At 40.7% G+C, this 57,671-nt stretch carries 51 protein-coding genes (1 of these 51 only partly in view); 31 read left to right on the top strand and 20 right to left on the bottom strand.

What is annotated here, in order from left to right; all coding sequences use genetic code 11:
- Positions 1 to 253 precede the first annotated feature (253 nt).
- Positions 254 to 781, bottom strand: coding sequence for a hypothetical protein (locus DMB44_RS03750; protein ID WP_110640978.1), 528 nt, complete (start codon positions 779 to 781; stop codon positions 254 to 256).
- A gap of 721 nt (positions 782 to 1,502) precedes the next feature.
- Here DMB44_RS03750 and DMB44_RS09265 point away from each other — a divergent pair.
- The 4 genes from DMB44_RS09265 to DMB44_RS03735 all read left to right on the top strand — a co-directional run bounded on the left by DMB44_RS09265 (position 1,503) and on the right by DMB44_RS03735 (position 3,946).
- Positions 1,503 to 1,655: a hypothetical protein gene (locus tag DMB44_RS09265; protein WP_153280123.1), complete on the top strand. Its 153-nt coding sequence runs from the start codon at positions 1,503 to 1,505 to the stop codon at positions 1,653 to 1,655.
- A 23-nt stretch (positions 1,656 to 1,678) separates the two neighbouring features.
- A complete protein-coding gene (locus tag DMB44_RS03745) occupies positions 1,679 to 1,882 on the top strand; it encodes a hypothetical protein (RefSeq protein ID WP_110640976.1) in 204 nt (67 codons plus the stop codon).
- A 335-nt stretch (positions 1,883 to 2,217) separates the two neighbouring features.
- Entirely contained in the window at positions 2,218 to 2,598 is a 381-nt protein-coding gene (locus DMB44_RS03740; protein ID WP_153280122.1) for a hypothetical protein, read from the top strand.
- Between the two features lie 169 nt (positions 2,599 to 2,767).
- Positions 2,768 to 3,946, top strand: a complete 1,179-nt coding sequence (locus tag DMB44_RS03735) for a glycosyltransferase family 4 protein (RefSeq protein WP_110640972.1) — start codon at positions 2,768 to 2,770, stop codon at positions 3,944 to 3,946.
- A 1,489-nt stretch (positions 3,947 to 5,435) separates the two neighbouring features.
- Here the strand turns inward: DMB44_RS03735 and DMB44_RS03725 are convergent.
- The 5 genes from DMB44_RS03725 to DMB44_RS03705 form a co-directional block, all read right to left on the bottom strand.
- Positions 5,436 to 7,940, bottom strand: a complete 2,505-nt coding sequence (locus DMB44_RS03725) for a DUF2079 domain-containing protein (protein WP_110640969.1) — start codon at positions 7,938 to 7,940, stop codon at positions 5,436 to 5,438.
- A gap of 1,059 nt (positions 7,941 to 8,999) precedes the next feature.
- The gene (locus DMB44_RS03720) at positions 9,000 to 9,200 is read right to left on the bottom strand and encodes a hypothetical protein (RefSeq protein ID WP_153280121.1); all 201 of its coding nucleotides are present in this window, start codon (positions 9,198 to 9,200) and stop codon (positions 9,000 to 9,002) included.
- 217 nt (positions 9,201 to 9,417) lie between these two features.
- Positions 9,418 to 10,344: a glycosyltransferase family 4 protein gene (locus DMB44_RS03715; RefSeq protein ID WP_237265288.1), complete on the bottom strand. Its 927-nt coding sequence runs from the start codon at positions 10,342 to 10,344 to the stop codon at positions 9,418 to 9,420.
- A 181-nt stretch (positions 10,345 to 10,525) separates the two neighbouring features.
- Positions 10,526 to 11,767, bottom strand: a complete 1,242-nt coding sequence (locus tag DMB44_RS03710) for a glycosyltransferase family 4 protein (protein WP_110640963.1) — start codon at positions 11,765 to 11,767, stop codon at positions 10,526 to 10,528.
- A 66-nt stretch (positions 11,768 to 11,833) separates the two neighbouring features.
- Positions 11,834 to 12,892 (bottom strand): hypothetical protein, encoded by a 1,059-nt coding sequence (locus tag DMB44_RS03705; protein ID WP_110640961.1) that lies wholly within the window; start codon positions 12,890 to 12,892, stop codon positions 11,834 to 11,836.
- Positions 12,893 to 13,413: 521 nt separating this feature from the next.
- Between DMB44_RS03705 and DMB44_RS03700 the strand changes: the two genes are divergently transcribed.
- The 8 genes from DMB44_RS03700 (at position 13,414) to DMB44_RS03670 (ending at position 20,294) form a co-directional block, all read left to right on the top strand.
- Complete coding sequence (locus DMB44_RS03700) at positions 13,414 to 14,463, top strand: glucose-1-phosphate thymidylyltransferase (protein WP_110640959.1); 1,050 nt, start codon at positions 13,414 to 13,416, stop codon at positions 14,461 to 14,463.
- Positions 14,463 to 15,299, top strand: a complete 837-nt coding sequence (locus DMB44_RS03695) for an NAD(P)-dependent oxidoreductase (RefSeq protein WP_110641197.1) — start codon at positions 14,463 to 14,465, stop codon at positions 15,297 to 15,299. The genes DMB44_RS03700 and DMB44_RS03695 overlap by 1 nt, the downstream gene beginning before the upstream one ends.
- 1 nt (position 15,300) lies before the next feature.
- The gene (rfbC, locus tag DMB44_RS03690; RefSeq protein WP_110640957.1) at positions 15,301 to 15,855 is read left to right on the top strand and encodes a dTDP-4-dehydrorhamnose 3,5-epimerase; all 555 of its coding nucleotides are present in this window, start codon (positions 15,301 to 15,303) and stop codon (positions 15,853 to 15,855) included.
- 14 nt (positions 15,856 to 15,869) lie between these two features.
- Positions 15,870 to 16,883 (top strand): NAD(P)-dependent oxidoreductase, encoded by a 1,014-nt coding sequence (locus DMB44_RS03685; RefSeq protein ID WP_110640955.1) that lies wholly within the window; start codon positions 15,870 to 15,872, stop codon positions 16,881 to 16,883.
- 77 nt (positions 16,884 to 16,960) lie between these two features.
- Positions 16,961 to 17,095, top strand: a complete 135-nt coding sequence (locus DMB44_RS09760; RefSeq protein ID WP_201796926.1) for a hypothetical protein — start codon at positions 16,961 to 16,963, stop codon at positions 17,093 to 17,095.
- 47 nt (positions 17,096 to 17,142) lie between these two features.
- The gene (locus DMB44_RS03680) at positions 17,143 to 17,817 is read left to right on the top strand and encodes an NAD-dependent epimerase/dehydratase family protein (RefSeq protein ID WP_369907614.1); all 675 of its coding nucleotides are present in this window, start codon (positions 17,143 to 17,145) and stop codon (positions 17,815 to 17,817) included.
- A gap of 207 nt (positions 17,818 to 18,024) precedes the next feature.
- Positions 18,025 to 18,858, top strand: a complete 834-nt coding sequence (locus DMB44_RS03675) for a glycosyltransferase family 2 protein (protein ID WP_110640953.1) — start codon at positions 18,025 to 18,027, stop codon at positions 18,856 to 18,858.
- A gap of 596 nt (positions 18,859 to 19,454) precedes the next feature.
- A complete protein-coding gene (locus DMB44_RS03670) occupies positions 19,455 to 20,294 on the top strand; it encodes a hypothetical protein (RefSeq protein WP_161952089.1) in 840 nt (279 codons plus the stop codon).
- 2 nt (positions 20,295 to 20,296) lie between these two features.
- Here DMB44_RS03670 and DMB44_RS03665 read toward each other — a convergent pair whose 3' ends face one another.
- Entirely contained in the window at positions 20,297 to 20,755 is a 459-nt protein-coding gene (locus DMB44_RS03665; RefSeq protein WP_110640949.1) for a hypothetical protein, read from the bottom strand.
- Between the two features lie 334 nt (positions 20,756 to 21,089).
- Positions 21,090 to 21,764, bottom strand: a complete 675-nt coding sequence (locus tag DMB44_RS09755; protein ID WP_369907618.1) for a DUF2079 domain-containing protein — start codon at positions 21,762 to 21,764, stop codon at positions 21,090 to 21,092.
- 443 nt (positions 21,765 to 22,207) lie between these two features.
- Here DMB44_RS09755 and DMB44_RS03655 point away from each other — a divergent pair, with 443 nt between their 5' ends.
- The 4 genes from DMB44_RS03655 to DMB44_RS03640 all read left to right on the top strand — a co-directional run bounded on the left by DMB44_RS03655 (position 22,208) and on the right by DMB44_RS03640 (position 27,192).
- Positions 22,208 to 23,056: an FkbM family methyltransferase gene (locus tag DMB44_RS03655; protein WP_161952087.1), complete on the top strand. Its 849-nt coding sequence runs from the start codon at positions 22,208 to 22,210 to the stop codon at positions 23,054 to 23,056.
- Between the two features lie 59 nt (positions 23,057 to 23,115).
- Positions 23,116 to 24,642: a flippase gene (locus DMB44_RS03650; RefSeq protein ID WP_110640944.1), complete on the top strand. Its 1,527-nt coding sequence runs from the start codon at positions 23,116 to 23,118 to the stop codon at positions 24,640 to 24,642.
- A 387-nt stretch (positions 24,643 to 25,029) separates the two neighbouring features.
- Positions 25,030 to 25,968, top strand: a complete 939-nt coding sequence (locus DMB44_RS03645; RefSeq protein ID WP_110640942.1) for a glycosyltransferase — start codon at positions 25,030 to 25,032, stop codon at positions 25,966 to 25,968.
- A 231-nt stretch (positions 25,969 to 26,199) separates the two neighbouring features.
- A complete protein-coding gene (locus tag DMB44_RS03640) occupies positions 26,200 to 27,192 on the top strand; it encodes a glycosyltransferase (protein WP_110640940.1) in 993 nt (330 codons plus the stop codon).
- 38 nt (positions 27,193 to 27,230) lie between these two features.
- Here DMB44_RS03640 and DMB44_RS03635 read toward each other — a convergent pair whose 3' ends face one another.
- A complete protein-coding gene (locus DMB44_RS03635) occupies positions 27,231 to 28,286 on the bottom strand; it encodes a glycosyltransferase (RefSeq protein WP_153280120.1) in 1,056 nt (351 codons plus the stop codon).
- 176 nt (positions 28,287 to 28,462) lie between these two features.
- On the opposite strand from DMB44_RS03635, the gene DMB44_RS03630 reads away from it, so the two are divergent.
- The 10 genes from DMB44_RS03630 to DMB44_RS03590 all read left to right on the top strand — a co-directional run bounded on the left by DMB44_RS03630 (position 28,463) and on the right by DMB44_RS03590 (position 39,820).
- Positions 28,463 to 29,449 carry a glycosyltransferase family 2 protein gene (locus DMB44_RS03630; RefSeq protein ID WP_110641195.1) on the top strand — a complete coding sequence of 329 codons (987 nt, stop codon included), beginning with the start codon at positions 28,463 to 28,465 and terminating at the stop codon, positions 29,447 to 29,449.
- 31 nt (positions 29,450 to 29,480) lie between these two features.
- Positions 29,481 to 30,266 carry an NAD(P)-dependent oxidoreductase gene (locus DMB44_RS03625; protein WP_110640936.1) on the top strand — a complete coding sequence of 262 codons (786 nt, stop codon included), beginning with the start codon at positions 29,481 to 29,483 and terminating at the stop codon, positions 30,264 to 30,266.
- 422 nt (positions 30,267 to 30,688) lie between these two features.
- A complete protein-coding gene (locus DMB44_RS09260) occupies positions 30,689 to 30,856 on the top strand; it encodes a hypothetical protein (protein WP_153280119.1) in 168 nt (55 codons plus the stop codon).
- Positions 30,857 to 31,021: 165 nt separating this feature from the next.
- Positions 31,022 to 34,564, top strand: coding sequence for a YncE family protein (locus DMB44_RS03620; protein WP_110640934.1), 3,543 nt, complete (start codon positions 31,022 to 31,024; stop codon positions 34,562 to 34,564).
- A 15-nt stretch (positions 34,565 to 34,579) separates the two neighbouring features.
- Positions 34,580 to 35,425: a hypothetical protein gene (locus tag DMB44_RS03615; RefSeq protein WP_153280118.1), complete on the top strand. Its 846-nt coding sequence runs from the start codon at positions 34,580 to 34,582 to the stop codon at positions 35,423 to 35,425.
- Complete coding sequence (locus DMB44_RS03610; RefSeq protein WP_110640929.1) at positions 35,422 to 36,285, top strand: hypothetical protein; 864 nt, start codon at positions 35,422 to 35,424, stop codon at positions 36,283 to 36,285. Before DMB44_RS03615 ends, DMB44_RS03610 begins: the two co-directional genes overlap by 4 nt.
- Entirely contained in the window at positions 36,282 to 37,169 is an 888-nt protein-coding gene (locus DMB44_RS03605) for an ABC transporter ATP-binding protein (RefSeq protein ID WP_161952086.1), read from the top strand. Before DMB44_RS03610 ends, DMB44_RS03605 begins: the two co-directional genes overlap by 4 nt.
- Before the next feature lie 127 nt (positions 37,170 to 37,296).
- Positions 37,297 to 38,556, top strand: coding sequence for a 3-isopropylmalate dehydratase large subunit (locus DMB44_RS03600; protein ID WP_110640925.1), 1,260 nt, complete (start codon positions 37,297 to 37,299; stop codon positions 38,554 to 38,556).
- Positions 38,553 to 39,038 (top strand): 3-isopropylmalate dehydratase, encoded by a 486-nt coding sequence (locus DMB44_RS03595; RefSeq protein WP_110640923.1) that lies wholly within the window; start codon positions 38,553 to 38,555, stop codon positions 39,036 to 39,038. Before DMB44_RS03600 ends, DMB44_RS03595 begins: the two co-directional genes overlap by 4 nt.
- A gap of 131 nt (positions 39,039 to 39,169) precedes the next feature.
- Positions 39,170 to 39,820: a helix-turn-helix domain-containing protein gene (locus tag DMB44_RS03590; protein ID WP_110640921.1), complete on the top strand. Its 651-nt coding sequence runs from the start codon at positions 39,170 to 39,172 to the stop codon at positions 39,818 to 39,820.
- A 72-nt stretch (positions 39,821 to 39,892) separates the two neighbouring features.
- Here the strand turns inward: DMB44_RS03590 and DMB44_RS03585 are convergent, their stop codons facing one another.
- From DMB44_RS03585 to DMB44_RS03570, 4 genes are all read right to left on the bottom strand, one after another.
- Complete coding sequence (locus DMB44_RS03585; protein WP_110640919.1) at positions 39,893 to 41,260, bottom strand: MFS transporter; 1,368 nt, start codon at positions 41,258 to 41,260, stop codon at positions 39,893 to 39,895.
- 88 nt (positions 41,261 to 41,348) lie between these two features.
- Positions 41,349 to 42,467, bottom strand: a complete 1,119-nt coding sequence (locus DMB44_RS03580; RefSeq protein ID WP_110640917.1) for a CaiB/BaiF CoA-transferase family protein — start codon at positions 42,465 to 42,467, stop codon at positions 41,349 to 41,351.
- On the bottom strand, positions 42,454 to 43,488 hold the full coding sequence (locus DMB44_RS03575) for a hypothetical protein (RefSeq protein WP_110640915.1): 1,035 nt from the start codon (positions 43,486 to 43,488) through the stop codon (positions 42,454 to 42,456). Before DMB44_RS03575 ends, DMB44_RS03580 begins: the two co-directional genes overlap by 14 nt.
- A 46-nt stretch (positions 43,489 to 43,534) precedes the next feature.
- Positions 43,535 to 44,089, bottom strand: coding sequence for a hypothetical protein (locus tag DMB44_RS03570; RefSeq protein ID WP_110640913.1), 555 nt, complete (start codon positions 44,087 to 44,089; stop codon positions 43,535 to 43,537).
- Between the two features lie 342 nt (positions 44,090 to 44,431).
- On the opposite strand from DMB44_RS03570, the gene DMB44_RS03565 reads away from it, so the two are divergent.
- Positions 44,432 to 45,187: a class I SAM-dependent methyltransferase gene (locus DMB44_RS03565; protein ID WP_110640911.1), complete on the top strand. Its 756-nt coding sequence runs from the start codon at positions 44,432 to 44,434 to the stop codon at positions 45,185 to 45,187.
- On the opposite strand, the gene DMB44_RS03560 is transcribed toward DMB44_RS03565, so the two are convergent.
- Together DMB44_RS03560 and DMB44_RS03555 are read right to left on the bottom strand one after the other, a co-directional pair.
- Positions 45,172 to 45,753, bottom strand: a complete 582-nt coding sequence (locus DMB44_RS03560) for a hypothetical protein (protein ID WP_110640909.1) — start codon at positions 45,751 to 45,753, stop codon at positions 45,172 to 45,174. The genes DMB44_RS03565 and DMB44_RS03560 overlap by 16 nt on opposite strands.
- Positions 45,753 to 47,519 (bottom strand): S9 family peptidase, encoded by a 1,767-nt coding sequence (locus DMB44_RS03555; RefSeq protein ID WP_110640907.1) that lies wholly within the window; start codon positions 47,517 to 47,519, stop codon positions 45,753 to 45,755. The genes DMB44_RS03560 and DMB44_RS03555 overlap by 1 nt, the downstream gene beginning before the upstream one ends.
- A 92-nt stretch (positions 47,520 to 47,611) precedes the next feature.
- On the opposite strand from DMB44_RS03555, the gene DMB44_RS03550 reads away from it, so the two are divergent.
- Entirely contained in the window at positions 47,612 to 48,832 is a 1,221-nt protein-coding gene (locus tag DMB44_RS03550; RefSeq protein WP_110640905.1) for an MFS transporter, read from the top strand.
- A 313-nt stretch (positions 48,833 to 49,145) separates the two neighbouring features.
- On the opposite strand, the gene DMB44_RS03545 is transcribed toward DMB44_RS03550, so the two are convergent.
- From DMB44_RS03545 to DMB44_RS03535, 3 genes are all read right to left on the bottom strand, one after another.
- Positions 49,146 to 50,237, bottom strand: a complete 1,092-nt coding sequence (locus DMB44_RS03545) for an alanine racemase (protein ID WP_110640903.1) — start codon at positions 50,235 to 50,237, stop codon at positions 49,146 to 49,148.
- 8 nt (positions 50,238 to 50,245) lie between these two features.
- Complete coding sequence (locus DMB44_RS03540) at positions 50,246 to 50,614, bottom strand: RidA family protein (RefSeq protein ID WP_110640901.1); 369 nt, start codon at positions 50,612 to 50,614, stop codon at positions 50,246 to 50,248.
- A 100-nt stretch (positions 50,615 to 50,714) separates the two neighbouring features.
- Positions 50,715 to 51,473 carry an SDR family NAD(P)-dependent oxidoreductase gene (locus tag DMB44_RS03535; RefSeq protein ID WP_161952085.1) on the bottom strand — a complete coding sequence of 253 codons (759 nt, stop codon included), beginning with the start codon at positions 51,471 to 51,473 and terminating at the stop codon, positions 50,715 to 50,717.
- 289 nt (positions 51,474 to 51,762) lie between these two features.
- Between DMB44_RS03535 and DMB44_RS03530 the strand changes: the two genes are divergently transcribed.
- Together DMB44_RS03530 and DMB44_RS03525 are read left to right on the top strand one after the other, a co-directional pair.
- Positions 51,763 to 52,713, top strand: a complete 951-nt coding sequence (locus tag DMB44_RS03530) for an SIS domain-containing protein (protein ID WP_110640897.1) — start codon at positions 51,763 to 51,765, stop codon at positions 52,711 to 52,713.
- On the top strand, positions 52,710 to 53,717 hold the full coding sequence (locus DMB44_RS03525) for a BadF/BadG/BcrA/BcrD ATPase family protein (RefSeq protein ID WP_110640895.1): 1,008 nt from the start codon (positions 52,710 to 52,712) through the stop codon (positions 53,715 to 53,717). Before DMB44_RS03530 ends, DMB44_RS03525 begins: the two co-directional genes overlap by 4 nt.
- Before the next feature lie 93 nt (positions 53,718 to 53,810).
- Here the strand turns inward: DMB44_RS03525 and DMB44_RS03520 are convergent, their stop codons facing one another.
- Positions 53,811 to 55,298, bottom strand: a complete 1,488-nt coding sequence (locus DMB44_RS03520; RefSeq protein WP_110640893.1) for an APC family permease — start codon at positions 55,296 to 55,298, stop codon at positions 53,811 to 53,813.
- A gap of 491 nt (positions 55,299 to 55,789) precedes the next feature.
- On the opposite strand from DMB44_RS03520, the gene DMB44_RS03515 reads away from it, so the two are divergent.
- Positions 55,790 to 57,217 carry an APC family permease gene (locus DMB44_RS03515; protein WP_110640891.1) on the top strand — a complete coding sequence of 476 codons (1,428 nt, stop codon included), beginning with the start codon at positions 55,790 to 55,792 and terminating at the stop codon, positions 57,215 to 57,217.
- Between the two features lie 37 nt (positions 57,218 to 57,254).
- On the opposite strand, the gene DMB44_RS03510 is transcribed toward DMB44_RS03515, so the two are convergent.
- Positions 57,255 to 57,671: the 3' portion of a hypothetical protein gene (locus tag DMB44_RS03510; protein WP_201796925.1), read on the bottom strand. Its footprint extends 213 nt past the window's final position; only the last 417 of its 630 coding nucleotides appear in the window; its start codon lies off the right edge, out of view; the stop codon is at positions 57,255 to 57,257.

Genomic DNA, 57,671 nt, shown 5'->3' with positions numbered 1-57,671 from the left:
CATATCCATACTAAATAGTACAATAATAGCAGTATACGTAATCATAGAATGGCTTGGGAGAAGAGTTTATGAAATGGGAAAGGAAATTAAAAAGGAATATTCAAAGAGTCGTCATTATCGATTAATCAAGCATAATAAGCGGTTTAGTCTTCAAAAAGATCGATTAAAATATGGAGCGAAGAAATAAAGGATCTCTTTTGATCAAATCAAGTAAAAATATTGAATCGAAATAAATATTTTTAGAGAGCAAAATTCATAAAAGATCGGCCAGTTTGCGGGCGGCAGCTATATCGAGAACTTCATCGAATACGCTTGCGGTTGAATTCTTGTATAATCCAACAAGCAGTGGCATCAGATGCTCTATCATATCTTCAAAGTCCTTGAAGGCCAAGCCCTTGATCAGGAAGCCGTACTTATCGTTCCATTCCTTCATCTTCTTTGCGGCACGAAGGCGCTCCTCCCAGTCCTGCATTATCTCCTTTGAGACGCCGATTGCCTGCTGGGCGCTGGTTATCTTCTTTTCCTGCTCCTGTCTCATTATGTCCGGATCCCTTAACTGGCTTTGCCTCTCCTTAGCATCATTGACATGATCGTAGTTCTTCTCCTTCAGCTCTGCGAATTTATAATCGTATGCGTCACAGAGCTCCGGATCAAGATCATCCTTTATACTTCTATAGACTACCTCGATGTGCCTTATGCTGGTTCCGGTCTTCTTCCTTATAGTTGTAGGCGAATAGCCTGCTCTGATCAGATAGACTATTTCGCCATCTTTTTTGCTCATAAACAGTCAATGCATCATTATATATTAATATTATGGTATTGATAATATATTTTACATACCATAATGCAATACCATATGGGGCGAATCCTAAGAGATAGACAGTTGGACAAAAAGATCGCATGCATTAGATTGAATTGTTTAATTATACAATACAAAAATTAACCTATACAATACCAATTATAAATTCATACAATACCCCTACATATAGATTTATAGAAAAGCCCATAAAATACGAGATTTTAATGGTATTGTAGCTTTACAATACTATGTAACAATACCAAATGATCACTGAAATCCTATCCTATGCCTGAAATTCTGTAAAATACGTAAGGAATTCATAATTCCATTGATACCATGTTGGTATTGTAGGTATTGTATCACCATACGAAATATCTCCTATCATGAATTGACATGAAAGATGATAAAGATGCGAGAAGACTCTGCAGAAACTGGAATTTCATGTCTATTCTTATGGCAATTCGTAACTACGATTACAATACTCTACTTTGAAAATGAATACTTCTTTATCTTCAAGTAATAATATATTATCATAAATTAATAAATCTCATATAAATTATCTTTCCTGTATAATCCGCATTCAGCTAAAGGAATCGTCGTCGCATTACGATGGGATAAACGGCATTGTAAAAAATCAGCCGATTTCTTCGTAATTCATAACACAAGACTGAAAGCATGAAATATGATGGAACCATTTCTTTACATGCGATTGTGGAAAGCGCCATATACTGAGTTCAGGAGAGTTTCAACATCACCCGATGACTTCTCATCCATATGTTCATCTCCAGTTTTTATGTTCAATAACAAATCCATAATGTATCTGGAACTGAAGGAAAACTATCTCATAGGTTCATGAGTAACGGTACGTGTTTAAGGACTATGAAGAACGGATCTCTTTTCACTGAGCAGATGTATATCTGCAGGAACTGCAGGTATTCTCTTGTTGCTCGTTCCCCGATCTACGGCTCCAGGAAGCATTGCCAAGACGATGCGGAGGAGAAGGGCGTCAAGTCGAGGATAAAGACCCCTAAGAGAAGCGATGGATCTATTCCGCATACTTGGAAATATGATGATACCGCATGAGACTATTGGGAAGTATATGCTTCCAGTACAGGATGTCGTTATGTATTTGTTAGGTTACTCTGCATATGGCGAACAGTACATGATTATTGACAGCATTAATAAATATAGGGCACTGCTGGGGGATTCATAAACGAAGCTCTGTTGCATCGATCCTTGCCTATCTCTCAGAAAAAATTGATCGATTTCTTTGTCCGATCGCTGGAAATATTCAATGTTAACGGAGAAACATACATAACAATGGAAGGATACCACAACTCTTCTGTTCTGGGTAAGTTTAACATATCTCGGCATACGTATATGGGGACAGGGAGGTCTCTTCCACATAGAAAAGGAGCTTGCACAGGGTAAAGGATTCAGGTAGAGAGAACGAACTTGATATGGCCAAGAAACTGATCAAGTTCATGCTCTACCAGGATGGAGAGAACCTCCACAGGTTGGGAAATGACTCGGAATCCATTAGGGAACTCCCATATGGAAAGAGTGAGAAGATCGTCCAGATCGTGATGTATAAACTCAACAGTCTCTACTGTGAAGATACAATAACACGATCATTCCTTAATTTAGTGAGGAAGTACAGGAAGGGGGTCTCCCTATCCCTTGACGATCCGGATGTCGAAAAGATATCAGACAAGACAGAACAGTACTTATCTATACCGTCGTGGCTTTTCAAGCACAGGTTCAAGATGGAGGATTGCCTCTTAAGGACGTCCTACTAGTATCATTGGTATCTATCAACGGAGAATTGATAATGTCTGTTATCGAAATTGGTAAAATAATCATCATTAGAATGCTAATGGGGATTATATTTTAGAAAGTTGAGGTGTTAGGATTAAATAAGAGATTTAGATCTTAAGTTTTATATGCATTTTGACGATGTAAGTAAAAATGGCTTCTGAGAAGTTCGTGGTTTTAGGAGGATCAAATCTTGAGTACGATGGCGGTGGCGAGCGTAGTGCTATTCAGATAGCCACTATAGCAGAACGCTTAGGGTATGATGTCACCATACTTGGATCTGGCAGCGAATTCGAAAGAAAGAATATCAATACGGGTAATATTACGTATATCAAGGATGCCTTCAAACATGATCCTTTCGCCAACAGACTGATCCTTAAGATCACACATAATATCTCCGTCGGTTTGATAGGCTTGATTAAGCGAAGGAGAACGTATGAAATTATTAAGAGTTATGATTTTTACTATTTTCAGAATCCAAATTACCTTTTCTTAAACTTGATAAAAAATGAAACGGCTGATAATAAGACCAAGAAGGTTATACTAGCTAACCATGGTACCTATTTTGAAATACTCGATGCAAGAAAAAACGCTCTAAATCGCTTCCTATCAAGAGTGATTACAGGATCCATTTTTAGAAATATTGATAGAAATATAATTGTGCAGGCGCAGAATAACTATCAAAGAGAATTTTATAGAAAACTAGGCTTTAAGAACATCTATTTGATACCGCAATGCAATATAGATTTTTCAAAATTTTCTGTGAAAGAATCGGATGGCTTTAACGTGGTATTCCTAAATAAGATAACAAAAAACAAAGGATCAGATCTTCTTTTAAGAATATTGAAGACGTCAAATGATTCTATTACCTACCACATCATAGGTAAAGATGCAGAACATATATCCAGACGAATAAACAGAAAGAATGTAAATTTTTATGGCCAGGTAGATGAGGACACGAAGAGGGATATACTTTCGAGATCTGATCTTATGATCAATCTTTCCAAATATGAATCGCTGAGCGTCTCCAGCATTGAGGGGCTTGCTTCTGGACTACCGATCATAAGCACGTCCACAAGTGGTCTTTTATATATCAAGGACGTGATAGGAGACAATATAGTTATTTCTGATAGATCGGTTGATGAATTTCTTCAAAAGATATACGAATTTAGCAGCATGAAGGGCGATGATGCCGACAAGTATATGATGATGCGTATTAAGATAAGGAATATTGCAAAAGAACATTTTGATGTTAATGTTATAGATGATCTTTTGGAGAAAATGCTTATATCTATCACAGCTAAGGAAGACATTCCAATTTTCAATATTTAGATAGATTAGATCAAATTTGACGAACTTGAGTTGACCGTTTGTCATCTGGTTGCGAATCAACGCATAACTTTACGTAGGGGCTAACAATTCGTCAGCTAAGGTTTATATTTTACTTGATGTAACTGCTAAAAAGCAAATATTATTTTACTTGCACAAGAAAAGATATTGGTATCTAATTTAACGAATCAAAGAATGATGAGCATAATGTTATTTTTCTCTCATTAAAACATATAATGCTGTAGGATTTCGTAAATTGGATGCTAATTTGAATGGGACTTTCGCATTCTGCGTAATTTCATATTGCATATATCGATATTTTATGAATTTTAAAATTGCTTTATTTAGGTTCTTCATTGCTGATTCTACATATTTATTTTCCCATTTTCATCATTTGCTCTGAATTTACCGTATCCTCCTGATCTGCCTCTATGAAATAGGCATCCTGCATTGTTCCTGGTTTTATCCTTATTCCTTTTTCTATGATCTGATCCCTTATCTCATTGAAAACGATACCATCCTTTCTAGTCTTCGATTATCTCTCGCGGAAATACCATATGGCGTTCCGTTCAGGTAACATTCAGAATATCCAAGGAAGTTCATGAATGATATGCAGTCTCTGATCTCCTTTTCTATCCTAGGATCAGAGGGATCGCAGCATCACTGCGATAGTAGAACCTTCGCAATAAGTACCGGATCATAATTTGATCTTCATCCATTCTCTGTATAATTTTCATAAAGATCAGAGAGTATTGGCCTATGCTTTAAAAGTCAATCCTATCTGATATACCTGTTAAAGGATCACCAAGTTTCTATATTTACTTGCATCCTTTAGGAAAATTGATTAAAGAAGATTTATGTTTTTTGATCATTAGATCATTAAAAAGTTTTTCAGTCAGGGTTTCTGGAAAACCCATTTCCAATAATTTAGAACCTTTGTCGTCGGTGATCTCGTCGAAAAAATAGGTTGAAGCCCTTCGATTCTCCACCATAAAAACTATAAAATTTAAATGCATTTTTTCAGATATCTTATCTTACCTATCATTATTATGCCTTTTCTCTATTATTTGTATCTTGATCTATTGCTATACGAAGGCCGATTCTTTCACTTATGTTTGCGGCTCAAAAATTTTCTCCTCTTTGCTATCATATTCCGTATAATGAAAAATAGGGAAGTCTGAATTTGATAATTAAAAGTGAAGATCGCTGTATCACAAAATCTTGTTATTCTTAATAAATGATTAATCAGGATTCTACGTTTATATGGTTTCATTGTCACATTATACACTGGAGAATTGTAATGTTTCCTTGTGAATGTAATATATACATAAGGAAATAAATAAACGACAACGGACTTGCAGTATATTTCTCTATCTTTATTAATAGCTAGATTCGATGGTCTTTGCGTTCGGAAACCATTATAAAATCAATCAATAAGATCATAATTAAAAGATATGGTTGAAAACATTTTTAATAATTTTATAAATATATATCATTTATTATTGCCAAACTTATTGAGTATGTAGTAAAAAAATGATATAGCGGATGCTATTCCTGTAATAGTAAATATGTTCATCGAAATATGGACGACATCAAAGTAATTTAATGAAAACAAGACGTAAAAGAGAGCTAATGATACAAATAAAGGCAAGTAAGAAAGCATTCCTTTTCTCTTTTTCATCCTACGGAAAGATCCAGAAATGAAATATGATACGAAACCGAACCCGAATGGAATTGCTAGCATCGCATACGGATATGCATATACATACGGAATGATCGGTGACCCTGTATCAGATGTGAGCGTATAAGATATCGTCAAACTGCCATTCAGTTTCGTGGAATTGATATAAAAATAGGGAGAGCTGGTTGAGTAATGGAGCTTTATTTCTCCATCTATTTTTTGTGATTTATTATATGAACCAACGCTTATTGATATATTTGATGGACAATGAATATACCTAGAAGAAAAGATAAGAGAAAATGAAGGCATAAACTTGGAATCCTTTATGCCATAAATCCTGTTAAACTGATATCCATATGGTGAGGTACCACTGTTGTTGTATATTTTCGCTATATATGAGACATTTGATGATCCGTAGCTTCCTTTAAAATAAAGACCACCCGGATCTCCTGAAGACCAGAGCCAAAGGTAGTACGTTTGATTGGCCTTAAGATTCGCAAAAGTCGGGAAATAACCGTAACTATACTGATCTTGATAAGTTGCATAGGTATAAGCCTCTATAATTGAAGAAGACGTTATATTTAGAGAGGTCGTGATCATCTCCGAAATGTCATAGTATCCATACCACATGAAATCGTTCGCTGTAACTGCAATAATGTTTCCACTCTGATTCGTCTTAAACGGATATACCAGCGCATATGTGTCATTTAGTAACAGTGTGCTTTTCCCGCCTGAACCAAAATCTATAACATCTTCTCCGAAATAATTGATATTTAAGTTGACATCATAATTTCCTTTTGGCAAGACATAGCCAGTTAGTGGATGATATGAAAATGATGATCCGAGAGGAAATGAGGATGAACCATGTAGATAGGGCTTGAAAATTTTAATATTTCCACTGTAATTTCTCTCGTAGAGTGCGTATTCCCCGTAAACGCCGACAGGACCATAGCCTGTAAGATCTGGAGGGCTCATCGTTTTAAAGATTACATACTGCCTATCTGGACCGTAAAACCATGTATTGTAAGCCTGTGATGAAACTATCGGCAGCTCATTCACACCCGTATATACTGAAGCATTTACGGGAATGAGGGACGACAGCTCCTGGACCGCATACCCATTCGATGCGTTTGCACCAATGTTGCTCTGAGACATTGGAATAAAGGTGTCAGAAATCGCGAACGTAATACCAACAATGAGGATAAGGAATGCAATGTGCCTTATCACTTTTATTTTGTTCTTACTGCCTTCCAGCAATCTGTATATCCTATGCAAACCAAAAACGGCGGAAATTGCTGCGAATGGATAAACATAAGCGGACATGTAATATATGCCCGGCTGCCAGTATCCTCCGAAATCAGTTATTGAATATGCAAAGAACCATGGAAGCTCTAGCAGAGCAAATGGATCGAGTAAGGAAAGAAAAAGGAATGGTTCATTCATACTCAGCAGGCTATCGATCTTTGAGGTTAGTCCAATCTTGAATGTACTTATTATAGAGGACAGGGAAGATATGTTGCTTGTGGCAAGATTAGAAGTTATGAGGTGTGTTCCGTTTGAAAAATATAAAATCATCCTGTCATCTAAATAGAGAAACGCAATAGACGTTATCAAAACTATGACTCCCAGGTTAAGCTGGTTAATCTTCATCGCAAACAGTCCACTTTTCAGTTCTCTTAAAACGTTTTTCAACTTGCTGCTGATTTTTGGCGAACTGACCTTATGCCATTTATTCCACAGGAAGCTTGAGACGAAGTAAAAACCAAGCGTAGCTGTTATGATGGGATTGAACTCCATTGTTGACATGGAAAGTATCAATGTTATTATGAATGCCCAATGCATATGTTTTACATAGAAGTAATAAGAAAAAATAATGAACGGAAGAAATAGCGTCAGAACTTCCACGACGCTGATCTGTATAAGGGGGCTGATTATGTATGCTACGCTTATGAAAAAAGCCGACCATTCGTCATCCAGCTTTTCCTTAGCTATAAGAAAGAATGGTACTGCGGAAGAGAATACTAGGATGTCCTGAATTGAATAAAGAGTCATGAAATTGTGCCCTATTGCAAAGAATGGAAGCAACATAAACATTATCGTTGATGCATGGACGCTGAAAAAAGAGCCTCCAGGAACTGTGTTTATGAATGGATCACCGTAGAATGCTGAAAACATGGACTGAAGAATAGTAGATGTATCGATTATACCACCATTAGACAAGTCATAAACACTATAAAATATGATCCATAGATTGAACGCGGACCAGAATATAATAAATGCTATAAGAACATCAAAAGCATCGATTTTCGAGGACATCAATCCCACAACGGAATATATCCTATATTAATTTTTTTCAAGACCTTCGATGGCATCCCAAATTATATGTAAATTTAAGGATACCTCTCACTGAACATTTATTCCAACTCGTCCCTACATTTAAAATATCCGTTTATAATTCTATGAGACCATTTCGCATTGAGCTCTGTGACCCTAAGATATATGATTTTTAAAGCGGATTCCTTCATGGGTAAGAATTCTATTATCTCTATTCATCTTCTGATCTTTCTGTTCGTATTCAATGATGTTGCTGCTATTCATCGATTTCCTTATTGCCTGAGGGTACTGAAGATAGGTGAAGAGATAGTTTAACTTCCTCTCCACACTGTATACCCGTCTTGGATGCTTCTTTCATAAGGATCCGATTCATTGAATCTCTCAAGGCTGTATTCCCTTATTTCAGATGGAAATGCCCCCTGAACTGTCTGTCTACTATCGTCTTGTCCGCCTCCCCCATCTCTGATACGAAGTCCCTTGATGCATCGCGCAGATCTGGAAATCTGATCTTAGATATATCTTCCTTATTTCCTCATCGAGCTTTGGTATTTCATCGGCTATGAACCACAGAGGTTCCCTGACTCATCTGTTGTAGAGATCCTTCACAACCTCCACATGGGAGTTGTGGGATTCCTTTATAGCTGTGTAGAAGCCAAGTATCTAATATTCCCCAGATTCCTTGATGCTCATTGGAAAGAAAATAGGCTCCTTTTCAACTGTATCGCTTCTTAAGAAGAAGAACTGCGCATCAAAGGATATGGCTATGTACCTTTAATCAAGAGAACTGTTCTGGAGTCTCTTCACCTCTATACTCGCATATGTTATTTTTGATATGGAGGATCTTCAGCAGCGACTCTAGAGTATCGCTCCCAGAATTTCTGGGGATTTTATTGTTGACATGCCTTTTGAGTAGGGGGATACTATTGATACATCTATTTCAATGAACCTTGTATAAGTATCAAATATTCCGGTTCTGAAATTGCCCTCCTTTCTCTTGGAACTGCAGGCCCTTCTACCCCCATACTTCGTTCTGATGCCTCTCTAATAGAATCCATTCTTCAGACCGCCGTGTTCTTCAAAAATATCCCTTTCTGTCCTCATTAAGCTCTTAGGGCATCCCATCACAGTCTTCTTTACAACTTCCATCTTTACAAGTACCTCCGTTTCGTTCAGCAGAGGTATGTCTCCTGGCGCATGGGATTTACCTCTCTTGTTCCGGGGTTTAGACAAAATTCGTGACACCAATGATCATCTTGAACTAACATGTTGGTATTATCGTTGTAATTGATAATAGAAACACTCCAAAAATAATTTTATTAAGTTATTTTCTCAAACTCTAGAATAATCTAAGATCATAACCCATAGAATGAAAAAATTGAAAATTAAATTCTGGGATATAGGGGCTGAGAGGATAAGAAACTGAATGAAATTTTCTTATGAAGAACATATCATCAACAATTCATTTCATTGCTGTGTTCATAAGATCTTCTATTCCCTGCTTGAATTTATCATATGAAAACCTTCCCATAGACTCATATACCTCGATACGCCTGTTTTGATCAATTGATCCAATAACTTCAACAGCTTCCTCCACACTACCATAGCCATATCCATATTTTCCCTCTTCAGTTATGTCTAGCCAAGGGCCTCCGCTCTTAGGCACAACGGGAATGATGCCGTATGACATTGCTTCTAATATGGATATGCCATAGTTTTCCTTCCTATTAGTATGTAGGTATATCGAGCTTTTCTTCAACAGGCTATTCTTTGTTGATTCATCAGCATTTGGAATGATCTCTACGTTCTTGGGTTTTATCCTCATCAAATAATCATAATATTTCTCGTCTCCTTCGTTCACCGCCCCTACTATGTAAAACCTGTAATCGTCAAGTTTTCGAGCAATATCCATGAGCAAATCATAATTCTTTCCTTTATTTATTCTGCCTATTGAGATTACCGTATTATCCATCTTATTCGAAAGATCCACCTTTTCTTTGGGTTCTACGGGAATGTAGATAACTTTCATGATCCTTGGTTTTATGCCAAGTCTTGGAAACAGACTCTTGGCAAGACCAAGAGTATACTTGCTATTGACATAAAAGACAGCACCATCGTATATGTCATAAAGATGCGAACGCTTTATGGCCTCAAAAATAAACCTTTTCTCTATGTTTCCATACTCATCTATTATGGGATCCAAGAATGAAAATCCATGAAGCGCATTGATGTCCGCGTTATAAAGGAACATGTTAGGGTGGTTATTGAAAGTTATATCAAACTTATATTTTGAGAAGATATTCTTTAAGTCTGCTCTTGTCTGCATAATCTTTCGCAATAAAAGGATGTAAGGCATATTCTCCCTGTAATCATAATGGGTCTCGATCATGTTCACTTTAAGATCTAGAAAGGGATGCCTCGAATCTGTTACGAAATGTACGGTCATGCCATTCTCGCTGAATGTATGTGCAATCAATCTCGATAAGACTTGACCGCCGCCTACCCTAGTGAACTCATCGATGATGGCACCTTCCATAAATCGAAATGCCATATGCCATAATAAATTTAAGTCATTTTATTTTTAAATCTTCGGCTATTCTAGCGAAGACGTCTTTGTACTGTTCTGCAACGTTTTCCCAAGTATGAAGCCTAAGAAATTCTTTTAAATTTGCATCGCTGAAAAGATCATCGTAATTTCCCTTGCTTATAAAATCAATTACAGCATCTGCCATGGCATCATAATCAAATTCATCGACAAGCTTCACGGCAGAGAGACCGGAATAAATACGGAGACCAGCGATGTTATATGCAACAACTGGCGTTCGGAGCGAAAGGGCCTGAAGAATAGCGATAGAAAATGAATCGCTATGGCTAGGATATAGCATTACTTTAGAGGAAAGGATCTCTTCATAGAGTTCCTTATCACCGAGAAAACCCCGATAGTCAACAAGATCTGATAAACCATATTTCTCAAGCATTCTGAAAAACCTTATCCTTTCATCCTCATATTCGAATTTTCCCACTACTGTGAGTTTTATCTTCCTTTTATCCGATATCGCCAGAAGAATTTTGGGTATGTCAAATAGACCCTTGCCGTAACTCAGCCTAGCAAAATAGATGATTTTTTCTTGCTTTTTCATCAGTATATTATCTAAATTTGTTAAATTTCCATCCGATGTTATATTGTTTAGCCAACCATTCGAAGGAAAAAGGATCCTGACATTATGATCCTCCAGCCTTATGTTCTCCCAGTAATTCTTATTCATTATCATTATTATATTATTATTTTCAGCATGCGTAAGCTTGTATATCATAACCTTTCTCATGAAATATTGGTACGCCCTGAACAACGGTATCTTAAAGCCCCCATCTAGGCGAATGGTATCAAAAAAAAATTTCGGCAATCTTAGACTAATGTCAGCAAGACCCTGTAATGCCACTCCAAATTTGACGTTCTTAATTTTGCTAAAAACTGTAATAAAATCATATGGTATGATACTCCTGCTGTTAAAATCAAAATCAAAGATATAATCAAACTGTTCTTCGGAATAGATTTTGATTATCTCATTATAGCTATAATTTTCATCTAGGATTGCGTCAAAAGAGGATGGCAACTTTAGGCCTTCCAAGGTCATAGTTTTAACTCGCTCTTTAACAGCATTTCTGTAATGCCTATATTTATCATAAAAGTAAGGATCTGGAAAATATATGAATTCGAAATAATTTGAAAGGATTCTGATAACATTAAGTGTATGATTTTGAGCTCCGCCGTGGGATAAAATGAGATCTGGACCCGTTATACCTATTTTCATGCTCAAGTATGATTTTCCGCTTAAAAAACTATACTATTTTTAAATTATTTTAAAAATGTATGGAGGTTATAATCCTTTGAAGTCTTTTGAATTTAGGTACACTACACTTGCTATAGACCGGAATTCCCTTATAACGCCCGATAGCATATTTTTAGAATTTATTCCGAATCCGATCATATTTAGTTTCTTATTTCTATAAGAACCTAAACTTGATCCGATCCTATCTCCAATTCTATAGGAAGATCTCCCATATTTCAAATTCCTGCTTGATAGTCTAAATGATAGATCTATATCCTCACTGTCATTTATGAATGTTTCGTCAAAAATACTTCCGTTATATTCAGAAATCAAAACTTTTCCGAAGATCCAAAAAGACATGCCAACGATCATAGATCCAACGACCCTCCCAAGAACTTTATATATTAGATTTTCCGGAGCAATTATATATGAACAATAAAATTTTTTCTCCAATTTGATCCTCCTCTTCGTAAGTTCGTGCAACTCACGTCCATTAAGAATGAGCCGCTTAAGAAGAATTATATGACTGTACAGAAATCGCTTTTTAATTATGATTCTCTTTGTACTATGGTATTCTGAACTCGCAATATAAACCGTTTTGACCTCAACAGGATCTATATCCCGTAAATCCTTTATTAAAATAGATATATCATCAATTTTTTCCATGTCATCGTTCGAAACGATTATCCATTTTGGTTCGTACTCCATCGCTTTTTTAACTCCAACGTTTACGCTATGAGAATAGTTGAAGTACGGATCCGGTATCTCTCCGCTCTCAATGAATACCATGTGCAGACCTTTGAATATCTCCTCTCGACAAGTCTTTGCGTATTTACCGTTGAAGTCCGCAGTTGGTATAACAACGATTATGTCCTTATCGCCTTCTACTTCGTGTATATAAGATGCGCCCTTTGGTCTTTCCTTCATCCATTGAATAAGCTGATCGCGGTTTTCGAATCCTTCATAGAATTCAATAATTTTATCAGGATCATCGCTCATAAAGTAGTTGTTGCGGTAATCAACAAGACTAAAGAAGACACTCTCGTTGCTTTTTTCAATGGGACATCGCCTTCTGCTCATATTCATGATTTTAGTTGGAATAGCCACGTTAAGTTATACGGATTTTTTATAATAGAATTTCTTTTTGATATTTTATAATTTGATTACATGGATTTATCAAAGAATTAAGGAATATTATTCTAATATACTATGGATCTTAATATACATTGCATGTCTATAGAGGATTAGCATATTGACATTCTAGTCTTGCCTAAATTAAGTAATGTCATCTACGCTAACTCCATAGAGCCAAGATAGCATGTCTATGTCGGATTCTTGAAAATTATCAGCGTAGAACTATAAAATAGAAGGCCTATTTTTAAATCAATTGTTGAAAATCTGTATGCAAGATTTTTAATCTCCTATCTCGTCTCCAGTACGAGAAAAACTATACATATTTTACGGCAATCTTTGATCATGGGATCATTTGTTGATATATTTCACAATTATTTAAGTAGGAATAAAAATAATACTTTCTTATTAATACATTAGCTGATAGATATAATTATTTTATTTTCCATAAAAATCAGCTGAGTAAATTTATAAATAGCTACATCATAAAGCTTGTGATGAAAGGTATCATCCTCCATGGAGGCCAAGGTACGCGTTTACGTCCTCTTACGCATACAGGCCCAAAGCAGCTCATAAACATTGCTGGTAAGCCCATATCCCAATGGGCCTTGGAGAAATTGAAGGACGCCGGTGTAGACAATATAGCTATCGTTTTGGGAGAAAACAGCCCAAGAAAGGTCATTGAATATTATGGTGATGGTAGAAAATTCGGCGTCAACATAGAATATATTTATCAAGGAAAGGCCAGGGGCATAGCAGAGGCTATATACCGGTGTAAGGATTTCATCGACAACGATGATTTCATCGTATATTTAGGCGACAACGTTCTCTTTGACGATATCCTTCCTATCGCGTCCAATGGCAGCGACGCGTCCCTCCTCCTTGCTCATGTTAAAGATCCAAGGGCATTCGGCGTTGCAGTAACAGATGGCGATCGTATAGTGAAGCTCGTCGAAAAGCCGAAGGAGATCATATCCGATCTAGCGCTCATAGGCGTATACTACTTCAAGCCGATCGTCTTCGATTACATCGCCGAATTAAAGCCGAGCTGGAGAAACGAGCTTGAGATAACCGAAGCGCTGCAGGATATGATCGACGATCATCGTAAAGTCACCTTTAAGATCGCCGAGAGCTGGTGGAAGGACACCGGAAACCCAAACGACTTGCTCGAGGCGAATATGAAGCTCCTGGACAGATTCGGCAAAGAGAAGAATTTCGGATCGATAGAAAATTCAGAAGTACTGGGCAGATCCTTCATAGGATATGGAAGCATTATACATAATTCAAAGATTATAGGTCCAGTTCATATTGGCAATAACGTTACGATCGAGAATGCCAGGGTCGGCCCTTATACAACCATAGGCGATCGCTCAGAGGTCAAGGATGCAGATATAGAATATTCACTGATATTAGATTCTTCAGTGGTAAATAACATTAGAATTTCTGAATCCATAATTGGAAGTGAGTCAAAGATCGCAGGAGACGGAAAAAATTCACATTATAGGATCGTAGTTGGTGAGAAGACAAGCATCGTGAGGGGATGGTAATGATAACATTAATAATAGGCAAAGATGGACAGCTTGGTTCTGAATTGATGAATATTATCGATGATGCGATTGGAACCTCGAGGCGTGAAAAGTCGGATTTACATCTTGATCTGAGAAATACGAACTCTATCGAAGACACGATAATGAAGGTATCACCTGATGTTATAGTGAATGCAGCAGCTATTACAGATGTAGACTACTGCGAGACCCATGCAGACGAGGCTTACGGTGTCAATTCCATAGCGGTGAAACACATAGCACGTGCCGCCTCCGTTGTCGGTTCATATCTAATTCATATATCCACAGATTATGTATTTGACGGATCAAAGGGTAATTATAGTGAGTCCGACATTCCGAATCCCATAAATTACTACGGTCTAAGCAAGCTTATGGGAGAGGCGTTTGCATTATCATACGATGATTCGCTAGTTATTCGGACATCTGGGGTATATGGCGTCAAGACTAATTTCCCCCTGTATGTAGCTAAGACATTGAGATCCGGAGGCACCGTTACATGCATAGATTCGTATTATTCTCCCATACACGTTAGACAGCTTGCTTTTGCCATCAGGGAGATCATTTCAAGGCGTCTCTATGGCATCATCCACGTTTCTGGGCCTAGGATATCACGTTTTGATTTTGCAACAAGAATCAAAGAAAGGTTAGGTATTGACCGCGGAAGAATAATTATGGAAGGTGAAAGGAAGACACTATTAGCCAAGCGTCCATATGATTCTTCTCTAAATAATGAAAGGGCAAAGAGGATAATTAAATATCAATTTGAGGATATAGATGCTGGAATTGAAATGCTTAGAGAAAAATATGAGGTGATATGATATGCCATTCTTATTTAAGAGGACCGATATAGAAGGCGTAACGCTTGTGGAACCTAAAGTGTTTGGAGACGAAAGAGGTTATTTTTATGAAACGTACAAGAAAAGCGAGTTCTCCAAGAACGGAATTTCCATCGATCTTGATCAGGATAACCAAAGTTTTTCAAAAAAGGGGGTGTTGAGGGGGCTCCATTTTCAAAAGGAACCATATGCACAAGGTAAACTTGTGAGGGTGATAACTGGAAAGATATTTGACGTTGCGGTTGACATTCGGGAGAACTCTAATACCTTTGGCAAATACGTTTTCGCCGTACTGAGCGGTGAAAATAAGAACATGCTCTGGATCCCTGAAGGCTTCGCCCATGGTTTTCTAGCGCTGGAAGATTCAATAGTTCATTATAAGGCTACGCATGAATATAATAAAGAAAGCGAGGGAGGCATAATATGGAATGATCCAGATATAAATATAAAATGGCCGATGAAGCCAGAAATAATATCGGACAAGGATAAGACATGGCCTACACTGAAGGAATTCAGAGCAAACAAATTTATAAAATAGGAGGATGAAAGGTTATGAATATACTTGTAACTGGTGGTACAGGATATATAGGAAGAATACTGGTTCCAGAACTATTGAGCAGAGGTCATCATGTATCCGTTATCGATAGGGGATTCTTGGATTATGATGATCCGGAGGATGAATATGACGGCGCTTACATAATCAGAGAAGACATTAGAACCTGCGATCCATCTCTTTTGCGTGGTTTCGATGCTGTTATTGATCTCGCCGCGCTCTCTAACGATCCATCCGGTGATCTTGACAAAATGGCCACCTGGGATATAAATTACATAGGAAGAGTTAGGATAGCGAGGTTGGCCAAAAAACTTGGAACTAAAAGATACGTCGTAGCCTCATCATGCTCTGTATATGGCTTCAGGGAAGGAATATCAGACGAATCAACACCAACCAATCCACTTACAACTTATGCGGAAGCAAATGTTGCCGTTGAGAGGGATAACCTTTCTTTGAATGATAACTCCTTTAGAGCAACTGCTCTAAGATTCGCTACGGTATTCGGTTATTCAAAGAGATTCAGACTAGATCTGGTTATTAATGCTATGACTTTCTACGGATATAAGAATAGAATCGTAAGGATGATGAGGGACGGAAATCAGTATAGACCTTTCATACATGTAAAGGATGTCTCAAGGGCTCTAATCCAAGCAATAGAATCGAACGACGAGATCGGCGGGAGAGCTATTAACATAGGTAATGAGAAGCTCAACATGCGGATAAAGGATGTTGCACAAATCGTCATGAATAAACTGGGAAAGGATACAAAATTAGAATTATATGGCGATCCAGACAACAGATCCTATCAGGTAAAATTTGATTCCGCACGCGATCTGCTCAAATTCGAGACGAAATTCGATCTTGAATATGGCGTAGAGGAGATAATCGACAGATGCAAGGAAGGGTTGGAGGATCTGCCTCAGATGCATACGGTTAATTATTATAAAATGTTGTTAAACAGTGAAAGCAACATAAATAAATTTTTAAATCTAAAGGCCAAAATTATATTTTGATTGCATTTCTTTTTATTTGTAAGTGTTTTCTACCTTGGAAATATGCGGTATACCATAAGCTTACGTACGCAGGCAGGATGGAGAATCTGAAGGGCGTTGAATGCGATTTCATAAAGGGGGATGTGGCATCGCCATTCCTTGGAGAAATCGTAGAGAGATATAGACTGGATACCGTCGTTAACTTCGCCGCCGAGTCGCATGTCGATCGATAAACGATCCATGGCGTTTTGTTCATACTAACATAGAAGGCCCTATTAACGTGTTGGATCTTGCCAGGAGATACGATTTCAGGTACGTTCACATATCTACGGACGAGGTCTACGGTGAGAGCGAAGTGGACGAGCTTTCGCCGGTCAATCCATCATCGCCATATTCCTCGTCGAAGGCCTCGGCGGATCTATTCGTGAAATCGTACATACGCACGTACGGCGTCGATGCTTTGATCGTTAGGCCTTCGAATGCATACGGGCCTAGGCAGTATCCGGAGAAATTCATCCCAAAGGCGATAATAAGGACGATCATGGGCCTCCATGTCCCGCTCTACGGCGATGGAACGCAGAGGCGGAACTGGATATACGTGGAAGACCTTTCAAGGATCATAAAGGACATTGCGGAAAACGGTAAAAGTGGTGAAATATACAATGCTGCAGGATCCGGTACGCTGGAGAATAGAGAAGTTCTTGCTGAGATCGGGAAACACATGAAGTTATCGATCAGGCGCGTAGAGGATAGGCCAGGTCATGACGTGATCTACGCTATGAGGAATACGAAATTGAGGTATGAGTTGACGCCTTTTGATAAGGGAATAGCCATTACTGTGGATTGGTATGTCAAAAATGAATGGTGGTGGAGGCCGCTTATAAACGATGAATATTTTAAAGAGGATACACCCTGGAATTGGGATGAGCCAAAGCAGAAAAATTCTGATCTATAATCCATTCATAAACCTACATCCGGCATACCACCTATTGCGTTTATGTCTACAAATTCTAACAATATCGTTCTGTATCTGATTCCTTTGTTATAGTATTAATTAATGTTTTATCATTTTCTTTTCTATTTGTTTAGATGTAGGTTAACTTTGCTCAAGTATATACATAAAAAAACTATTATATGAGATCTTACTGAATTTTTGATCCGCATGAGAATATACAATGAAGTGCTGGTTAAGTCGGAGGCCTCTAAGACAGTAAATATAGTCGTACCTACGCCAGATATGAGCAGTGAGATTTATAAAAAGGCCCGGTTTAGATTGAGCATTGCTTCGCAAGTGGCACGCGAATCTGCCAGTTTCTATCTGACCACTGTTGAGAGCTCAGGTTCTGAGTTCAATTATTCTAGATCCGTTAATTCAGGCTTGGAGGAACTTGAAGCTGATTATTATCTGAACATCAACGACGACTTTCTCGTTTACGATGATGCGCTTTTGAACTCAATTTTGATGGCAGAATCATACAGGATCGGTGTCTTGGGTGCATTATCCTTTTATCCGACCGGGAAGATACAGCATGCGGGAATAGGATATATGAGGTCGCTATCGCTGGCATATCTTAAGTATATGGCATTGCAAAACAGAGCTCCATTTTTTATGTTAAAGCAGTATGAGCGGCATCTGAAAGAGGGGAATCTCGATTTTATTGTCTTCTACAATTCGCATATTTATAAACTACCAAAAAAGGGCCTTGTAACTGGTGCATATCATTTTATTAGCAGAGATACTATAAAATCAACCGGCGGATATGATGAAAACTTTAGAATGGGATCAGAGGACATCGACTTCTGCCTTGAAGCCATCAAGAAAGGATTCAAGGTAGCAATGACTACAGTCGTAAAGGGCATCCACTATGAGACTTACCACGGTCTAAACTACTCAAAGTTGTTTGGAAAGGATACGGAGAGATATTTTCTAAGTAAATGGAATAAGAGGCTTATAGAGAGCTTGCTGGACAGGAATGGGGAGCTCTATTTGGACTAGGGTTCCAACTTCAATTTAACCATTGGCGCATGATCGTTCGCAGAATAATCCTATAGTGTTGATGATCTTCTTTCTCATGGGGCCGATATTGGTTTAGACCCCGGATCATTGTGCTTCGAAATTCAGAATTGAATCCGATATATTGATATCGCAGTTATCTGGCCCTTTCGAACACGCCCTGAAACCTTCGCTGTGACAGGTTTACCGATGTTCAAATATCCAGCAGCATGTATTTGAACAGCAGAGCCTAATTTTTCTCCTTACGTGTATTGGATCGCGTAGCCTTTGGGTTTTACCGATCCTAACAGCCAAATCCCTGTCAATTCTAATCAAACTCTAATTATAATATCCAGCATCTAATTATCGCCTCATCTTTTTTCTTGATCAACTCAAAGCTATCCCAGTAATATGTAGTTGTATTTTGGTCTGCTTCTCAAGAAGTTTACGTAAAATATTATTTTAATTTTTTTATATCAAATAACGATGTAAACCATGCTGTTTAAAGACTAATCATCAGTTGTAGTTCTTAATAAGAACAGTCCAAATTATTCAATGGAAATGTTTATATGTATTTCAGGCAATGGCTCTGTCTGACCATGAGAATAAAATCTGATAGATTAGTCTCTAATCAGGGTGACAAAACGATCAGCATCATTATCCCGACCCCTGATACCAGCGATATCAGATATAAAACTGCCGCAGCTGCATTAAGAGAGGCTGCGGATGAAGTTACTGGCTACGATATTTACCTCACGGCGGTCGAAGACTCTGGTGCCGATTTCCGCTATTCTCGTTCTGTCAATCGCGGAATTGAAGAAATTCATTCTGATTATTATCTGAACATCAATGATGATGTCATCGTGAATAGGGATACATTAATAGAATCCATCAAGCTAAGCGAACGCGATCCAAGAACTGGGATCATTGGTTCCATACTTTATTACTCTGATGGCGAAATTCAACATGCGGGTATGTATGTGGTAAAGGCACCGTCATTGGAATATTTTTGGAAAATGATCACGTACTATCAAGCTCCTTTCGATTCTGTTAGAAAGATAATGAATTATAAAGCCGAAGGCATATTTCCCTTTTTATTGTTTATGAACTCTCATACAATAGGTAAGCCAAAACATGGCCTATTGACAGCCGCATACCATTTCATAAGGGGCGAAGTTATCGACAGAATTACAGGTTATGATGAAAACTATAGGATGGGAATGGAGGACATGGACTTTTGCCTAGAAGTAATAAGATCCGGATACCATCTATCTATCTCCAGAAATATTAAAGCAGAGCATAAGGAGACATCCCACGGTATAAATTATTCAAAACAGTTCGGTAGGGAAACGACAAAATATTTCTATTCAAAATGGGACGTGCAACAGGTATTGGATCTCATTGACAAAAATGGAATGCTATATAGATTTGAAGGATAGTCCTACTCATCATTCAATGTAGGTTTGATCTCAACTATGGAGACATAACCATACATCTTCGAAGAGAAGTGCACGTTTGAAAGGAATACGTTCGCATAGAACATAAAGGTCCCGTTTATATTGACGGGCTTAATGATGCCCTGATCCGCTATAATACTGAAGGTGCCGTTGAAATGCATATTAATTAAATACAACCCTGGCGGTATGAATCTTATGTATGCATTGGTGGTTGTATTCAAAGTATAGGGTATGAAATAAACTGGATTTTCCGTATAATTTTTTTCTAAAGCCGCAATACCATCGGCTTCATACATTATTCCGTAGCTGTTTCCCAGCTTGGTGTTTGAATAGCCAATGAAATTTATGTAAGATCCAGGCGAAATTGAAGTGTTGTAGAACCATATGCTATACGGATCGTCTATTATATACGAAGGCGAGCCATTGTAATCGTTGATCGGCAATACCCACCTATAATCTGAAACAAGTTGTGGCATATTATTCTGTATGGCAACGGTAGAACCCCGCGGAATGTAGGATGTTGCCTTATAAAGATAGCTGTCATATGAGGTATAGGTTAACCTCTCTCTAGTTTGATAATTTCCGCCGACCGCTTCGTTATGTATGAAAAATGGGAATTATCGTTTGTTATGAGATTTCCATAGGGAGTGAAGAGGATCCAAGTTGCGCAAATAATAGCGAATGAGGCGATGGCTATGCCCTTATAGTTTGCGATCTTCTTATGCTCCTTGGTTCTTTCGAGTGTTGAGATATAGGCGATGAACAATAGGGGTGAAATCAGCGCTGGATACTGATACAGTATTGGCGAGATGTACGGTATGTATGGACAAGGCTCAGCCCAACATACGGAACGATCGCTAATATCTCATATGATAAAATTGGTGTAAATACAAATGGTAATAATATCATAGAGAAATAACCAAGCTTTTTCGTCCACATCGCCGTAATTATATAAGGATGATATATAATATATGGATAATTCAAAAAACCTAGCGCGTAATAACCAAAATATAGGTTAACGATGACGAAAACTATAAAGAAGGGAATCATAAGCGAGATATAATAATATCTGGGCGCTTTGTACTTCTTCATAAACATGACGAGTAAAAAGAACAGGATCAGCAGGGGCGCCATATAATCTGTGATTGCAGCAAGGTACATGGCGAGGATGGATGATCTGAATTTTCCATAGTATAGAAGCGCTACCGCTGTGAGAAATAAAGTCGGAAATAGGGCCATAAAATGAAAGTCGAACCATTCCACACCCCATATTGGGTAGTATAAGATCCATGATACGGAGATGAGAAAGGCATAGAATTCGGATCCGATCCTCTTTTTCGCAATTAAATATAGTGGAATCGATCCAAATGTAATGAACGTATTTTGAAATATCAATAGGATTGCAGGATTTGGATATAGCGAGTAGATTGGAAAAATGATAAAATATATCATCTTCCAGTATACCGGCGGTTTCGTACTCATAGCATGCTGTATGAGATAAGACGAAACTCCGAGATCCAAGACATCAGAATGAAAGGTGTCGTACTTCATAATTGACATCAGCGAAGATAGTATCGAGAAGATGATCGTGAAAGCCGCCGTGAGATAGAGCCAACGATGGTTCATTATGTGGTTAAATGGGAATCTCTTTATATATTCTTGTAAAGCGTAAAGATTCAAATAGAAAAGTGAAAAATTCTGCTTTTCCAAACAGATGAGTATGTGTGGAGTATCTACAAGTTTTTCATACATATATATGCATAAACTATATGTCTCATTTTCTACAATCGAAAAGTTCATATCATTTTTTTGCATATTTACATACATAAAAGCATACCATAAGCCTATAAATATCTATAAAAGGTCATATTTATATGCGAAAAGCAACAAACTGTATGGAACCACGAGCGATAGTCAAAAGTGCGTTCTACAATGAAGAATATTTAATGGCCCAAAAACCATCATTGATGGTTATTCTGCTTAAGAAATTTCCTATAGAATCGATACCTAATAGATCGATCAGATACAAGTTAAACGAGATAACGGATCTGAACTTAACATTGAAAGATCTAATTCTCGACCTATTTCACAATGAAAGGAAGGCCAATAATTTTAAAAGATATATAAATGTTGGAATTGACACCGCAAAGATATACTTTAACGTTGACAACAGATCAAGCAAATTTTCATTCAAGGAAACCTTTTTCTATGGGCAATATTCCTATTTCGATTATAAAGATAAGGTTGTCATAGACGTTGGCGCTCAGACAGGCGACAGCGTCCTCTATTTCTATATGCGTGGCGCGCGCAAGGTGATCGCATTTGAGCCGTTGCCGCATAACTTCGATGTTCTCAAGAAAAATATAGAACTCAACGCTCTGGATTGCGAATGCTATGACGTTGCCCTCGGGAGCGATGATAAAATAATGACAGTAAATTTCTCAGGAGATATGGTGAACGCCTTTGGGACAGGCGATAAGATAAATATAAAGATGAGAAGGCTGGACGATTACGATCTCAGTCCGGACTTAATAAAGATAGACGTTGAAGGCTTCGAGATGGACGTACTCAGAGGAGCCCTTCAGACCCTAGAGAAAACAAAAGAAATCATCATAGAAGTACATTCCCTAGAGCTGCGGACTGAAGTCATCGAACTTCTCGACTCCCTGGATTTCAAATTGATCAAGGAGGACCAGAAGCCTGTAAAAGGATACATAGCCAATCAGTTCTGGATAAAGAAATAGTCCATGCGAAGATTAATCCAGAAAAGTAAATATATAAGAATGCTTTCGATTACGGTAATATGCCCCAGTCATCATCTTTACTTGGAATAGACGCTCTATATCAGTATACGGGTGCTGGGGCTCAGCTTTTTTCTGGGGCTTTATTCTATGTCATATTGGTTAGATTCTTCAGCTCTTCAGAGGTTGGAGCGGTAGCGCTCTTTATAGCTATAATAGGTCTTTTTAACCTCATATTCTCATTCGGGCTCGGAACGGCTGTTCAGCATTTCGCCTCCTACCATCTCGGAAGGCAGGAATATGCTACCGCAAAAAGTGTAGTTTTCAAAATCCTCGCATTGGGTCTGATCTTTTCAATAATTGGCCTCCTTTCCATGTTCTATCTATCTCGGACTATATCGGTCATCTTCATGCATACTCCAGCATACACAGGCATAGTCAGATTGCTGAGCATTGTCCTGGTCGGCAACGTGCTCTTCGGTATTTTAAACGGCAGCGCATTGGGCCTACAGCTATTCAGGGCGTCTGGACTGATGAACGTAATCATATGGATAACCTATTATTCCACAGCTCTTCTGATGGCTTTCTTTCTGAGATCCCTCTATTTCGTTGTGATTGGATGGGCGGCAGGCATATTCCTCGGCGTAGCGCTCTATCTATTTCTGATAATAAAGTCCACGCATGATTACAGGGGAAAGCCAAGACCGCTCACGCCATCATTGCTCTTTCAATTTTCGATTCCAGTGCTCTTCTCCTCTATAATATCATACGGAGCTACGTACATCGATAGATTCATCGTAGCGGGTCTCATGACGCTATCGTCACTTGCTGTCTACAACTTCGCGCTCTTAATAGCGAGTTCCATAGGTTTCATCGTATCACCGCTTAACAATATAATGCTACCGAAATTTTCGGAATTCTACGGCGAAGGTAATAGGGAAAACATAAGGGCACGAACCGCAATGGCCACTACAATGATCGCTGCAGTTTACGTACCCGCAGCTTTAGGTGTCGCGGTACTTTCCCGCATGATCATCGTTCTCCTTGCAGGAAGATACTATGAGGAAGGATCGGATGCAATATCGATCGTCATGGTTTTTTCAGCGTTGTTCGTCACAAGCAACGTGATGACACAGCTAATAGCGGCGATAAGGAAGACAAAGGTATTCATATACTCAAGCGCTGCATCGCTCGCAAGCAATGCCATACTTTCAATAATGCTTATACCAAAATTCGGAATTGAGGGTGCTTCAATTGGCTTTTCCTCCATATATGCTGCAACATTCTTCGTACTTTATAGATATGCGAAAAAAAGCGGGTTGTATTCAGCCAACGCTAAGGATCTTGCCAAGGTATGGGGTTCATCACTCGTTATGGTATTGGTCGTGATGTTGGCTGAAGTGCACTTCGGCACATCCATGGATCTGCTGTTCCCATATATACTTCTTGGAACGATCGTGTACATAGCAATGATTAAAGCGACGAGGCTGATAGGTAAAGATGATGGGCTTTTTCTCAGCTCTCTTTTCCCTGAGAATTTGTCAGTATTAAAGAAGTTCATACGATTTCTCGCCTCAGGTTCAAATTAAAAATAATATGTATACTCGACATTCTCCCACAGTGATTGCATTAAATTCGAAATTTTTCCTATACGATCAGCAATTGATATATAACGAAGCTCTGGATCTTTCATAAGATGATCTTACCAGTAAAGGTATATCATGGTGCAAGCCAGATCCAGTTGTCTCTACAAGATTGTCTATGTTTCCGATCATTACATTAATGGATTGCTTTATCTAACTCTTGCATGCATAAAATATTTGAAAAAGATAATTTATAAGTTTTCTTATCGAGTAAAATCTTCATATTACATTACCGAAACAATTGATATTCATATCCTCCATATCTCTTATTTATCCCTAAATCTATGTAAATAACTATGAAAAAATTCAATAATATAGGTATTATGCATAGGTATGAAATCAAAAAATATGTCCCCTAAATATCAATTCTGTTTCAAAAAAACCATGGAACATTATGCAGGCCAATTAATTCGATATATATCTTCAAGTTTACATAGGAAAAATTATATCACATCAGTTAGATTTCCAGAAGGTATATCTTTTCTAATCGTTACAAAGAACGATATATGGCTTGCAGAATCGCTTAAATCAATTGTTAGGTATGCTGATGAGGTGATCATAGTGGATTCATCGGATCAACCGTATTTAAAAAGAAATATAGAGCTACTTTCAGATCTAAAAATTAAAAATTATAAACACATTATTAGAGATCTTGATCTGCCAACTGCGAGGGCGATTGGGCTATCAGAATGTTCCTATAAATGGATCTTCATATGGGACGGTGATCATATAGCAATGGATAATGGCAAATTTTCTTTCGAAAAACTTATAAATTATGTGAGAAACTTAGATACTACGAGATATTATTATGCTATTCATTTTCACTTAGCGACGATGGGATATCAACTTGATGAAATTCAACCTGAAAGATGCAAATACGCCGGAGAGGCATGGATCATCTCTAATTCAGATCATTTTAAATTTGATCCAAGGAAAAAATGGGATGAACCGGTTATTCCCTTTTATTATAGAAAAATATTCTTGCAAGGATATTATGCCTTGCACTTGAATGTTATTAGACCAATTACTATGCATCAATTTAGAGATCTAAGAATATCTTGGTATAACGAAAGAAAGAAAAAAGATATTAGTTTCCAAGATTATATTAAAACTCATAAAGAAATTAGATCCGAGCCATGGCGTATCAGAAAGGTGAAATACGATGAATCTTATTATGGACTCATACCGACACTTCTTAATAAATATAAGGGATTAAGCTATGAACAAATAATAGAGGAAAAGGAAAAAGAGATCGAGGAATATATCGAATAACAGAAATAATCGCTTTTCTCATTTATCATTATATAAGAGAGAGGCGATATCTACGCATTTTCTAAGGATGCATGCGCGGCCTTGAATTTAAGGGATGTGATGTTTAGTCGCAGTGTTTGGACTTTTTAAGCCTAAAAAATTTTGAATTGAATGAAAAAGTTTCGATAGACCCATAACAAAGATCTTTTTTAGTATAGTGAAGTATAAATTAATTGGCTGTATATAGTTTCAATGCCTAAATATCCAATTTGCATAAATACATCAAATACGTATACTGGTATTGGTACCTACGCCAGCATTATCACTGAAATTGTGGGTGAGGATCATGTTATTTCTCTTGTACTTGATAAGAATCAAAAAGATAGATCGTTTCCTGGCACAAAAATGACACCTAAAAAATGGATGGTTGGAAATGGATATGTGATAAATAGCCTTTTCCCATCTTATCTTTTCGATTTAAACAGGAGCTTCTATCATTATCTTGATACCTCAATTGTTCCAGTATCGACCGATGGTATCGTTACGATACATGATTTGTATCATCCAAAGAATGAACCCATCTATATGAGAAAAATCAGGAAATTCAAGATAAACAAATACAAGAAATTCAAGAACATAATAGCAATTTCTAAGACGACCATGAAATCTATGATCGAAGCCGGATTCGATGAGAAGAATATTCAGGTAATTCATCATGGAAATTCAAAGAATTGGAAAAAATATGATGATATAGAAAATATAAAGCGCCAATACGGGCTTCCAAGGGATAGAAAAATAGCATTAACCGTAGGAGATGGGATCTTCAAAAATAATCACCTAGTTACGGAAGCTTTGAAGAATTCAGAATTCATTCATGTCCATATTGGGAATGATGCAGGTGATATCAACTTCGTTAGACTGTCGGAAGAAGATTTGAATAAAATCATGTGCGCATCCGATGTCCTTATTCGTGTATCTAGCAATGAGGGATTTGGTATACCGCCCATGCAGGCTACGGCTCTAGGTGTGCCGATAGTACTTTCAAAGCTACCGGTATTCAAGGAACTATTCGGTAAATACGCGTTTTTCACTGAAATAGATAAGGCATCTATACTTGAATCTGTAAGGCATGCAGTTAAGTATCGGGATGATTACCTTCAAAAGTCTAGACCATATGTTGATTATTTCAGTTTTTCCTCTTTTAAGGCGAGGATGGACAGTTATTATTCTAAAATTAAAAATTAGATAAAGAGAGCAATCACCAATTTATTAATTCATATCATCTATATTTCATCTATCAATTTCGATATTCGTTCCTCGAAATGTTCGAATTTAAAACGCTCTCTGGATTCAAATATCTCACTTCTTCTTTGATCATCCATCCTCTTCGCCACTTCTATCATCTTAATGGCTTCATCCACACTTTTATAACCTAGGCCGTATCTGCCATATTCAAGAATATCTTCCCATGACCCGCCGTTTTTAGGCGTTATTGGAATACACCCGAACCATATTGCTTCTGCCGTTGTCACGCCGTAATGTTCATTGTCCTTTGTATGAAGATATATTTGGGCTCTCTTAAACAGCTCTATTTTTTCGTCTTCAGAGGGTGATTCTATAAATTCGACGTTGCTAGGTGCTCTTGATCTTAGATCTTCAAAGTAGCTTCTCCATCTATCTGGCACGAAACCAGCAACTTTATATGGAATTCTGGATAGTTCAGCTATTCTAATACCACGATCTATCATCTTATCTGGGGTTATTCTACCAAACGTAAGCATATATTCTTCCTTCTCTGGTATTTCTTCTATCCAAGGATAATTAACAGGGATATTGATGGGAATTATCTTGTTGGGCTTTATATTTAACTTATCGAACCCTTTCGCTGAGTATCTAGCAGAGTATTCGCCATGAGTAAGGAATATTGCCGTATTATATATCTTATATAGACCAAGAGTCTTGATGATTTCGTATAAGAAAATGTTTTTTACATTACCATTCTGATCGAGAAAACTTTCAAAAAAGACCGGACCATGCAAATAATTGAAAGATGCGTTCATCAAATAAATATTCGGTCTGTTGTTAAATGTTATATCATAAGAATTGAAATCAAACTTTAGCAATTGTTTTTTAAGGTTTAGCATGTTATAAAGAATATTTATTCTATTCGTCAGGCTTTTTTTTGGATAATCAATATAAAACACATTATGCACTCCTTCTGGTATAAATTTGGAACTCTTGCTGGTAAGAACATCTACGGTATAGCCAATATCGTTCAGAACCTTGATAACATCCGATGCCAATACCTGAGTACCACTTTTAACCCAGAAGTCGTCCAAAACGATAGCTTTCACAAAAACTTATATTAAAATAATTCTTAAATCTATGCAATACAGATGATATGAATTTCAAAGAGTAAAGACTCAAATCGTTAGTTATCTTCTATTTGAAACTAATGAGTAAATCAAGAGAAAACATTTTCATTGAGCAACGGTATTATAGAATCGATAGTTCAATGATAAAGATATCCGTTATCATCTCTGCTCATGATAGACGAACTTATGTTAAATCCGCTATAGAAAGTGTTCTTGCTCAAAGCTTTGATCGTGAGAGCTATGAAATCATACTGGTCAAGAATTTTGTTGATAGGGATATTGATATTTTCTGCAGCAAGCGGAATATAAAAAATATATTATATAATGGCAAGACCCTTGGTCAGAAGATGGCACGTGGTATAGATGAAGCTAATGGTGAAATTATAAGTTTTCTTGATGATGACGATCTGTTCGAAAGCAATAAGCTTCAGACAATATACAGTAGATTATCCAACGGAATAGAGTTGTATCATAATGATATCAATTTCATTAAGGAAAATGGATCCCGTCTTAGAGGCGATTCTACGAGCCATTATTCATACATTATATATATGTCAAATTTCAAAAACATGATAAGGAAAATACGAGAGGCAAGGGCCGAATGGTATATGAGCTGTTTTTCAATGTCAAGGAAATTAGCTCTAGAATTGAAACCTCTATATGAAACGATGCATGCGAGTTTTGATAAGATTACATTTTATTATGCTTTGGCTAAGGGATATCGCATACTTTGCGATTCTGATAAGCTTACACTATATAGGCTGCATCCAAGCTTGACAACCATAAAGGATGATATGCCTGCATATTTTAATACTAAAGCAAGATTTTTTAGATCAAGTTCTGACTCCTTAAAATCTCTTCTATATTATTGCAAAGATTCTGACATCAAGGACTTAATATATTATATCTTTCTGCATGAATATATAATATTTTTATTCATGACAAAAGAGAGAAATTTTCCGGTAAGGATTATATTCGCGTTTCTCCGTTTATGGGTTCGATATGGAATATTATCAGATACGATATGGCTGATCTTTCTTATTTTCAAGTTTTTTATGCCTTCAACAGCCCATTATATACATTATAACCGTATGCTTGGATATTATGAGACAGGACAAATTATGTAAAGACGTTTATTATAGGAAATTATATACCTATATGAGGTTTCTCGTAACTGGTCACAAAGGATTTATCGGCTCTCATATCTATAGTGAATTCAGTAACAAATATGAGGTATATGGATATGACATAGGCGATTCTTTCCTAGATGCGAAATTTGATGTAATAGTGCATATGGCCGCGAGAGGACTAATCAGAAAATCCATAGAGATGCCGTATGATTATTTTCAGGACGATCTTGCATTGGTTCTTAAATTCTTGGAGATAGCAAGGAAAGATGATAGCATCTTCATATTTCCGAGCTCTGGTTCGACCGCAGAACCAACCAATCCATATTCATTGTCAAAGAAACAAGCCGAGGAATGGATAAAACTTTATGGCAAACTTTACGGTCTTCAATACTATATCCTAAGGTTCTTCAACATTTATGGGGATGGGTCTAGAAAGGGAGCAGTTTATCTATTCACAAAAGCTGCTCTATTTGATGAAGAAGCTGTGGTATACGGAGATGGTAGTCATATAAGAGATTTTCTCTACGTTGGAGATGTCCCCAGAACCATAGAGAGACTTCTAAATGAAAAATATAGAAGGGGAGAATATGAAGTAGGTTCTGGGAAGGGGACATCCGTAAATGATCTTATCTCTCTTATAGAGCATATTACCGGAAAACGCTTAAAGGTTAGGCATGAGAATTACATATTGCCAGAGGCTGAAAAGCTTATTGCATTGAACACAGTCGTTAAGGATCCAACGCCACTTGATGCAGGGATCAAAAAGGTAATAGAATTCATTAGATCTGACTCTAAGAATGATGTTCGGAAATAACATTTCATATGAATATATATGCTGGATTGAAATCTGCATTACAATATATCGTATCTACTGAATATTTTTATATTATCCACATCTTTATTCGATATAATATGAGAACCCTGTATTGAATTGACAAAATATCATCATGCTCGGTTCTATATTAAAAATTCTGATCTTTTTCCAACATCGCATTTAATAAATATGATCCTTTTAGCATAGAGATCATATTCAGAATGAATAGAAGGATACGTATAGAAAATCAAGGGATAAATTTACAGATAGCTTTACACCGCGCCTCTGGATTAAAAACTCAATGTGCAATAAAATTTATCCATATTTCAATTATTGCATTTATTATAATTTTTGCAAGACTTTTAAATTGGTAATATAGTATATTATAATAATGTTTTAATACATTTTACAAATCTCGGTCAATGGCCGCTGAGGGAAGACTCATAGATGTATCAAAAGCTACCATGACCAACAGTACGTTGAGAGTATCCATAACGAGGAGGATCGCAGAAATTCTTGACGTCAAGGAAGGCGATATCATAGGATATTATCAGAAGGACGACAAGATTTATCTCAGAGTTATAAGGTGAAAGACATTGAACGGATGTGATATAGATATTGATTGATGAACAGTAACCATAATACCGTACCCTTTTTTCTATCATTAATTTAAAATTTTTATATTTTAATATTTCAAGATTATGTAATCTGTCATACTAAACAACCAATATATAAAGCAAGCCTGTACGCTCAATATGAACGTTAAAAAGTTTTCTGTTCTGCTTATAGTGGCAATGACTCTGCTGACGTTTTCACTGGCTGGAGTTGGCCTTACCTATACCGGCCATTCGAAAAATACGAAATATGATATAGCCGGTGCATATCAATCGAGTGTTCATAATAACAGGTATAGAAGCCTTTACAGCCTAATCAGTCCTGTTTACAGATCCTCGCTCATTAAATCCATAATAAATTCTGCATATATGGCAAACAGTCCGTATGTATCGTCTTCCGGTGATGGAAATGCGCCACTGCTTGTGAACACCATAAACACGCTGAACAATAATATCTACAGCGGAAATAACATTGGAACGAATTTCTTCGGAATAACAGGCGCCGCTTATGATGGATCGAACGGCAACATCTATGTGGCTGCAATGGAGCAGGGATCTGTCAGTAGTAGGAGCGTTCAGAGCGATCTGAATGGTACATTGATCGTGGTCAATGCCACGCACGATACCATAGTGTCCACCATACATCTGGAGATCTCCTCTCCAACGTGGGTACTGTATGATTCGGTTAATGGATATCTATACGTTTCAAGTTCCTCAAATGATTCGATAAGTGTTGTAAACCCAGGCCTATCCAAAGTTATCTCCAATATACCGCTTAACAGCAGTGATGGACTGCCACTGTCCCTTACGTACAACACCATGAACGGTACAGTCTATGTCTCCATGGACGGCGGTATAGCATCCATAGTTGGAACTCAGGCTGTATCATACGTATCAAGAACCACAACGGCAGGCGTACTATCCATGGCCTATGATCCATACAATGACTACCTATACGCAGCACAGCCAGCAGGCTTCAACAATGTAAGTAAAACGAATCTGACCAAGGACGTCGGCGTTGTGCAGGTCTTCAACGCAAGGAACTTCGAACTCATAACGAACTACACCATCGGAGGATTCGCTGACTCTGTCTCATATTATGATAATCAGATCTTCGTGACAGGCCCTCTTAGCCAGAATCTCACAATAATCGGCTCAAGCATCAAAAATGTGTCTATCGGGTATGGAACTCTATACAATTATATGAACAGTTACAATGGATACGACTATGCAGTATCCGATTTCAACACGAGCCTGATGCATGACATATTCAATTCGATATACGACGTAATTCACAATAAAACATTCTCATACAATGCAACTCTTGCCGAGATCTTCGGAGGCGATCTTAAGGTCATAGATCCATCAACGTCAAGCATAGTTTTCAGCCATGAATTCAGTATACTGCCCCTCTTCATGGCATTCGATCCAATGAACGGCACCGCATTTCTGACAGATTCATTGAGGGGAACGGTGACAGGTATAACATCATCGTTCGGTATATATTCCGATCATTTTACAAGCACTCCGTTCTCCAGCGTCATCGATGGCATGAACGGATATCTCTACGTATCCGATCCACTTGAAGGCCTCATACTTGTCTACAATTCCACCAATGAAAGATTCGTGGGATCAATAGATACCCATGGCTTGCCCACATCTCTGGTGTACGATTCGCACAATGGATACGTGTATGCGGTCGATATCTACACCGATTCCGTCATCGAAATAGATGGAACGTCTATATTAGACGGGACGTTCCAGATGCTGCCAAGGGCAGGTATCAGCGTCGTAAACGAATCCGGTGTTCTCCAGTCCGAATTCAGGTTCCCAGCAATGGCCACGTCTGCTCTGTACGATCCGGTGGACAATTCCATCTACATATCGCTGGCCCTCATTTCCCAGATCAATGGGGTGTACGATGAGCTTGAATACATCAACATGACGAGCGATACGAGATCATTCATACAGCTGGGGCTCTCCTCAAACGGTGTTGGAGTTGCTGGAGGATTAACTTATAATACCACGAACGGTATGGTCTACGTGGCATACTACACTAGCATAAGCCCAGGTACCCGTGCCTTCTCCGAGATATCCGGAACCACCGTCGTAAGAAACGTCACCTATCCTTCGAACATTTCTCCCGACTGGTACATCGCACAGGTCCCGATCACGATAACATATGATCCGATACATGATTTCATAATAATACCGACGTACGAGGGCTTCGCAGTCTTTAACAATACTGTTTTCACAGGTTTCTATCCGATCTTCAATGCGACAAATTCAATATTCAGGATAATCACGTCTGCATACTACGTGCAGTCGATGGATATGATAATCACCGATGATTTCGCCACTGCGTCGAATGCCAGCGGCCATACATACGTCTCAGGGCAGGTCTCATTCATCAATGCATCCAGCATGGAACTTATCGGAAACGTCACAGTAGGTGAAGGGCCCGTATCGACAGCCGTATCTCAGAACGGTCTCATATACGTATCCAACCTCATATATGGAACCATATCGGTATTGACAAATCGCACGAACGACGTTGGGACGTTGATAATAACCGATGAATATACAAACTCGACCGCAACTCTGAACGGACAGCCCATAATACTGATAAACGGAAATGCCACAGAAACGGTCACTCCAGGCTTCTACTACATAAACGTCAGCAAGGACGGGTATTATCCATACTCCAACTTCGTATACGTCGCTCCCATGACAACGAACCACGTCACCGTATACATGAAGCCAATATCGTCATACGGATACCTTCAGGGCTTCATCGACCCTTCCTACGCCCACATATCTGCAGACGGCGTATCGATACCTGTTTCAAATGGCTACTTCAACCAGTCCCTGACCCCGGGATTTTATTATATAAGTGCATTTGCTCCAGGATACAGCACCGCGCTCATTGAGGTAAACATATCGCAGGGTAAGACGACGACGGTGAACCTGGCTCTTCAGAAGATATCCAGATATGGTATGATAAACGGAAATATGATGCCGTTCAACGCCTCCGACAGTCCATCGGTATTGATCAATGGAACCGTTGCAGCGCTCAACCTCACCGGATATTTCTCGGCCACCGTTCCATACGGCACATACACAGTATCTGCATATGAAAACGGCTATTATCCGCTTTCCATAACGATCAATGTATCCAGCACCGAAACAAATGTATCGCTTAAGCTGGCCAAGGAGCCCGCACCGACATCCACAGCCGCGAATTCCGGGATCGACGCCTACGGTTACAATGCCACCGTGACCACACCGAAGAATGTGAACGATTCCATAGTACTTAACTACACCGCAACCAGCGGAAGCATAGTGATCCAGGTACCGCTCCAGTATCTGAAGAATGCAACCATATCCGACATTCTCAACAGTAAGGTCTACATCAACGGCACGCAGTATAAGAATTTCAGCATTGTGATAAACTCGAATTACAGCGTCTATCTTGTCGTATACGGCGTCAACGGAGATCCGCAGCTGAGATGGGTCTATGTCCCGTCGACCGTAAGCACTCCTCCGCCTTCACCCACACCGACGCCTATAACGACGAAGCTTCCGAAGATCAGCTACCTCGATATCTATCTCATAGCGGGAATCCTTGCCATAGTGGTCGTAGTGGCTGCGGTCGCTGCGATATTCTACAGGAGGCGCAGATAAGCTGGTGTAGCATAGATGCTGAGCAGGCTAGCGATGACCATCATCACACTGGCAGTGGTTACGACCACCATCACAGCAGAAGCGGTGGTGGTTGACAATTACCATTACATGCGAAATCTAAGCCCACAATCTCTGATCCCTACGAACGATACCTCACTCATATTCCTGAACGAGGATCATCAACAGGTATATGCGTTCGTCAGGAACGGGAGTTTGGGTCTCATTCTGCCGTACAGCATAACCGATCTGATCCTGGCAAGGGCAAAGCTCTCCGGATACATGAGCATGGGAAACATAACGGTCAGTTTATTCTCCACATATATGAATATAGAGATATTCAGCATATCGAATATTTCTTTGAAGAACCTATCTGAGAACGAGATCAGAGCCATAGATCTGTTGAGCTGGAATAACAATGGACCACACATCGAGAGAATCTATATATCAGATAACATCGATGGAAATGTGGTTATGGGCAATCTATCCGCGGTGGAGTCAGCCATATATTCATATCGCATGGGCATAAATGGATCGTCGGAGACATTAAGCGATCTCAACAAAAGCGCAGGGATATCCATATTCCTCAATTATGTCGGAAATGGCATAGCGTCAGTCGGAGTGAATCACACTGCAGATCGAACCTATTTATTCATACACTTTACATCCACAGGCAATATGACAAAATTCATGGAATACTACCAGCTGCTGCTTCTGCAATATATGGTACCTCCGTTGCCGATGAAAACGATCGGTCAATCGACCATAGAGATCATATTCTCGGGTTCATTCTATTCCTTCCTGTCATTCCTGTCCTCATACTGGAACCTCATCCAGCAGTACAGAAATGGTAATGTATTATGATCTCCAGACGAATACGTTCTTCAAATATATCGAAGTTCATACATCTGACTAGATTCTATCTGAACGAAACATACTCCTCCAGGATATTCCACATCTCCGTCGTATTGATCGTCATAATCTCAGCCATCATGGCGTATATCAACTTCTCCATATCTTATTCTTCGGATTTTCCAATCAGAAGCGCTTCATATATACTGCACAGAATAAACGGTTCGGAACACATACTCATCTCATACTATCTGTGGTCAATACCATATCAAGCGATCATTGTCTTCGTTACTTCCATGATAACGGCCTTCATAGCTGCGGGAAATCAGGAGAGCAGAACCAGATACCTTCTTGGATCCCTTCCCGTCCCACGCTATTTAGACGTACTTTCAAGATACGCAGCAAGCGCATTCTTATCTTATGCCGTGGTTATTGTGTACTTCCTTTTCAGTGTAGCCTCTGTATCCGGCGGATCCAGGACGCTTCCGCCAACACAGGCGTACATTTCCATACTGTTCGTATTTCTCATCGTACTTGCGATATCTGCAGTCACGCTGTCCGCTGCCATGGCCACATCCAGAGTACTGGTCTCTGTCATCATCGTGTTCACCTCATACTTCGTCATACTTTCCTCCCTGGATCTGGCGTTTGACCTGTTCGGCATGCCATCGCCCTTGTTCCTGATAAATAACGATGTTTCAGCCATATCCGGAATCTATTCCAACGTGAATTTGCTCCCCTTTGGAAATCCAGGAACGATTGCACCTGAACCGTTCACCTATCTCTTTCTGCAGGCGTTCACACTGGTCGTTTATACATGCATTTTCCTGACGATCTCCATATCCATATATTCGTGGAGGGATATCACATGACCGCGATCCTTGAGCTTAGAGACGTGAAGAAAACTATAGGAAAGACAGCAGCTCTGAACGGTGTCTCGATCGAAATCGATGAACCTGGTTTCTACGGCATGATGGGTCCAAATGGCGCAGGGAAATCCACTCTGCTTAAGATAATACTTGGACTCATCCGACCAGACTACGGAACAGTATCGATAATGGGCAAATGCGTCCAATTCGGATACGGCGGTCAACATGCTAGCGGGATCGTTGAAACACCTGAATTCCCCTCCTATCTTAGGATCTCAAATATTGCAAGGTTCATCGGACTCATGCGCGGCCTTTCCGATTCTGAAATCGATGAGAATCTTCGATCTCTGTGCATCACCGCAAATCTGTGCGATCTCCTGGATAGGAGATATGGAACGCTATCGCAAGGAATGAAGCAGCGTTTTGCCATCCTATCAGCCTTCATTGGATATCCGAAGGTCGTTGTCCTCGATGAACCGTTGAACGGCGTTGACGCATATAATGCGAATCTGATATTGGATTTTCTACGAAAGGCAAAGGATATGGGCATGGTTGTTCTTTCAACCTTCCACGATCCTGATCAATTCAGAGATCTATGCGATCGCATATTCATCCTTATTGATGGCAAAATTGAATCTGATGCCACACAATACAGAAACAGAAGAATTTTCAAGATAAGATCCGAACTCGTCTCTGATCGCGTTGAAGGTTGCAGAAATATCGGTAATTATCTCGTATTCGGACTGGATGAAAATTCGATCGATGCATTGGAGCTCGCACGCCGTCTCCATTTGGGTATTGATAGGATAGAGACCGGGGACGGCCTCCGCGAATACTATCATCTCATTCTTCAGGATCATTACCGAAATGATCGGAATTATAAATAAAATCCCAGGGGATCAACCATTTCAAGAGATTATACAATGATCAGTATAGATCCGAGGCATCGTCTCAGATTATTTTGAACAACATTTATTACATCATTTTACCATTATTAATCAGAGTTGACTTGCTATGTCAGATCATCCGAAGACCATGGCTGAGAAAATACTGGGCCGCGCGGCCGGAAGAAGTTCAATAGCTGGTGATTACGTCTGGGCTGTTCCTGATGTTGTCTATCTGAACGATCTCATGGGCCCTGTAGCCCTATCGGTGATAAGAAGAATGGGCATAGCGAAGATCAATTACGGGGGGAAGCTCATATTCATAGTGGATCACATATATCCCCCTAAGGATGTACCAAGTGCAAACAACGTAAACATAATAAGGGAATACGCTGAGGAAAATGGATTTGCCTTCATACAGGGAGGCGAAGGGATAGAACATACTGTTCTGATAGAGAAGAAGCTGGTAAGGCCTGGCGATCTTGCGGTGGGAACTGATTCGCACACGGTGACGTTGGGCGCCGTTGGATGCATGGGCGTCGGCATGGGAATAACCGATGTTTCCGCGATCATGGCGCTGGGAAAGAACTGGTTCCTTGTTCCGGAAAGCATCATGATAGATCTTAAAGGAAGACTTAGAAAATATGTATCTGGTAAAGACATAATCCTCAACGTGCTGAAGATTCTCAGGGAAGATGGAGCAAACTACATGTCCATGGAATTCCACGGGGAAGCCATAGGGCATCTTTCGATCGATCAGAGGATGGCCATAGCAAATATGACCGTTGAAGCTGGCGCCAAGGCCGGGATGATAGAACCAGATAAACTTGTGGGCAGATTCTTCGATATCGATGAGGAAGATCTGAGAGATGTCAGATCGGATGAAGGAGCTCATTTTGCACAGAGAGTGGACGTCGATCTTGATTCCCTCGGACCTCAAATTGCTATACCGTACTCCCCTGCAAATGTCCATGATGTTAAGAAATACGTTGGCGTTAGGGTCGATCAGGTGTACATAGGCAACTGTGCGAATGGTACAATAACGGACCTTCGTGAGGCTGCTGAAATATTGAGAAATAGAACGGTGGCAAAAAACGTCAAGCTCATAATAGTGCCAGGTTCCAGAAACGTTTACAAGCAGGCTTTAAATGAGGGGCTTATAGATATTTTCCTTGATGCTGGTGCTGTCATATCACCTCCAAACTGTGGTGCATGCGCAGGTCTGCATATGGGCGTCCTCGGTGATGGAGAAACCGCAATATCAAACACGAACAGAAATTTCAAGGGGAGGATGGGAAGCTCTGAATCGAGAGTGTATCTGGCCAACACCTATGTTGCAGCCGCCGCGGCTCTTGATGGAAGGATCATAGACCCGGAGGTATCATTATGAAGGGTAGGGTATTTCTGATCGGTGACAACATCGATACTGATGTCATCGCTCCAGCTGGATACCTGCATCTGGGTATTCCTGCATTGAGGGATCATGTCCTGGAGGCCGTAAGGCCAGATTTTCATACACTCGCTAGACCCGGAGACATAATCGTGGCGGGCAGGAATTTTGGATACGGTTCTTCAAGGGAACAGGCTCCTGCCGTACTGAAAGATGTTGGAATAAGCCTGATTCTGGCCAGATCATTTGCCAGGATATTCTTCCGTAACTCCATAAATATAGGGCTTCCGCTGGGTATCATAAAGGATATGAATGGCATAAAGGATGGAGATATTGTTAATTACGATATCAAATCGGGAAAGCTATACGATGATTCCGGGAACATAATCGCATTGTTTGCAGGACCGTCAGGTCCACTTTCGGAGATACTGGCTGAAGGTGGCATGGTAAACTTCATAAAAATGAAACTTGGAATGAAATGATAAAATCGAACGAAGACGTTTTACTATACGTTTATCGATGCACGAAATCTCATATGACCGGATATGCCCTCATCTGAATTTTGATTAATAAATTTACCAAAGCTTAAATATAGAATGATGATTGTATTTATATGTATTATCTTACCTTCAGCATCTCCAGCGAATGCGGATTGTCCGATGCAGCTTACAATACCCAGTCGAAGCTATTCATCCTCAATGTGCTCACGGAGGATTTCAAAATGAATTCCGTTGTGGCCATAACCAGGTCTGATGACATACCAGGGCTCAAGGGCCATCTGATCAAGGATTTCAACTCTCTAAATATATCCAGACAGAAAAAATACAGCCTGATCATCGGCCGGAAGATTTCCCATGGTATAATGGGATCTATAGAAAAGAATGGAGGCATGCCCATCTATCCGTTGCTCGCAAACGATGGGGTAGAAGTATTTCAGGTCCTCGTACTGGATAAGGAGAAGGTAGATGCGATACTTGATGCGGTATCAAGATACAATCATATTGAAAGCTTTGATTCCATGAGGCTGGAGGCATCCATTTCAATACCAGCCATAATGGCTTCCAGCATGTCCGATATAATGTTCGATCTGACAGATACCGAAAAGAACGTTCTTTTAAACGCATACAGGATGGGTTATTTTTCATGGCCAAGAGGTAATGATCTCTCCAATCTAGCTGCTTACTTGAAGATGGCCAAGCCGACGGCTCTATATCACCTTAGAAATGCAGAGAAGAAGATAATGAAGATGCTATTCTGGCACTGAAATTTAAAAAAATATCTACGCTTCAAAAATTATGGAAATAAAGAGATAAAAAATTTTTGAAGAACTATATCTTCACGACGCGATCTGCTCAACGCGGAGCCTGGATGCTTTCGGTCCGAGAATTGCGAGGTCAAGCACCACTATGATAATGAAGACCCATATTATACCGAACGATGCGAGGACTCCATGCGGCAGGAAGAACGCAGTTATTATTGGCACCAGTATGGAGGTGGATATACGGCTCACGCTGTAAACCGTTCCAGCGGCGGTTGGCCTGACCCTTGTTGGAAATATCTCTGCCTGATAGGTGTGGAAGAAGTTTGAGAAGTTCCATAATGTGAACGTAACGATAAAACCGAGTATGATAACGGCAACGACGTTTGCCTCTATGGCGAACAGAGTACCTACTACGCCGGCAACCAGTGCGCTGGTTATGATCCCCCATTTCCTCTCAACTTTGTCTATTATGAAGATGTTGAAGATGCTACCGAAGAAGAATCCAGAATAGATCAGGAATGTGAACTCAAGCGTGTGCACCAGCGATATGCCCTTGGCTAGAAGGAACAGAGGAGCAAGAGAAACGAACCCATAGAATATTCCACTCTGGAAGAACTGGAATATGAGCATCATTATGGTTCTGCTCCTTATGTCCGGAGCAAATATGTCTCTGTACCTCGATTTCTTAGGTGAAATATCCGTGCTTTCCCTGACATCAGGGAGTTTCGCCATGTTCTTCTCCTTCATGATCCTCTCTTCCCAGTTACTGACGATCTTATCGGCTTCATCGTATTTGCCATGAACCTCAAGCCATCTCGGGGATTCACTTAGTCTCGTACGCACCGCCCATATAGCTATGCCCACTATACCCATGAACCAGAATATTATCCTCCACGAATAGAACGGTGGCGCTATCACCTTCATCTCATAGACCAGAAATGCGATCACCGGACCTGCGGTAACAGCTATGGTGTATACGGTGGCCAGTCTCTTTCCACGTTCTCTTCCCGGCATCATCTCAGTTGTGAACGTGTCAACTATCGGGAACTCACCGCCCACACCGATTCCTCCTATGAAGACGAACACAGCTATCAATATGGCTGAAGACATCAGGCCGGCCAAAATCATGCCAACGGAGAATACCAGAAGATTGTACAGAAACACCGTCCTCCTTCCCTTCTGATCCCCGAGCCAGCCGAAGAATATACTGCCGATGAATTCGCCAAGGAAGAAAGAGGTAGGCACAACCAGTGTAGCCAGCACATGGCTGAAGTGAAGGACGGTGGCCACAAGCGCAAGTATCGCACCGTTTCCAAGCAGCATCAGCGTTTCTGCCCATTCCCCTCCCGTCACCATGAGCAGAAAATTTCTCTGGGGCGTCCCAAATGGCAGCCTTTCTAGCCTATCTGAGACGCTACCCGTATATTTCTTTTCCTCGACCATGATATGTTAATGTTTTACCCACATCATAAATTATCGATCTAACATGTTATAATTATTTCAAAATCAATAGATAACAATTTAATATATTTCATATTACGTTCTTCCTTCGCAATATATCGATCTCCTCTCTGGAATATCCAAGATCAGCAAGTATCTCATCATTGTCTCTCCCCAGAGAAGGTGGATCACCTTCGCGATACGTGTTCAGTGGTGAAGTGGGAACATAAAGATCCTTACCATTATAGGATTCTCTTGCCATCTTCCTGGAAGCATGCACATCAGATATGAGATCCCATGGCCTGTTCAGGGTAGCATAGCTAATGTTGGATTTTTCCAGTTTACCGATCAATTCCCTTTCTTCATACTGTCCGATGACGTTTTGGAGATACGGGATTAGCGATTTCCTGTTCTCATACCTTGCCTTGTTGGTTGGGTATTTATCCTGAATATCGAGAGAAAATTCACTGCAGAAGTGCCTCCACTGCTCGTCGGTGGTGACCGCAACGAAGACATCCTTAAGATCCTTTGTCTTGAAGAAATCGTATATGCCCCATGCGAACCCTTCTTCGTTTATCGGTTTCAGTTCCTGTCCGGTTATCTGATAGGTTGCGATGTGCTGTCCGACAAAAAACATAGAGGTCTCAAACAGCCCTACCGATATCTTCTTCCCCTTGCCCGTCCTTTCAACCTCAGACAGAGCATTCATCACATTCATGACGCCGAACATAGCAGCACCCATATCGACGATGGAGGCGCCCACCCTCATCGGCCTTCCGGTCAGGCCCGTCATGTAGGCCAGACCGCTGTGTACTTCGATCGGATAATCCAGCGACTTTCTCCTCTCATATGGGCCGTCACCATATCCTCTGATCGAAAGATAGACTATCCGTGGATTAACATCAGCGATCCTCTCATAGGAGAGACCCAGAGAATCCATCGCACCGTATCCAAGGTTATCAATTATTACGGAAGACGTCGAAACAAGTTTCAAGAATATTTTACGACCGTCCTCGCTCTTGAGATCTATCGTTATGCTCTTCTTTCCTCTGTTGTAGAATGGAAATGCTCCAGCGCTTGATCCGGTCAGAGATCTCGCTATGTCGCCACTCCCTGGCCTCTCTATCTTTATAACCTCGAATCCCATGTCTGAGAGCAGAAGACCCGCGGTTGGGCCTGCAACTATATGACCTATCTCAAGAACTCTCATGAACCTCACCGTATATCTTTACAACATCGTCCAGACGAAACGCCCTTCCTTCTATGACGGAGTGATCCTTCACCATCTGCACTATCTTTCGGATCTCACTATCGGTAGCATTTATACCTCTGGAGGAAAGGGCCGCCCTGATCGCATTCCTTCCCGCATAAACGTTGAATGAATAGTGATCTGAGGGAAAGGATCCTGCATGAGTACCTGCTGTAACCGTCTCCACGTTTCTGCCAAGAACAGGCATATTATCCATAAAGAAGCGTGATCCTATTTTATTCATGATCAGATCGAAGACATATTCGTAGGCTCTTCTGAACGCTTTGATGTCGTATTTCTCAATACCTATATCGTTCAGATACCTTGCAATCGTTATTTCATCGCTTATCCCGTTCCTTTCGCCGATACCCATCACGGTAGTATCAACATGATCTGCACCAGCGTCTATTCCGGCGATGGCCTCCGCAATTGACAGGCCTAGGTCATTGTGGCAGTGTATTTCTACCGCCACATCCAAATTTTTCTTGACCTCTCTGACGATACTCACCATCCTATTAGGCGTTCCGGCTCCCTTGGTGTCGGGAAGCTGTACAACATCTGCACCGCACTCTGAAAATTTCTTCGCAATGCGCACGACATCATCAATGCCGTAGGAAACGACATCCACTATGGCTATCTCCACTGTTCTGCCGTATTTTTTTGCATGCTTGATGCTTAGGCATATATCCTCCATATCAAAGGAACCAAAGGGAAGATGAAGAGATATGTTGGCACCAGTTTGAGCTATTACATCTATGTCATCGATCACCGTTCTTCCAAGGGCGAAAACCTCGGAGAACAATCTTTCTGAAACTATCTTCTCGGTTACCTCTACCTCTGAAGCATGGGCGGATGGATATGAAACAAGCGCACGTTTAACACCGGCTTCAGAGATCATCCTCGCAATCCTGATCTTCTCGTCAACGGTGAAGGAAAGACCTGGAGTCTGAAGCCCTTCACGGAGAGTGTCGTCAGTGAGCATAATAATTGATTGGTAGTGATTATTTTAATAAGGCATCTAACATGTTTTATCCCTTGCGTCTACTTATGCCTGGTATTCTCAGTCTGAATTTCCTCGTCTGGCTCGTCGCCTGCTTCTGCTTCCTCACGGTATGGGCCGCCTCTCCAATTATAAGGCCGGTGGCGAAGAACAGCAGAATGGAGAAGACGTCTCCGTTCACCGCCGGAAAGAAGAAGAGCACAGTAAGCCTCCCTATGAAGGCCAGGGACCATACAGAGACAACCCATACAGGTCTCTTATAGTATGTCCTCTGACTCTTTGTGAAGAATATTATGCTTTTGGATGTGTGAAATGATACATAGACACCAAGGATAAAAGCGAAAATAGACACGATCATTGACACGATCAGCATATTGAATGAAACAGCAACTGTGAATATCAGATACAGGAGTGGGGAAAGAAATATGGATCTTCTTGAAAACTTGCCTCCAAAGGCTGTTCTATATGTCTTCCTCAGTAGCAAGATGCCTAATATTAACCCGTATGAAATGTACTTGAACGCAAGGAGATAATGCATCACAAGGCTGTATGCGAAAGTATACAGCCTGTCAAAGTCTATCACTCAATGATGATCGTTACGGTTGAATTAAGTTTACGCCAGATAGAAACGATATTTAGATAAAGCTTGATAAATGGAAGAGTCAGCTACTCCTCACTAAGGCTTCGGAGCTTGTTGCTGGTCTCCACTCCACCCATGAGTGAAGTTTCAGATTATCGCTCACTTGACCTATTGGTATAGTGAGGCTCATGGAGCGTGGCCGAATGCTTCAGCCGGTTATCCGAAGAACGTGCACACCCATTGATCTACTTAGCATATCCAGAAAGGCTATATCCCTGCGTTCTTGGTCGCAGTGCTGCCATAAGCTGAACTAAAATTTTATCATCAACGGGCGCATGAACAACGATGTCAGATAATCCATTTTTCGATAAATATGCTGAAGGTTATGCAAAAAGCGTTTCTCATGCTAAGGGTGCGGATCTTGATCTGCTCATGTCGATCATACCGGATGGTCTGAATAACTGTCTAGACGTCGCTACCGGTACTGGCTTCACAGCAGCCGCATTATCACAAAAATGCAGGCGCGTGATTGCCATAGATGAAACGGAAAATATGATAAATAAGGCACGGGATCTCATGAAGGATCGTGGCATAAAGAACGTGGAGTTCATCAAGACACAGTTTGAATCCTATGAGACCGATATCAAATTCGATGCCATCACAATACGGAGGGCTCTTCATCATTTCAACGACAAAAGCGCCTTCTTTAACAAAGCTTCGAAATTAATTGCCGAAAATGGGACCATAGCGATAGCAGATATGGTCTCACCAGAAGACGATGACGAAGACAACTTCAACATGCTGGAGAGAATCAGGGATCCAACGCATGTCGGTGCTCTCAAGATAAGCGAATATCGCAAATTGGCTGAACTTCATGGCCTCAAGATCTTATCTATGAATACGACCATTGAGGAACTGACCTTCGAAAAATGGCTTTATCCCGTACCGAAGGATTCTGAAGCTGGGAAGAAGTGCCTCTCGTTTCTGAATGGTCTTACATCGGATCAGTTGAGGAGAATTCGCTTCGATCCTGAGAAGATGGTACTGAGAAAGGAAAGGTTGATAATAGCTCTGACGAAGGCAGATCAGCCGAAGATATAGATGTAGACGGCCGTGATGATGAGTATGACTATCACGATCCTGTCTACGGTTACAGGATTTAGGTTCTTAAGCCCTGATAGAAGCCCCTTGTTGGCTGCATAAGATATCAATGCAAGGGCTATCACGCTCGCCCCCACAAAGGCGAATGATATGTAAAATATACCGTAATCGCCGTATATGCCGGCTGCCACGACGAAGGGTAGAACCGCTGGATCGGGTAGGACGCTAACCGTCAGCGCGGTTTCCTCGACTTTCGTTGATCTCCTCGATTCCATGATCGTGTTCATGAAAATGTAAAAACACACGATGCCTATTATGACGATGGCAATTATCTTAAATGAGACGAACCCAAAAAAGTACATACCAAGGAATATTATAGCCAGCGAAAGAGCGAGAGAGAGCAATGAGTGCGCAAAACCCAGAACAGAGGCTATGAATGCGGCGCTGGAAGCTTTCAATTTCCTTTTTATGGAAAGAGCTGCCAGTGGCAACCAGTGATCTGGAGCCACCATATGCAGCGAAGCGAGAAGTATGACCGAACCTAACAGGTAGATGAAATCAATCATCAGTTTTCCTTCTTCAGATACCTATCGAACCACTCGGTCTTTCTCTTCAGCCTGTCCAGCATGTTTTTTGGAACACCTGATCTGGCATGTTCATGATTATCGCCAGGATATCGGACCAGAGAGGCATCCACATTGTTGAGCTTAAGTGCAACGTAGAACTGTTCTGCTTGTTCTATTGGGCATCTGTAGTCCTCCTCTCCGGTTATGAGCATTGTCGGTGTCTTAACCTTCTTCACGTAGTTTATGGGTGAAAATTCCATCAATTTCTGCATGCCCTCACTGGAGTACGGATCCTTCAAGTCCAGTTCAAGCGTGTTGAACCAGAAGCCGATATCGCTTGTGCCTATCATGCTGAATAGGTTGGATATGGATCTTTCAGATATTGCGCAAGCAAATTCGTTCGTCTGCGTCACGATCCAGTTGGTCATATATCCTCCGTAGGAACCGCCGGTCACCCCGATCTTTCCTGTGAGCCCATATTTGATCCTGCATTCCTTTACGAACTTCTCTATGTACTGAAGATCCTTTCCACCCCAGTCGCCTATGCAGGCTTTCTCATATTCCTGCCCGTATCCTGTGCTTCCGGGAGGATTGCAGAACAGTATGTTGTATCCGTTGGAAAAGAAATACTGAAACTCTATGAAATACGTGTGTCCGTAAGCAGTGTGCGGACCACCATGTATGAAGAGTATGGACGGAGCATCCTTTGATGCTACCATGGCAAAGCATTCGCCGCCATCCATATCAAACGACTGCGCCTTTATACCTCTGATGTCTGGATTCAGGTCGTACTCAGAATCGAAACTGACCACCGATGGATGCACCATATCAGAATAGATGTAGGCGAGCGAACCTCTGAAGTCGAAGTCCACTATGTTGCGTTCCTCAGGCGTGATCCTCCTGACTTCGTCGCCGACTTCATAGACGAAAGAAGACGATCGATCCTGCCCAATGGCATATATTTTATTGCCGTAGAATAGAATCCTGTAATGCGAGCCACCAAAGGAATCTCCTATGACTGAGTTGTATGCATCCTTTCCAACTGATATCTCTAGATCCTCCTCAGGGAATACTATGTTTGAGACCCTGCCCACATCCAGTCCGTAGTAACCAGAAAAGGCTATTCTGCCAGAATCAGATATAGCGAAATCATTTATATCAGCAGAATCCTTCGTTATCCTCTTAAGCTTCTTTCCCTCTGCATCGATTTCAAAAAGATCGGTGAGACCATAATCGTTCGAATTTTCGGTTGTGGATATGACTATCCTGCCTCCGTTTGATCTTATACCTGTGACATCGAAATTTCCGGAATAGATCTTCTCCGGCTTCTCCCTTATCCTGTAAAGGGCATTATAGGAACGGAGAAGGCCACGCGCATTGAATCTATATTTTATATCATGGGCCTCAAATGGCAATGTATTATCCGTGGGCTCCTGCGCTATGACATAGATATCCTTCCCTATCAGGACGTAGTCCGAGATCTTCGCAAATGAGGCGATCTCCTTAGCCTCTGATAGATTATCAACACGCATCAGAGATTCCTTTTCCTTTGTGTATTTGATGTAGAAGAGCGAATTGCCGTATATCTTGGGATAGCGCTCATTTTCACCGAACGTAACCTGCACAATATTTCCAGATCGGTCCATCCGCTTTATAATAGAATGATATTCATCATTCCTGATGTACTTCTCCGTAAAATATACCCAGTCGCCATCTATAAATATATCGTTCGCAAACCTTACTTTATATGCCTGCATCGGATCCATAGCAATGAATTATCATATCATATAAGAAAATTGGCTTCATTCTGTGGTTTCGTGAGACGAAAGTTTTATCACCATGAATATATTTGACAGGTATGGAGACAACAAGAAAACTGGCAACAAGTAGCGTGATTGGCCTGATCACCGTTTTCGTGATCGGCGCGCTGCCTGCACTTGCAGCCGATTTTGATGGATCTGCATATACGTTCGCCTCTGCGACCATAATTTCCAATGTCCGGCTCCCCTCCTATTATCTAGGAATACTGATCAGTGGATATGCAGCCGGCATAGCTGTGTTCAGTCTTGTGGGAGGTTTTCTCTTCGACAAATTCTCACCGAAGGCCATAGTGGTTGCGTCCGTTCTTTTTTTTTCGGTGTTCACAATTGCGACCGGATATTCGGTCAATGCCGTCGAGCTGATCATTTCAAGAGTGCTCGTCGGATTTGGCGTGGGAATGTTTCAGTCTGCATCGGTTGCATTTCTGGGCGATGCCAATCCAGAATCAAGAGGCACCGGTGTTATGGTCTGGGGCGTCATGGCTGGCCTTGGACTCGTGATGGCGCCATATATATTCCTTCCGTTTCACCATTCCTATAGGATGCCGTTCCTCATATCGGGAATAATCGGCTTCGTCATCTCAGCAATATTCTATGCGTTCATTCCAAACATATTCAAAATGGAGAAGAAACCCAAGAACCCGTTAAGAGAGATGGTGAATGGATATTCGATCTTTCCAATGCTGGCTATGTTCTTTTTCGGCTTCACCCTACTCAACGTGCTTGGATACTTCTCCTATTTTCTGGAGAAGGTCGTCGGCTTCACCTACGGTTCGACGGCCGTTATAGTCTCCGTTCTGGGCGTCGGCGGCATCATCTTCGGTATTCCAGCCGGAATGGCAAGCGACAGGATCGGGAGAAAATACATACTCGTCCTTGCAATAACGTTGATATTCCTCTCCTCGCTGCTGATGGTGCTGCTTCATCGTAGTATTCTCCTTTACCTGATACTCACCATAGCCTTCGGTACAGGATGGAGTATATTCTCAATTCTCAGCCCTGCAGCTGGACAGGATATGGTCAGGGACCAGGTCGTGGGATCAGTCAGCGGTGCCGTACTGATGACATTCAACATAGGCGGGATCATAGGGCCTCTTCTGCTTTCATACCTTCTGACCAGGATAGCATTCAGGACGGCATTTCTCTATGCAGCCGTTATTCCTGCACTGATCGCACTGATAATCACTGTTGCCATGAGATATCCGAAGAATGTGAAGGAAATAGTGAATGCACAGCTGAGAGAGGAGATAGCTGAATAAGCTGGCCATGTTCCCAATGATAGATATTTAATTTAAATAATAAATTTCTCATTTTTTCTCGCGTCTATCTGTGCTCCGATGATGCTATTATTCTACATGGATACATTTGGTGGGTTATTCTTTAGCCGATTGTTCAAGTCTTCCCTTCGGCGAAGATCGGAGTTTTGCAGATTGCAGGGAAAGTTCTCGAAAATCAGAAGAACAAACGCTTATGGTGTTCCTGTCGCGGCCACGGTTCTTTCAAATACTCTTTGGTTCATAGCGCCTATGTCCTTGGACACACATAACTAAACTTCCCAGCTTCTTTGCAAGGTTATTCTCTCTTTCCTCTTCCACGGATTGGCAAACTGTATGGTTGGTTATTCCCATCGAATACGTAGGCCGAATCCCAGAGATCCGTCGTGGTGCATGCATGGTAAGGAAGCAAAAGAAATCTCTGCCCAAGATGCGAAGAGTTATCCTTTGCTTTTAGCACAGTATGCTCCTCCGACATCGATAGAACTTTGTATTCGTTTCCATACGCATCCATCACCATTGGATAAACACCCTGATCAATCGCCACGGACTTGTATCCAGCATCCAGAACAATACGATCACCCTGACTCTCACTGGTACACATAGAAACCACGCCCATGGATATCTCATCTATGGTGCAGAGATTCTGTCTCATACAGTGTACATCATAGTACACGTATGTTCCCGGCTGCAGTTCCGTGGCCAGAGAGGATTTTGCCCAGATCTCAGCCGTTGGCGTTCCACCAACCGAAACAACAGGATCATCTGAACAGTACGGTCTGATTTTTCTTATAATCGGCTCTATGATGGATTCCTCTGCCCTTACCTCCTCTTCACGCTTCCTAACATCAGGATCATTTACGTGACCGTCATAGGCCATTATGCCAGCAAGGTTCAAATTGACATGACTCTTAATTCCTTCAATCAGGGAATCAACTCTTTCAGGCTCTACGCCACAGCGATTCATACCTATATTCACATCGATCAATACATTCCCATGTATTCCCAGCTGCTTGCATACCTCAGAGAATTGATCCAGCGCTGGGACATTATCAACAGCCACGGTAATATCACAACCCATGGAGGCCAATTTTCCAAGCCGTAGAAACTTGCTTCCGAAGGTTTCATTGCTGAGCAGAATATTCTTTACTCCGCCATAGAACATGATCTCGGCTTCTGCCGTCTTCTGCACACACACACCGACAGCACCGGCCTCAATTTCCATCTTAGAAAGTTCTGGTATCTTATGAGTCTTGGAGTGTGGCCGCAGCTTCTTACCATTTCTATCGGCAACATCCTGCATCTTCCTTATGTTTTTTCTGGTCCATTCTATATCAACTACCATGAATGGCGTATCAAAGGGGAGGTTGAGTGCCTTAAGGTAGTCCATCGACTCACCTATATCGAAGCGATGACGTCGATCTCCACCAAGACATCATCAGCCACAAAGCCAGAGACTATCGTTGTCCGCGCTGGTGGCGAAGATTTGAAAAATTTACCGTACAGATCGTTCAATTCCTTGAAATATCTGGCATCTGCAATGTACACCGTGGTCTTCAATATGTTATCCAGCGATGATCCAGCCTGCTGAAGAATCTTCCGTATCTTCTCCATTGCAATGTTGAATTGATCTGAAAAACCAGTCTTTTTATCTGGAACCTGACCGGTCTGACCGGAAACAAAGACCAGATTTCCTGAGACAACAGCATGAGAATACGGGCCACCTTTAGGAAGGTCGGATACATCGATCACTTTTTTCTGTGACATAGAAAACAATGATCTCGACGGATAAAAATATTATGCTTAAGCTTTTAATCCCCAGAACCCCCAAATAAGGAAAAATATTAATTCGGCGGCGTTCATGTCTTCACTCCTGACATATCTGTCCGCCATCGATAACTATCTCTGTACCCGTTATGAAGGCTGATTCATCTGATGCAAGAAACAAGAAAAGGTTTGCAACATCCATGGGCGTTCCAAATCTTCCCAGAGGTATCTTTTTGATGTAGTTATCGATCATATCCTTGGGCAGACCGGCCTCATCCTGAAGCTTTGTCCTTATAAATCCAGGGCATACGGAATTTACCCTGATGTTATACTTTGCGAGTTCAAGCGCCATTGTCTTCGATAAGAGGATCACACCTGCCTTGGAAGCATTATAAGCCGCAAGGCCCTCTTCCGCCAGAATACCATTCGTCGAAGACATATTTATTATCACGCCACCTCCCTGTTTTATCATTACCTTGGATATTTCCTGTGAGGTGAGAAACGTTCCCTTCAGATTCACGTCGATTGTCCTATCCCAGTCTGATTCTTTGATTTCTGTGAACTTAGAGAACGGACCAATACCTGCTATGTTTGCTAGAATATCTATCCTCCCTTTTTCGAAAAATTTCATAGCATGATCAAGCATTTCTTTGACGCTGCTGGCTTTTGAAACATCAGCACTGAATCCATCAATCCTTCCACCTTTGTTTTTTAGACGATTTACTGTGGAATTGATGGATCTTTGATCCAGATCCACTATGAGCACATTGGCCCCCTCTTCCAGAAAACGTTCAGCGACAGCTGATCCTATAGATCCGGCACCACCAGTTATTATCGCATTCTTATTTGACAGCCTCATGTTGATACCAGTGTCATTATGGGAATACAAAATAATAACATTATTCATAGTAAGTAGGGCTTATCTCAGACCTTCCTTGATCCATAATTTTTCAGGGCTGTTTTCCTCATACTTTTTAAGACCTGCTTCGGCTTTTCATGGACTACCTCCATATCCAATAGCTCATGAGTGAAGCATAATCAAAATGCAGGAAAATATCTCTCATTCAATTTCATAAGCAATGCCCCATATGCTGCGGATGCAATGAAACACCAGTTTTATTTAAATAACTCTACCATATGACAGGATCATGTATCATTTAGAAGCGGAGATAAAGGAACAGCCTCTCACTGTTAAAAGATCTTTTGATAGGATAATTAACCATGGTGAAAGGATCAAGGATCTATTCTACGACGATAGAGACATATTCATAATCGGAAGCGGAAGCAGCTATCATTCCGCTCTCTTCTTATCGTTTATTCTGGACCGCCTGTCAATATTCAACAGGCCGATGCAGTCTTCGCTATTCAATGATATGCTCGAAAGTTCTGAATACAGAGATGGTCTCGTTATTGCCTTCAGTCAGTCTGGAGAAAGTTCAGATGTCATAGCATCCGCTAAAGCTGCCAAGAATAGAAATTTCAAACTTGTCTCCATCACAAACGGTGAAACGAATACGCTGGCCCATATGTCAGACCATAATCTCAGCTACAACGTTGGGGAGGAAATAGCCATAACGGCCACAAAGAGCTTTACTGGATCCCTAATCGCTTCCTCAGCCATCTATTCCTTGATTTCAGGGCTTGATATAAACATCGCCGGTCTCTCCGCATCCATAGATGAATTGATTGCAAAATCTGCTTCTATAAGTATGGATTTTTCTTTCAAGAAGGCGATATTTCTTGGATCCGGAATATTCAATGTTTCTGCGATGGAGGGTGCGCTTAAGCTTCGAGAGACGGCAGGAATAGATGCAGAGGGCTTTCCTTTCAGAGAATACCAACATGGATACATAGAGACCTTAGATGATCAGACTTTGGTGGTGTGCATTAGCGATGTGCCTTCTGATAAGATCAGAACATATACTTCCAAATTTCTGTTGGTGGATACCGTTGGATCTGATCTCATCAGCGGTCTAGACGATCCTCTATTGCGGGCCATAGCTGATATAATTCCCCTGCAAATTCTGGCCCTTAGATCCGCAATCGCACGCAATATAGATCCTGATCATCCAAAGAAACTCACCAAGGTGGTAAAATGAAGGTCGTTTCGGTAGATGGCGGTGCAACAAAGACTTTTGCCATATATTATGATACAGAAGCGGAGGAGGTTCTTGGAGTCGGAATTGCTGGGCCGTCCAATTATTTTTCAGTTTCTATAGAAACTGCGGCTAATAACATTAGAAAGGCTATAGATATGGCAACTTCTCTGAGGAGAACCGATGATTATGACCTCGTATTGGGAATAGCAGGATACGGGGACTCTCCGAAGGCAAATGACATTGGCCGTGGATTGGCAAAAACTGTCGCAGGCAATCGTATTTTCTACATTGAAAACGACGGGGTATTTGCCTATAGGATGGCAAATCTATTTCACGATGGTCTCATATTTGCTCCAGGTACGGGAAGCATAGGAATATATCAGAAAGAGAATCATTTGAATCGGATCGGCGGTTGGGGATGGTTCGCAGGTGACGAGGGATCTGCTTCCTGGATTGCTAAAAGGGCCATAACTCTGAGTGAAGAGCAGTACGATGGTCTCATAGCTGGCGACTCATTGATCAGAGCTGTTGAACAACATTTTGGAAATGATTTCATTCAGGCCATAAACGATCTCGAAGGGGATCATCCAAAAAGAAAGGTTGCTTTGATGGCCCCAAGGATCTCTATGCTGGCGTATAAAGGGGATGCTATAGCAAAGAAAATTCTGGATGAGGCTGGAGAATATGATGCAAGGATCCTGAAGAGAATGACTGAATTCTTCGATCATCAGGTAGATGTGGCATTGGTAGGTGGAACGGTGATGGCAGGTAGAATATTGACAGATACTGTAAAGAGATTGATTGAAAACCAAACATTGAGACTCTTCTATGGATATCACGTTGCGGTGGGAGGCATCATCATGTTCCTAAACAATATGAAGATTCAGTTCGATACCAATCTAAGGGACAGCATCGTCTCTCAGACGGATCGGGCCATTATGGATCTTGATGTTACAGCGCTGCCGGATTACATTGAAATATTGAAACTGACTAAGCCACCCTGATTTCAGACACTTTAACATAAAAATATTATGCATGACTAAGCGGAAAAATTTAAAAAAAATTATCAAATTGGCAATCGCGATCTTGAAAATGGATCATCTGTCGTCCGCTATCGGTATTTTTTCGGATTCCGCAGCCATATACGTAACAGTACTCTCACCAATGTTACCCTTCATGGCTTTATACAGTACATAGACCAGTATTCCAAATAGTGCAAAAACTGCCGCAAGCAGAAAGGCGAAGTATGGTTCCAGCAAGTCCGATATTATACCGAGATAGAAAGTGTATATGAATAAAGCGGTACCTCCGATAGGAACTATCAATCCAACGATCCATTTTCTGAATTTGGAATATTTTATACCCTTGTTCCTGCTTATATATGGGAATAGGCCAAACTCCGGGATGAAGTGATGGAAGTACCAAATTATCGTACCACCGGCGCCAGCAGCAAACCACGCCGTTGTCACTGTATTTATGTTATAACCATATACTGCCACCATTATACCTGCCACGATGAATGCCACCACCAGTACCGTTATGAACTGCAGTAAGACTGCGTTAACCGGCGTTTTATTCTTCTTGCTCAGCTTGAGAAGCCATTTGCTTGAGATGAATCTATCCCTTGCCATTGCCCACATGAGCCTGCTCTGTGCTCCACCTCCAGCGCCAAATGAAAGCATGGAGATAGCGACGACCACAATGCTCAATGCCAGAAGAACCCATTTCGGAAAATAATAGATCCATGCAACAATCTCTGGCAGAGCTGAACTGGCTACGGTCGACAGATCCGATTTGGGCACCGCGGCAACTATAGAGTAAGCTGAAAGTGCTATGACTATAGCAGATAAGCCCAGCCCTATGTATATTGCCCTCCATGCATCCTTTCTGCCGTTCTTAGCCTCCTCCGTATAGAAGAGTGTAGAACCATATCCTACGTAGAGGAAGAAGCCGTATATCGCCGTACCTGTTGCAATTCCAGTGAAGCCTGAATAGCTGTTGGCTGGATTCAGATAATATGGGCTGTTATAGGGTGATTTTGCGATCACATACGCTATAAAGATCACGACAAGTATCGTGGTCCCCACTGTTATATATATAAGTATCCGGCTCAATAATTTTGGATGAAGAGAGCTCATCAGATTGGTTAGCACCAAGACCAGTATCCCTATGAGAAGCCAGCCCCATATCGGGATCATGTAGTTATATAACTCATCCACCGTATCAACAATGATCGCAGACATAGCAAAGAAATTCGTCGTCTGCCAAAATATATAGAAAACGTAATTTGAAAGAGACGTGAACTTTCCGACGGCCCTTCCAAAGCCGAGCTCAGAAAGGCCATAATATCCTCCCGCAAATCCAACAATCTTCGTATATTCGAGAATGGGCAATGAGACAATTAAGAACAGGATGAAACCAAGAATAACCGGCCACATGGCGGCAGGTCCAGCACTGCCAATGAACGATGATACCTCCATTGGGCCTATAATAGCCAAGACGCCGGCCATAGATATCATCACTAGCCCAAGTAAACCTATGCTTCCCTTGCTCAGTTGATTCTCATTCTCCGAATTATTATGCATCAGATCACCATCCTCATGAATATGAAATCAGAATTATTTAAACTCCTTTCCTAACCTTTTAAATATATTTCAAAACAATGTTTGCTCAGATAAATCAATCTATAACGTCATCTGTTCCGAAAAATTTATTCCCATCATTACACAAAAAGGAAGAAAAGCTTCATCATTACCATCTATAGGATCGCTTGGAATCTTTGATAATATCGATTTGGCCATGATCAATAATGCAGAAAAATCCCAAAATGGAAAATGTTAGTTGATATGGATAATCTCCAGCCATCTTCAATTGACCTTTATCCACCCGATCAATGTTCGGGCATATCCGTGCATCATAAATGATTTTTTTAATATTGAAACCTTATGGAATTCAAGACTCATTTCTGATGTTTATTCATATAATATTATGTTAAATGGCAAGATATCAAATATTTGCATATTAATCTGCAATAAATGATGAAAATCTTAATTAATAAAATAATTGTTTCACTCGCATGCAAATATCTGACAATCCGAAAACGACTCTAAAAAAGAATGTAATAGGCGAGTTCAGACTGATATGGCAGGCCATGGGGACTCTATCGATCGCCGCAGATGCCGCATATTTGCTTACTGGTGTTGCTTTATTTGCTCTTGGCGCAACGCCGCTCTCGATCCTTCTTGGCATTGTCTTCTACCTCTTCATAATGAACACAGGATATCAGTTCTCGAAGTACATATCATCCGCAGGATCCTATTTTACCTTTACGTATAAATCTCTTGGAAAGACTGCTGGTGTGTTTCAGGCTTGGAACATGTTCTTCTATTCAATACTTGGATATGCCAGCTTTGGATTTCTCGGCCTTGCTTCCTTCATCAGTCTTATCAATCCATCGCTTAGCGGTGCATGGGTATGGATTAGCATTTCAATTGTCGCTGCCCTGATCGCGTTTCTGTTTACGTACTTCGGCATCAAGGTAGCAACGGATTATCAGATTCTCGGTGGCTTAATAGAGATATCCGTGCTGATAGCGGGATCTATAGCTATCATAATATCTGCCGGTCATGCGAACACCTTGGCAGTTTTCACGACCAAGTATCTTCCCGGAGGCCTATCACAATTGTTCTATTCGATGATATATTCCGTCGTTCTATTCTTCGGAACTACGCTCTCTATAACGTCCCTTGCTGAGGAAACGAAAAATTCACATGTTGCTGTCAGGAAAGCCCTAATTTCGACTGTCATAGTAGCGGGCATAACGCTCATACTTGTTTCATATGCGTTCACAATCGGATATGGACCTGCAAACATGGCAAAATTCGCATCCGCTCCAGATCCTGGGATAATGCTGTTCAAAAAGGAAAGTTACATCCTCTATATACTGCTCATAGTCGTAACCATTAACAGCTTCATGGGATACAACGTATCAGTAAGCAATGCAAACTCAAGGATATATTACAGCTTCGCGAAGTCCGGACTCCTCTTTCTGCCCAAATCCATGTCAAGGATACACAGCAAATACGGATCTCCGTCGGTTTCAGCCATGTTCGTATTTGGCTTATCGCTTCTCCTTGCAATAATTTTCGGTGCGCTCTTTGGGCCTGTCACTGGAGGCCTTGTAATGTTGTTCGCCAACGGCTATTCAGCATATACAGAGCATATAGTGGCGTCCATAGGGCTTCCATTCTATGCCAAGAAGATGAACGATTTTCACCTGTTCCAGCACCTTATATTTCCGGCGATAGCCATTGGTGTGCTGATTGCTGTCATGTTCTTCACGATGTATCCCGCGCCGCCCTCTTATCCGTTCAATATCGCTGCCTATGTTGGCATAGCCTGGATACCCATTTCAGCGGTTATGACATTCGTGGAGATGAAAATACACCCGGACAAGATTGCAATGTATATGCAGGATGCATCGCCTTATGCGTCCGAAGCTTGAAAGATAATATCAAAAAATTTTTTCAATCAATATTAATTTATTCCGGCGGCGGCAACGAGATCTTTAGAAGATTTGCATGCTCCTGTGTTATCTCTTCCTCTGCATATTTTTCCAATTTTATGGAGCCATCTTCGTTTATCCTGACCCTATGGAAGAAGAATTTTCTGCCGGCAGGATCCGCTGTGAATAGCCTTATCTCGGAAAGAGACTTCAGGTATTCCTTCATTGCTCTGTCCGATATCAGCGTCGACAGCTGTTTCGTTGCAAGCCAAGCACGCACATGAATGAGCAGCGCCTTCTTGTATCCAGCGGATTTTAAGGCAGCAATAGTTTTGTTGAACATGCTGCTAACATCGCTCATCTTCTGCTCACCGCCGAATGCGGTATAAACCGCGTCAAATCCCTTTTCTATGATCTCCTTAGCAGTCTTCTCTATATCATCGCCATAGTCAAA

The organism is Thermoplasma sp. Kam2015 (genome assembly GCF_003205235.1).
Classification (GTDB): domain Archaea; phylum Thermoplasmatota; class Thermoplasmata; order Thermoplasmatales; family Thermoplasmataceae; genus Thermoplasma.
Note: the sequence above shows the minus strand (reverse complement) of the source record. Positions and strands in the feature narration are given on the sequence as shown.

Coding starts and splice junctions, on each gene's coding strand:
- DMB44_RS03670 (WP_161952089.1), top strand. CDS start 19,455: ATGAGAATAAAATCTGATAGATTAGTCTCTAATCAGGGTGACAAAACG.
- DMB44_RS03610 (WP_110640929.1), top strand. CDS start 35,422: ATGATCTCCAGACGAATACGTTCTTCAAATATATCGAAGTTCATACAT.
- DMB44_RS03725 (WP_110640969.1), bottom strand. CDS start 7,940: ATGTCCTCGAAAATCGATGCTTTTGATGTTCTTATAGCATTTATTATA.
- DMB44_RS03655 (WP_161952087.1), top strand. CDS start 22,208: ATGGAACCACGAGCGATAGTCAAAAGTGCGTTCTACAATGAAGAATAT.
- DMB44_RS03575 (WP_110640915.1), bottom strand. CDS start 43,488: ATGCTCACTGACGACACTCTCCGTGAAGGGCTTCAGACTCCAGGTCTT.
- DMB44_RS03560 (WP_110640909.1), bottom strand. CDS start 45,753: ATGATTGATTTCATCTACCTGTTAGGTTCGGTCATACTTCTCGCTTCG.
- DMB44_RS03535 (WP_161952085.1), bottom strand. CDS start 51,473: ATGAGGCTGTCAAATAAGAATGCGATAATAACTGGTGGTGCCGGATCT.
- DMB44_RS03675 (WP_110640953.1), top strand. CDS start 18,025: ATGAGAATATACAATGAAGTGCTGGTTAAGTCGGAGGCCTCTAAGACA.
- DMB44_RS03615 (WP_153280118.1), top strand. CDS start 34,580: ATGCTGAGCAGGCTAGCGATGACCATCATCACACTGGCAGTGGTTACG.
- DMB44_RS03700 (WP_110640959.1), top strand. CDS start 13,414: ATGAAAGGTATCATCCTCCATGGAGGCCAAGGTACGCGTTTACGTCCT.
- DMB44_RS09265 (WP_153280123.1), top strand. CDS start 1,503: ATGCGATTGTGGAAAGCGCCATATACTGAGTTCAGGAGAGTTTCAACA.
- DMB44_RS03645 (WP_110640942.1), top strand. CDS start 25,030: ATGAAATCAAAAAATATGTCCCCTAAATATCAATTCTGTTTCAAAAAA.
- DMB44_RS09760 (WP_201796926.1), top strand. CDS start 16,961: ATGGAGAATCTGAAGGGCGTTGAATGCGATTTCATAAAGGGGGATGTG.
- DMB44_RS03605 (WP_161952086.1), top strand. CDS start 36,282: ATGACCGCGATCCTTGAGCTTAGAGACGTGAAGAAAACTATAGGAAAG.
- DMB44_RS09260 (WP_153280119.1), top strand. CDS start 30,689: ATGGCCGCTGAGGGAAGACTCATAGATGTATCAAAAGCTACCATGACC.
- DMB44_RS03640 (WP_110640940.1), top strand. CDS start 26,200: ATGCCTAAATATCCAATTTGCATAAATACATCAAATACGTATACTGGT.
- DMB44_RS09755 (WP_369907618.1), bottom strand. CDS start 21,764: ATGATATATTTTATCATTTTTCCAATCTACTCGCTATATCCAAATCCT.
- DMB44_RS03590 (WP_110640921.1), top strand. CDS start 39,170: ATGTATTATCTTACCTTCAGCATCTCCAGCGAATGCGGATTGTCCGAT.
- DMB44_RS03620 (WP_110640934.1), top strand. CDS start 31,022: ATGAACGTTAAAAAGTTTTCTGTTCTGCTTATAGTGGCAATGACTCTG.
- DMB44_RS03715 (WP_237265288.1), bottom strand. CDS start 10,344: ATGATCGAGACCCATTATGATTACAGGGAGAATATGCCTTACATCCTT.
- DMB44_RS03565 (WP_110640911.1), top strand. CDS start 44,432: ATGTCAGATAATCCATTTTTCGATAAATATGCTGAAGGTTATGCAAAA.
- DMB44_RS03515 (WP_110640891.1), top strand. CDS start 55,790: ATGCAAATATCTGACAATCCGAAAACGACTCTAAAAAAGAATGTAATA.
- DMB44_RS03550 (WP_110640905.1), top strand. CDS start 47,612: ATGGAGACAACAAGAAAACTGGCAACAAGTAGCGTGATTGGCCTGATC.
- DMB44_RS03630 (WP_110641195.1), top strand. CDS start 28,463: ATGATAAAGATATCCGTTATCATCTCTGCTCATGATAGACGAACTTAT.
- DMB44_RS03710 (WP_110640963.1), bottom strand. CDS start 11,767: ATGAAAATAGGTATAACGGGTCCAGATCTCATTTTATCCCACGGCGGA.
- DMB44_RS03695 (WP_110641197.1), top strand. CDS start 14,463: ATGATAACATTAATAATAGGCAAAGATGGACAGCTTGGTTCTGAATTG.
- DMB44_RS03750 (WP_110640978.1), bottom strand. CDS start 781: ATGAGCAAAAAAGATGGCGAAATAGTCTATCTGATCAGAGCAGGCTAT.
- DMB44_RS03580 (WP_110640917.1), bottom strand. CDS start 42,467: ATGAGAGTTCTTGAGATAGGTCATATAGTTGCAGGCCCAACCGCGGGT.
- DMB44_RS03530 (WP_110640897.1), top strand. CDS start 51,763: ATGTATCATTTAGAAGCGGAGATAAAGGAACAGCCTCTCACTGTTAAA.
- DMB44_RS03625 (WP_110640936.1), top strand. CDS start 29,481: ATGAGGTTTCTCGTAACTGGTCACAAAGGATTTATCGGCTCTCATATC.
- DMB44_RS03685 (WP_110640955.1), top strand. CDS start 15,870: ATGAATATACTTGTAACTGGTGGTACAGGATATATAGGAAGAATACTG.
- DMB44_RS03520 (WP_110640893.1), bottom strand. CDS start 55,298: ATGCATAATAATTCGGAGAATGAGAATCAACTGAGCAAGGGAAGCATA.
- DMB44_RS03525 (WP_110640895.1), top strand. CDS start 52,710: ATGAAGGTCGTTTCGGTAGATGGCGGTGCAACAAAGACTTTTGCCATA.
- DMB44_RS03735 (WP_110640972.1), top strand. CDS start 2,768: ATGGCTTCTGAGAAGTTCGTGGTTTTAGGAGGATCAAATCTTGAGTAC.
- DMB44_RS03650 (WP_110640944.1), top strand. CDS start 23,116: ATGCCCCAGTCATCATCTTTACTTGGAATAGACGCTCTATATCAGTAT.
- DMB44_RS03585 (WP_110640919.1), bottom strand. CDS start 41,260: ATGGTCGAGGAAAAGAAATATACGGGTAGCGTCTCAGATAGGCTAGAA.
- DMB44_RS03745 (WP_110640976.1), top strand. CDS start 1,679: ATGAAGAACGGATCTCTTTTCACTGAGCAGATGTATATCTGCAGGAAC.
- DMB44_RS03545 (WP_110640903.1), bottom strand. CDS start 50,237: ATGGACTACCTTAAGGCACTCAACCTCCCCTTTGATACGCCATTCATG.
- DMB44_RS03600 (WP_110640925.1), top strand. CDS start 37,297: ATGTCAGATCATCCGAAGACCATGGCTGAGAAAATACTGGGCCGCGCG.
- DMB44_RS03540 (WP_110640901.1), bottom strand. CDS start 50,614: ATGTCACAGAAAAAAGTGATCGATGTATCCGACCTTCCTAAAGGTGGC.
- DMB44_RS03595 (WP_110640923.1), top strand. CDS start 38,553: ATGAAGGGTAGGGTATTTCTGATCGGTGACAACATCGATACTGATGTC.
- rfbC (WP_110640957.1), top strand. CDS start 15,301: ATGCCATTCTTATTTAAGAGGACCGATATAGAAGGCGTAACGCTTGTG.
- DMB44_RS03555 (WP_110640907.1), bottom strand. CDS start 47,519: ATGGATCCGATGCAGGCATATAAAGTAAGGTTTGCGAACGATATATTT.